The organism is Streptomyces sp. NPDC001137 (assembly GCF_040298885.1).
In the GTDB taxonomy this organism is placed as follows: Bacteria; Actinomycetota; Actinomycetes; order Streptomycetales; family Streptomycetaceae; genus Streptomyces.
In genome coordinates this window covers 1-55913 of the sequence record NZ_JBEPBA010000008.1, presented here as the reverse complement: position 1 = coordinate 55913, position 55913 = coordinate 1, and the positions used below count along the sequence as shown (strand labels likewise).

The 55913-nt window shown below is 70.3% G+C and carries 53 protein-coding genes, 1 tRNA gene and 2 pseudogenes (1 of these 56 running past the window's edge); 28 read left to right on the top strand and 28 right to left on the bottom strand.

Features of this window, described 5'->3' with window-relative positions; all coding sequences use genetic code 11:
- Positions 1-766, bottom strand: partial view of a serine hydrolase domain-containing protein gene (locus tag ABT254_RS17625; RefSeq protein WP_351470314.1) — the 5' portion only. Its footprint begins 386 nt before the window's first position; the window shows 766 of its 1152 coding nt (coding positions 1-766); it begins with the start codon at positions 764-766; its stop codon lies off the left edge, out of view.
- Positions 767-963: 197 nt separating this feature from the next.
- Between ABT254_RS17625 and ABT254_RS17620 the strand changes: the two genes are divergently transcribed.
- Positions 964-1827 (top strand): hypothetical protein, encoded by an 864-nt coding sequence (locus tag ABT254_RS17620; RefSeq protein ID WP_351470311.1) that lies wholly within the window; start codon positions 964-966, stop codon positions 1825-1827.
- A gap of 54 nt (positions 1828-1881) precedes the next feature.
- A complete protein-coding gene (locus ABT254_RS17615; protein WP_351470308.1) occupies positions 1882-2697 on the top strand; it encodes an EI24 domain-containing protein in 816 nt (271 codons plus the stop codon).
- On the opposite strand, the gene ABT254_RS17610 is transcribed toward ABT254_RS17615, so the two are convergent.
- Together ABT254_RS17610 and ABT254_RS17605 are read right to left on the bottom strand one after the other, a co-directional pair.
- Entirely contained in the window at positions 2675-3931 is a 1257-nt protein-coding gene (locus tag ABT254_RS17610) for a pyroglutamyl-peptidase I (RefSeq protein WP_351470305.1), read from the bottom strand. The two genes, ABT254_RS17615 and ABT254_RS17610, sit on opposite strands and share 23 nt — an antisense overlap.
- Before the next feature lie 120 nt (positions 3932-4051).
- Positions 4052-5008 carry a LysR family transcriptional regulator gene (locus tag ABT254_RS17605; protein WP_351470302.1) on the bottom strand — a complete coding sequence of 319 codons (957 nt, stop codon included), beginning with the start codon at positions 5006-5008 and terminating at the stop codon, positions 4052-4054.
- 59 nt (positions 5009-5067) lie between these two features.
- Here ABT254_RS17605 and ABT254_RS17600 point away from each other — a divergent pair, with 59 nt between their 5' ends.
- From ABT254_RS17600 to ABT254_RS17590, 3 genes are read left to right on the top strand one after another with little or no spacing between them, the layout of a single operon-like run.
- Entirely contained in the window at positions 5068-5877 is an 810-nt protein-coding gene (locus tag ABT254_RS17600; protein WP_351471082.1) for an NAD(P)-dependent oxidoreductase, read from the top strand.
- Positions 5878-5886: 9 nt separating this feature from the next.
- Positions 5887-6276, top strand: a complete 390-nt coding sequence (locus ABT254_RS17595; RefSeq protein WP_351470299.1) for a RidA family protein — start codon at positions 5887-5889, stop codon at positions 6274-6276.
- 25 nt (positions 6277-6301) lie between these two features.
- Positions 6302-6640 (top strand): YrdB family protein, encoded by a 339-nt coding sequence (locus tag ABT254_RS17590; protein WP_351470296.1) that lies wholly within the window; start codon positions 6302-6304, stop codon positions 6638-6640.
- 9 nt (positions 6641-6649) lie between these two features.
- Here ABT254_RS17590 and ABT254_RS17585 read toward each other — a convergent pair whose 3' ends face one another.
- Complete coding sequence (locus tag ABT254_RS17585) at positions 6650-7228, bottom strand: TetR/AcrR family transcriptional regulator (RefSeq protein WP_351470293.1); 579 nt, start codon at positions 7226-7228, stop codon at positions 6650-6652.
- A 105-nt stretch (positions 7229-7333) separates the two neighbouring features.
- Here ABT254_RS17585 and ABT254_RS17580 point away from each other — a divergent pair, with 105 nt between their 5' ends.
- Positions 7334-9778, top strand: a complete 2445-nt coding sequence (locus tag ABT254_RS17580; RefSeq protein ID WP_351470290.1) for a beta-glucosidase family protein — start codon at positions 7334-7336, stop codon at positions 9776-9778.
- 77 nt (positions 9779-9855) lie between these two features.
- On the opposite strand, the gene ABT254_RS17575 is transcribed toward ABT254_RS17580, so the two are convergent.
- Together ABT254_RS17575 and ABT254_RS17570 are read right to left on the bottom strand one after the other, a co-directional pair.
- The gene (locus ABT254_RS17575; RefSeq protein WP_351470287.1) at positions 9856-10830 is read right to left on the bottom strand and encodes an aldose epimerase family protein; all 975 of its coding nucleotides are present in this window, start codon (positions 10828-10830) and stop codon (positions 9856-9858) included.
- A gap of 45 nt (positions 10831-10875) precedes the next feature.
- The gene (locus ABT254_RS17570) at positions 10876-11763 is read right to left on the bottom strand and encodes an SGNH/GDSL hydrolase family protein (protein ID WP_351470284.1); all 888 of its coding nucleotides are present in this window, start codon (positions 11761-11763) and stop codon (positions 10876-10878) included.
- 266 nt (positions 11764-12029) lie between these two features.
- Between ABT254_RS17570 and ABT254_RS17565 the strand changes: the two genes are divergently transcribed.
- Positions 12030-12524 (top strand): DUF3145 domain-containing protein, encoded by a 495-nt coding sequence (locus ABT254_RS17565; RefSeq protein ID WP_115908388.1) that lies wholly within the window; start codon positions 12030-12032, stop codon positions 12522-12524.
- A gap of 166 nt (positions 12525-12690) precedes the next feature.
- Here the strand turns inward: ABT254_RS17565 and fabF are convergent, their stop codons facing one another.
- The 5 genes from fabF to fasR form a co-directional block, all read right to left on the bottom strand.
- The gene (gene fabF / locus ABT254_RS17560) at positions 12691-13962 is read right to left on the bottom strand and encodes a beta-ketoacyl-ACP synthase II (protein WP_099928643.1); all 1272 of its coding nucleotides are present in this window, start codon (positions 13960-13962) and stop codon (positions 12691-12693) included.
- Positions 13963-14041: 79 nt separating this feature from the next.
- A complete protein-coding gene (locus tag ABT254_RS17555; RefSeq protein WP_030931809.1) occupies positions 14042-14290 on the bottom strand; it encodes an acyl carrier protein in 249 nt (82 codons plus the stop codon).
- Between the two features lie 108 nt (positions 14291-14398).
- A complete protein-coding gene (locus ABT254_RS17550; protein ID WP_351470279.1) occupies positions 14399-15400 on the bottom strand; it encodes a ketoacyl-ACP synthase III in 1002 nt (333 codons plus the stop codon).
- 21 nt (positions 15401-15421) lie between these two features.
- Positions 15422-16339, bottom strand: a complete 918-nt coding sequence (locus tag ABT254_RS17545; RefSeq protein WP_351470276.1) for an ACP S-malonyltransferase — start codon at positions 16337-16339, stop codon at positions 15422-15424.
- 89 nt (positions 16340-16428) lie between these two features.
- A complete protein-coding gene (gene fasR / locus ABT254_RS17540) occupies positions 16429-17634 on the bottom strand; it encodes a fatty acid biosynthesis transcriptional regulator FasR (protein WP_351470274.1) in 1206 nt (401 codons plus the stop codon).
- Between the two features lie 62 nt (positions 17635-17696).
- Here fasR and ABT254_RS17535 point away from each other — a divergent pair, with 62 nt between their 5' ends.
- On the top strand, positions 17697-18368 hold the full coding sequence (locus ABT254_RS17535; RefSeq protein ID WP_351471079.1) for a pirin family protein: 672 nt from the start codon (positions 17697-17699) through the stop codon (positions 18366-18368).
- Between the two features lie 49 nt (positions 18369-18417).
- Here the strand turns inward: ABT254_RS17535 and ABT254_RS17530 are convergent, their stop codons facing one another.
- The gene (locus ABT254_RS17530; protein WP_351470271.1) at positions 18418-19239 is read right to left on the bottom strand and encodes a serine hydrolase domain-containing protein; all 822 of its coding nucleotides are present in this window, start codon (positions 19237-19239) and stop codon (positions 18418-18420) included.
- A 186-nt stretch (positions 19240-19425) separates the two neighbouring features.
- Between ABT254_RS17530 and ABT254_RS17525 the strand changes: the two genes are divergently transcribed.
- Both ABT254_RS17525 and ABT254_RS17520 read left to right on the top strand, forming a co-directional pair.
- Complete coding sequence (locus ABT254_RS17525) at positions 19426-19866, top strand: MerR family transcriptional regulator (RefSeq protein ID WP_351470268.1); 441 nt, start codon at positions 19426-19428, stop codon at positions 19864-19866.
- Positions 19863-20879: an aldo/keto reductase gene (locus ABT254_RS17520; protein WP_351470265.1), complete on the top strand. Its 1017-nt coding sequence runs from the start codon at positions 19863-19865 to the stop codon at positions 20877-20879. The genes ABT254_RS17525 and ABT254_RS17520 overlap by 4 nt, the downstream gene beginning before the upstream one ends.
- An 81-nt stretch (positions 20880-20960) precedes the next feature.
- Here ABT254_RS17520 and ABT254_RS17515 read toward each other — a convergent pair whose 3' ends face one another.
- The 3 genes from ABT254_RS17515 to ABT254_RS17505 all read right to left on the bottom strand — a co-directional run bounded on the left by ABT254_RS17515 (position 20961) and on the right by ABT254_RS17505 (position 23833).
- Positions 20961-21818, bottom strand: a complete 858-nt coding sequence (locus ABT254_RS17515; protein ID WP_450751287.1) for a DUF4429 domain-containing protein — start codon at positions 21816-21818, stop codon at positions 20961-20963.
- Between the two features lie 57 nt (positions 21819-21875).
- Positions 21876-23093, bottom strand: a complete 1218-nt coding sequence (locus tag ABT254_RS17510) for an alpha/beta hydrolase (RefSeq protein WP_351470259.1) — start codon at positions 23091-23093, stop codon at positions 21876-21878.
- A 113-nt stretch (positions 23094-23206) separates the two neighbouring features.
- Positions 23207-23833, bottom strand: a complete 627-nt coding sequence (locus tag ABT254_RS17505; RefSeq protein ID WP_351470256.1) for a TetR family transcriptional regulator — start codon at positions 23831-23833, stop codon at positions 23207-23209.
- Between the two features lie 66 nt (positions 23834-23899).
- Between ABT254_RS17505 and ABT254_RS17500 the strand changes: the two genes are divergently transcribed.
- Entirely contained in the window at positions 23900-25519 is a 1620-nt protein-coding gene (locus tag ABT254_RS17500; protein ID WP_351470254.1) for an MFS transporter, read from the top strand.
- A 277-nt stretch (positions 25520-25796) separates the two neighbouring features.
- Positions 25797-26105, top strand: a complete 309-nt coding sequence (locus ABT254_RS17495; protein ID WP_351471076.1) for a small hydrophobic protein — start codon at positions 25797-25799, stop codon at positions 26103-26105.
- Positions 26106-26242: 137 nt separating this feature from the next.
- Here the strand turns inward: ABT254_RS17495 and ABT254_RS17490 are convergent, their stop codons facing one another.
- On the bottom strand, positions 26243-26980 hold the full coding sequence (locus ABT254_RS17490) for a potassium channel family protein (RefSeq protein ID WP_351470251.1): 738 nt from the start codon (positions 26978-26980) through the stop codon (positions 26243-26245).
- 71 nt (positions 26981-27051) lie between these two features.
- Complete coding sequence (aceE, locus tag ABT254_RS17485; protein WP_351470248.1) at positions 27052-29799, bottom strand: pyruvate dehydrogenase (acetyl-transferring), homodimeric type; 2748 nt, start codon at positions 29797-29799, stop codon at positions 27052-27054.
- A 353-nt stretch (positions 29800-30152) separates the two neighbouring features.
- On the opposite strand from aceE, the gene ABT254_RS17480 reads away from it, so the two are divergent.
- The 6 genes from ABT254_RS17480 (at position 30153) to ABT254_RS17455 (ending at position 34659) form a co-directional block, all read left to right on the top strand.
- The gene (locus tag ABT254_RS17480) at positions 30153-30584 is read left to right on the top strand and encodes a DUF3052 domain-containing protein (RefSeq protein WP_351470245.1); all 432 of its coding nucleotides are present in this window, start codon (positions 30153-30155) and stop codon (positions 30582-30584) included.
- Between the two features lie 177 nt (positions 30585-30761).
- The gene (locus ABT254_RS17475; RefSeq protein WP_123964840.1) at positions 30762-31220 is read left to right on the top strand and encodes a peroxiredoxin; all 459 of its coding nucleotides are present in this window, start codon (positions 30762-30764) and stop codon (positions 31218-31220) included.
- A 113-nt stretch (positions 31221-31333) separates the two neighbouring features.
- Positions 31334-31909, top strand: a complete 576-nt coding sequence (locus ABT254_RS17470) for a calcium homeostasis/redox stress adaptation protein (RefSeq protein WP_115908402.1) — start codon at positions 31334-31336, stop codon at positions 31907-31909.
- 121 nt (positions 31910-32030) lie between these two features.
- Positions 32031-32609, top strand: a complete 579-nt coding sequence (locus ABT254_RS17465; protein WP_351470240.1) for a TerD family protein — start codon at positions 32031-32033, stop codon at positions 32607-32609.
- Positions 32610-32659: 50 nt separating this feature from the next.
- Positions 32660-33808 carry a DUF475 domain-containing protein gene (locus tag ABT254_RS17460; protein WP_351470237.1) on the top strand — a complete coding sequence of 383 codons (1149 nt, stop codon included), beginning with the start codon at positions 32660-32662 and terminating at the stop codon, positions 33806-33808.
- Positions 33809-33921: 113 nt separating this feature from the next.
- Positions 33922-34659 carry a TerD family protein gene (locus ABT254_RS17455; protein ID WP_351470234.1) on the top strand — a complete coding sequence of 246 codons (738 nt, stop codon included), beginning with the start codon at positions 33922-33924 and terminating at the stop codon, positions 34657-34659.
- A gap of 16 nt (positions 34660-34675) precedes the next feature.
- On the opposite strand, the gene ABT254_RS17450 is transcribed toward ABT254_RS17455, so the two are convergent.
- Positions 34676-35461, bottom strand: a complete 786-nt coding sequence (locus tag ABT254_RS17450; RefSeq protein WP_351470231.1) for a TerD family protein — start codon at positions 35459-35461, stop codon at positions 34676-34678.
- A 207-nt stretch (positions 35462-35668) separates the two neighbouring features.
- Here ABT254_RS17450 and ABT254_RS17445 point away from each other — a divergent pair, with 207 nt between their 5' ends.
- From ABT254_RS17445 to ABT254_RS17435, 3 genes are read left to right on the top strand one after another with little or no spacing between them, the layout of a single operon-like run.
- Positions 35669-36835 (top strand): HpcH/HpaI aldolase/citrate lyase family protein, encoded by a 1167-nt coding sequence (locus ABT254_RS17445; protein WP_351470228.1) that lies wholly within the window; start codon positions 35669-35671, stop codon positions 36833-36835.
- A 28-nt stretch (positions 36836-36863) separates the two neighbouring features.
- Positions 36864-39461: a phosphoribosyltransferase gene (locus tag ABT254_RS17440; protein WP_351470225.1), complete on the top strand. Its 2598-nt coding sequence runs from the start codon at positions 36864-36866 to the stop codon at positions 39459-39461.
- Positions 39461-40276: an HAD family hydrolase gene (locus ABT254_RS17435; protein WP_351470222.1), complete on the top strand. Its 816-nt coding sequence runs from the start codon at positions 39461-39463 to the stop codon at positions 40274-40276. Before ABT254_RS17440 ends, ABT254_RS17435 begins: the two co-directional genes overlap by 1 nt.
- A gap of 4 nt (positions 40277-40280) precedes the next feature.
- Here the strand turns inward: ABT254_RS17435 and ABT254_RS17430 are convergent, their stop codons facing one another.
- Positions 40281-40496 carry an FmdB family zinc ribbon protein gene (locus ABT254_RS17430; RefSeq protein WP_351470220.1) on the bottom strand — a complete coding sequence of 72 codons (216 nt, stop codon included), beginning with the start codon at positions 40494-40496 and terminating at the stop codon, positions 40281-40283.
- A gap of 230 nt (positions 40497-40726) precedes the next feature.
- Between ABT254_RS17430 and ABT254_RS17425 the strand changes: the two genes are divergently transcribed.
- From ABT254_RS17425 to ABT254_RS17415, 3 genes are all read left to right on the top strand, one after another.
- A complete protein-coding gene (locus tag ABT254_RS17425; RefSeq protein WP_351471073.1) occupies positions 40727-42655 on the top strand; it encodes a transglycosylase domain-containing protein in 1929 nt (642 codons plus the stop codon).
- Positions 42656-42705: 50 nt separating this feature from the next.
- Entirely contained in the window at positions 42706-44010 is a 1305-nt protein-coding gene (locus ABT254_RS17420; protein WP_450751270.1) for a polysaccharide deacetylase family protein, read from the top strand.
- Between the two features lie 112 nt (positions 44011-44122).
- Complete coding sequence (locus ABT254_RS17415; protein ID WP_351471067.1) at positions 44123-45196, top strand: amidase domain-containing protein; 1074 nt, start codon at positions 44123-44125, stop codon at positions 45194-45196.
- 25 nt (positions 45197-45221) lie between these two features.
- On the opposite strand, the gene ABT254_RS17410 is transcribed toward ABT254_RS17415, so the two are convergent.
- Together ABT254_RS17410 and ABT254_RS17405 are read right to left on the bottom strand one after the other, a co-directional pair.
- Positions 45222-46595, bottom strand: coding sequence for a hypothetical protein (locus tag ABT254_RS17410; protein WP_351470217.1), 1374 nt, complete (start codon positions 46593-46595; stop codon positions 45222-45224).
- An 81-nt stretch (positions 46596-46676) separates the two neighbouring features.
- On the bottom strand, positions 46677-47459 hold the full coding sequence (locus ABT254_RS17405) for a DUF4097 family beta strand repeat-containing protein (RefSeq protein ID WP_351470215.1): 783 nt from the start codon (positions 47457-47459) through the stop codon (positions 46677-46679).
- Positions 47460-47662: 203 nt separating this feature from the next.
- Here ABT254_RS17405 and ABT254_RS17400 point away from each other — a divergent pair.
- Together ABT254_RS17400 and ABT254_RS17395 are read left to right on the top strand one after the other, a co-directional pair.
- A pseudogene (locus ABT254_RS17400) lies at positions 47663-48870 on the top strand (transposase family protein).
- A gap of 75 nt (positions 48871-48945) precedes the next feature.
- Positions 48946-49017 (top strand) — tRNA-Val (locus tag ABT254_RS17395).
- A gap of 200 nt (positions 49018-49217) precedes the next feature.
- Here the strand turns inward: ABT254_RS17395 and ABT254_RS17390 are convergent.
- Positions 49218-49871, bottom strand: a complete 654-nt coding sequence (locus tag ABT254_RS17390; RefSeq protein WP_351470212.1) for an MmpS family transport accessory protein — start codon at positions 49869-49871, stop codon at positions 49218-49220.
- 186 nt (positions 49872-50057) lie between these two features.
- The gene (locus ABT254_RS17385) at positions 50058-50384 is read right to left on the bottom strand and encodes a DUF8825 domain-containing protein (RefSeq protein WP_351470209.1); all 327 of its coding nucleotides are present in this window, start codon (positions 50382-50384) and stop codon (positions 50058-50060) included.
- Between the two features lie 126 nt (positions 50385-50510).
- Here ABT254_RS17385 and ABT254_RS17380 point away from each other — a divergent pair, with 126 nt between their 5' ends.
- Complete coding sequence (locus tag ABT254_RS17380; RefSeq protein WP_351470206.1) at positions 50511-51035, top strand: GNAT family N-acetyltransferase; 525 nt, start codon at positions 50511-50513, stop codon at positions 51033-51035.
- 31 nt (positions 51036-51066) lie between these two features.
- Here the strand turns inward: ABT254_RS17380 and ABT254_RS17375 are convergent, their stop codons facing one another.
- Positions 51067-51969, bottom strand: coding sequence for a ketopantoate reductase family protein (locus ABT254_RS17375; RefSeq protein WP_351470203.1), 903 nt, complete (start codon positions 51967-51969; stop codon positions 51067-51069).
- 93 nt (positions 51970-52062) lie between these two features.
- Between ABT254_RS17375 and ABT254_RS17370 the strand changes: the two genes are divergently transcribed.
- Complete coding sequence (locus ABT254_RS17370) at positions 52063-52287, top strand: DUF2277 domain-containing protein (protein WP_030931896.1); 225 nt, start codon at positions 52063-52065, stop codon at positions 52285-52287.
- 177 nt (positions 52288-52464) lie between these two features.
- Here ABT254_RS17370 and ABT254_RS17365 read toward each other — a convergent pair whose 3' ends face one another.
- From ABT254_RS17365 to ABT254_RS17350, 4 genes and pseudogenes are all read right to left on the bottom strand, one after another.
- Positions 52465-53076 carry a DedA family protein gene (locus ABT254_RS17365; protein WP_351470199.1) on the bottom strand — a complete coding sequence of 204 codons (612 nt, stop codon included), beginning with the start codon at positions 53074-53076 and terminating at the stop codon, positions 52465-52467.
- A gap of 276 nt (positions 53077-53352) precedes the next feature.
- Positions 53353-53808, bottom strand: coding sequence for a DoxX family protein (locus tag ABT254_RS17360; RefSeq protein WP_351470197.1), 456 nt, complete (start codon positions 53806-53808; stop codon positions 53353-53355).
- A 69-nt stretch (positions 53809-53877) separates the two neighbouring features.
- Positions 53878-54085: pseudogene (locus ABT254_RS17355) on the bottom strand (hypothetical protein); the annotation flags it as partial.
- Positions 54086-54154: 69 nt separating this feature from the next.
- On the bottom strand, positions 54155-55798 hold the full coding sequence (locus tag ABT254_RS17350) for an alkaline phosphatase D family protein (protein WP_351470195.1): 1644 nt from the start codon (positions 55796-55798) through the stop codon (positions 54155-54157).
- Positions 55799-55913: the final 115 nt, after the last annotated feature.

The following is a 55913-nucleotide window of genomic DNA, read 5'->3' as shown; positions in this document are numbered from 1 at the left end:
GGCCCTTGGCCCGCACGGTGCGGGAGTTGGCGTGACCGACCAGGTCCCCCGCCCCGGGCACATGGGTGTTGGAGGCGATCGAGCCGAGCGTGTGCGGCCCTCTCGGCGCCGCGTCCAGCACGGCCTGCTGCTTCGCCGTCGGGGTCATCGGCTGCACGGACCGGAAGCGGGGCTCCAGCGCCTCGGGCAGCCCCAGGAAGAAGTCCAGCCCGTACGGCGCCCGCACCCGTTCCTCGTAGATCTCCTGGAGGGTGTGGCCCGTGGCCCGCCGGATCACCTCTCCGGTGAGCGCGCCGATGACCAGCGCGTGGTAGCCGAACGCCGTTCCCGGGCGCCAGAACGGCCGCTGGTCGGCGAGCCGTTCGGCGATCACGCGGTCGTCGGCCAGCTCGTCCTCGCTGAACCCGGCGTCGAGCCCGATCAGCCCGGCGCGATGCGTGACCAGGTCCCGCAGGGTCAGCCCCGCCTTGCCCTCGGCCCCGAACTCCGGCCAGTAGTACGTCACTTTGCGGTCCAGCTCGAGCGTGCCGTCCTGCACGAGGAGCGCGAGGACCAGATGGGCGGCGCCCTTGGTCGAGGAGAACACGCCGTAGAGGGACTCCGCGTCGTTGCCGTCGCCGGCCCACAGGTCGACCACCCTCCGGCCGTGCACATACGCGCACAACTGGCCCTCGTAATCGGGCCTTTCCCCCGCCACGAACGCGGCGAACTCCTCACGCACTGCCTCGAAGCCGTCCGCGACGGTGCCGTGGATCTTCTGCTGCACGCGTACCTCCTCCTGGGCTTCCTGAGATCGATACGGCGAGATGTACCTGTCCGACTCAACCCCAACAGCAGGCGGTTCATGTCACGGATGCCCCCTATGGCGTAGCGCGAGTGGGCCGGAGGGGGCGACGTCGTCCGTCGGATGGGGGCATGCTGAGGGGCGACCGTCGGCACCGAGGCTCCATTCGAGGAGAGCCCATGGCAACGATCCCTTCGCTTCCCAGCAGGGGCGACGTACTGCGCATGGCACGCAACACCACCGACATCACCGGCCAGCTCCTGGACACGGCCGGGAACATCACCCGGATCGCGATCAACACCTTCGACCCGCGGGACGGCTCGGGCGCGGAGGTGCTGCGCGTGCTGCGCGAGACCACCGCCGAACTGGCCGAGGCGAGCGCGTCTCCGCAGGCGCAGGAGGCGTTCTACCGGATCGTCGACACCCTGACCCGGCTGGGCACGAGCGGGGCGCCGCTCGCCGTGCACCCCGTGAGCGAACCTGCGCAGGCCCTGCTGACGGCGATCGGCGACAGCCTCCTGCCGGTGCTGGACGCGGTCGAGCCGGCCGTGGAGGAGTTCGCGGACGCCCTCGGTGACCTGGTCGAGGCGACGTCCCCGCTGCTGCCCGCGGCGGCGGGCGTGGCCGCCGGGGCACTCCTTGCGGTGACGCCGGTGCTGCGGGCCGCGGCGGAGGTACTGCGCGAGTCCTCGCCCGAACTCCGGCGCGTCGCGGACGCGTTGACCGCGGCACTGGCTCCGCTGATGCCGCTGCAGGTCGCCCTCGCGGAACGTGCCGCGGCCGCCGGAGCGGGCGTCGTCCGGGCGACCCTGCCCCCACTGGCCGACCTCGCGGAGGCGGCAGCGGCCACGACGAAGGCGGCCCGACCGGTGCTGGTCGCGAGCGAGGAGCTGCTGGTGACCGGTCTGGAACAACTCCAGCCCCTGCTGCTGTCCGCGGCGTCCCGAGCGGGGCGCGTGGCCCGGGCGGCAGCGATACGGGTGAGCGCGGCGGTGTCACCGGCGGCGGAGAAGGGGGTCGTGGTGGCCGTCACCCCGGTGTAGTGCCAGGTGTTCGGCGGTGCCGTCGGAGAAATCGGGGCCCGATAAGGTTCCCATATGCGCGATCTAGGGGCGGGCTTCACCTACCTACTCAAGGGCCAGCGATGGGTGGCCAGGCACGGCAAGCAGTACGGCTTCGGCCTGCTGCCGGGCCTGATCACCCTCGTCCTCTACACGGCCGCGCTGGCCGGCCTGGCCCTCTGGGGCGAAGACGCCGTCACCTGGGCGACCCCCTTCGCCGGCGACTGGTCCGGCCCCTGGCGAGGCTTCTTCCGCGGCTTCCTCACGGCAGTACTCTTCGCCCTCGCCCTGCTCCTCGCCGTCCTCACCTTCACGGCCGTAACGCTCCTCATGGGCCAGCCCTTCTACGAGAACCTCTCCGAAAAGGTCGACGCCGACGTCGACCCGAACGGCACGGTCCCCGAGTCCGGCCTCCCCCTCTGGCGCGAGCTGTGGATCTCGGCCCGCGACAGCCTCCGTATCGTCGTGCGCGCACTGCTGTGGGGCGTCCTGCTCTTCGCCCTCGGCTTCGTCCCGCTCGTCGGGCAGACCGTCGTCCCGGTGATCGGCTTCTTCGTCACCGGCTTCTTCCTCACGGAGGAACTCACCGCGGTGGCCCTCCAGCGCCGCGGTGTCGAACTGCGCGCCCGCCTCACCCTGCTCCGCTCCCGCAAGACCCTCGTCTGGGGCTTCGGCACCCCGCTGGGCCTGGCCTTCCTGGTCCCGTTCGTCGCGGTGTTCCTGATGCCGGGCGCGGTCGCGGGCGCGACGCTGCTCGCGCGGGAGCTGCTGGACGAGGAGACCGACGGCGGTGACGACGACACCGCCGAGGACCCCGAGCAGGAGGACGTCACCCAGCGGTCGTGGCGTTGACCGCCACGGTCAGGATCGCCCGTACCTGAGTGATGATGTCCTGCCGGTTGCGCAGAAACTGCGGGTCCGTGACCGTCCCGGTCGCCGGGTCGGTGTTGCCCGTGCCGAACTGGAGCACCGGCGTGTGCACATGGCCGCCGGGCAGGGTGTCGTGCAGCCCGAGACGGTCCCGCAGCAGGGTGGCCCGGTAGGCGATCTCGTTGGAGAGGTAGTCGCCCCCGCCGCCGGCCCGAGCGGTCGAGCCGGGAGTCGGCCCGTCCGGCCGTACCACCGCGTCCGTGCCGCCCGCCGGGATCTCGGTCACCTCCGTGTGGTCGTACACCGGGAAGCGTCCCGTGTTCGCGGCCACGATCTCCTGGTACGGCAGAGTGGTCGTGGTCCACTGCGGCTGTGAGGCGGGATCGGCGACCGGGACGGTCTCCGTCCGGCTGACGTTGTCGTTGTCGGGGAACCCGCCCCGCCAGGCCCCGTTGGTCCGCTCCACGTCGAAGCGCCCGACCCGCCCCTGGCTCACGGTCGTGAACAGGTCCACCTTCTTCAGATACGGCCGCAGCGTCCGCTCCACCGTCCCCTCCGCGAAGTCCTGCCAGCGCACCGGGAACACGACCGTCTCGACCCGCGCGGGCCCCTTCGCCGTCTCGATCACCGTTCCGTCGAGCGCGAGCGCGGTGGCCCCGGAGGGATTGGAGATCCGGATGTCCCGGTCCAGGGTGAACGGATCGAAGCCGGTGACCAGCACACGCCTCAGACCTTTGCCGTGCTGCGGGTAGCGGATGTCGGTCTGCCCGCGCGAGGTGCGCTCCAAGGCGTCGATCAGCGCGGCCCGTTGCGGCTCGCTCAGCCCGAACTCCGGCTCCCAGGTGCGCACTTCACGGGTCATCCCGAGGCGTGCCCAGTACAGCGGCCGGTCGTCGTCCCGGGCCAGATCCCCGCCCACCGGGCCACGCCCCTGCGCCCGGTCCACGGCCCGCCGCCACAGCGCCGACCCCTCGTGTACGACGATGCGGCGGGCCTGCGCATAGGAACGGGCCCCCTCCAGTGCACGCGTGAGCCCCGGTGCCACGTCGTCGAACCCTGACCGTTCGAGGATCTCCCGCGGCACGGCCTTGTCGAGCCGCTGCTCCTCCACGGTGGGGGAGGGGACGGTCGCGGCGGCGGTCGCCGTGGTGGGGGCAGCGAACCCGGCCAGCAGTGCCAGTCCGAATACACCGATCCGAACACGTATGGAGTTCAAGGGAGTTCAGGTCCTTCCGTCGCCGTCGTGGGGGAGCGTGGTGCGGACGGCCGCAGTATCGCCCGACGGAAGTGGTCTACGCCATGGGGCCGGTGTGTCTGGTGCGCATCGAGTACGCACCTACCCGGGGACGGGGATACGAGCCACCGCCTCCCGCAGCGCCCCCACGAACGCCTCCACCGCCGGCGTCGGCGCCCGCCCCCGCGCCGTCGCCGCGTACACCGCCCGGGCCGGGGCTCCCTCGTCGAGCACCGGCAGCAGCGCGATGTCCGGGCGTACGGACTCGGCGGCCAGCGCCGGGACCAGGGTGACTCCGAGGCCCGCGGCGACGTACCCCTGCTTGGCGGTCCACTCGCCCACGACATGCGTCACGCGCGGGCGGAACCCCTGGCGCAGGGCCGCGTCCAGGAGGGTGCCCTCGGGGCGGGAGCTGCCGGAGATCCAGTCGGCGTCGGCGAGTTGGCCGAGACGTACGGGGCCCTCGTGGCCGGCCAGGGGGTGGTCTGCCGGGACGGCGACGTACAGCGACTCGTCGAGGAGATGATGGAGCTCGTACGAGTCCAAGGGCGCACGCCCGGTCGTCGAGACGACCGCCAGGTCCAGGTGGCCCGCGCCCAGCCGGTCCAGGAGGCCGGGCGTGAGTCCCTCCTCGCGGGAGAGCCGGACCCGCGGGTGGCGGGCCCGGAACGCGGCCAGGGCGTGCGGCACCAGCGCCGCGTCGGCCGTCGCGAACGCCCCGAACCGCAGCCGTCCGCCCGCCATGTCACGCAGGGCCGCCAGATCGCGCGCGGCGCCGTGCAGCGTCTCGGCGACGGTCTCCGCGTGCGGGACGAGCAGTCGGCCGGCCTCCGTGAGCCGCACGCCGCGCGGCAGCCGGTCGAAGAGGGGGGTCCCGCCGAGCGCAGCCTCCAGCGAGGAGATCTGCCGCGACACCGCCGACTGCGTCCACCCGAGCGCACGCGCGGCCACGGTGAAGGATCCGTGCCGGGCGACCACCAGGAACACCCGCAGCCAGACGGTGGAGAGGTCCGGTATCGGTACGCCCGCCGTGGGATGCTGTTTCGGCATGGCAGCCATGCTAGACATTCGCTTGTCGCATCGCAGGTGGCGGACCTAGCGTCGACGGCATGCCGCAGATGGATCGGATCGCCTTCCTGGGCCTGGGGCACATGGGCGCCCCCATGGCCCGTCGACTCCTCGCCGCCGGGCACCCGTTGACGGTCTGGAACCGCACCGCCGCCAAGGCCGCGCCGCTGGTCGCCGAGGGAGCCGTGCTCGCCGCGTCCCCCGCCGACGCCGTGCGGGACGCCGACGTGGTGATCACGATGGTCGCCGACCCGGCCGCGCTCGACGCGGTGGCCGCCGAGATCGTGCCCGCACTGCGCCCCGGCACCCGGTGGATCGAGATGTCGACCGTCGGCCCGGACGCCGTGCACGAACTCGCCGCCAGGGCAGGGGAGTCGGCCACCGTCATCGACGCCCCCGTCATGGGCAGCACCGACCGGGCCGCGGCCGGTGAGCTCGGCATCCTCGCCGGCGGCGACACGGCAGGCGTCGAGCACGTTCTGGCCCGCCTGGGCACCGTCACCCGCACCGGCGGCCCCGGCTCCGCCGCCGCCCTCAAACTCGTCCTCAACTCGGCCGTCATCGGCGGTGTCGCCCTGGTCGCCGAGGCACTGCGCCTGGCCGACGCCCTGGGCGTGGACGGCGACACCGCCCGCACCGCCCTTGCGGGGAGCCCGCTCGGCGGAGCCGTCACCCGCGCCTTCGCCGAAGACGTGCACTTCGGTACCACCCTGGCGGTCAAGGACCTGACCCTGGCGACAGAGGCGGCCGAACTGCCCATCGCGGAAGCCGTGTTGGGGCAGTACCGCCGGGCCGCCGCCGATCCCGCCCTCGCGGACGCGGACCTCTCCCGCGCCGCCGCCCGCATCCGCACCTCCTGAAGGAGCCCCGTGAAGGTCACCCTCGACAACCCGGCCGGCGCCCCGCGGCCCGCCAGCCCCTACTACTCCCAGGTCGCCCGAGTCGAACACGCCGACGGCAGCGCCCTGTTGTTCGTCTCCGGCCAGATCGCCGAGGGCGACACCCTCGCCGAGCAGACGCGCGGCATCTTCGAGGGGCTGGACGCGCTGCTGCGGGCGCACGGGGCGACCCTGGCCGACGTCGTCAACATCCGTTCGTATCTGACGGACATCGGCAAGCTGCAGGAATACGGCGCCGTACGGCGGGAGTTCCTCACCGGGACACCGCCGACGAGCATGACCTTCGAGGCCTCGCGGCTGTTCCGGCCCGAGGCGCAGATCGAGATCGAGGTCGTCGCCGCCGTACCCGCACCGGAGTGATCGCTTCCGGGTGATACTGCCGCCCATGAAGGCAATCAAGGCAGTGAACCTCGGCGTCCTGTTCCTCATCGAACTCGGCGCCCTCGCTGCCGTCTCCTACTGGGGCTTCACCAGGGATGCGGCGACCCCGGTCGCCTGGCTGCTCGGACTCGGTGCCCCGGCCGTACTGATCGTGCTGTGGGCGCTGTTCGGCTCCCAGAAGGCGTCGTACAAGACACGCGGTGCGCTCCGGGTCGGCTTCGAACTGCTCTGGTTCGGGGCCGGTGTGGCCGCGCTGTTCGCCGCCGGCGCCTTGGGCTGGGCCGTCGCCTTCGCCGCCGTGTGCGCGGTGAGCAAGACGCTCGCCGTGATCTGGCATCAGTAGCGGGGGAGTTCAGACCTCCTCGCCCAGCAGGGTCAGAAAATCCCGGAACGCCCCCGGCATGTCCACCGACTCGGGGTCCAGCAGCCACTGGTACTGCAAACCGTCCATCACGGCCACCAGCAGCGGAGCCGTCCGTTCCGGGGTCAGTCCGTTCGGCAACCGCTCCCCGTACTCCGCCCGCAGCACCGCCGCCATGCTCTCCCGCACCTGCCGGTACCGCCCGGTGAAGTACGCCCGCGCCGGATGCCCCTCCGTCACGCTCTCGCCCAGCAGCGCCGAGAAGGTCTGGATGATGCCGGGCCGCATCGCGTTGTACTCGACCAGCGAGGCCAGCAGATCCACCCGCCACTGCGTGGCCGGTACGGCATCCCACTGGTCCCGGTCCTTCAGGACGGCGACCAGCAGCGCGTCCTTGGTCGGGAAGTAGTGCAGCAGCCCCTGCTGGGTCAGCCCGACCCGCTCGGCCACCGCGGCCAGGGACGCGCCCCGGTACCCACGCTCGGCGATCACCTCCAGCGCCGCCCGCACGATCTCCGCGCGCCGCTCCTCGCTTCTGACCCTGGCGTTCATGGCGTCACCGTACGACATCCCCGTCCAGTCAATATTACGGCACGATAACGAAACCTACCGCGTTACAGGGAGTGGGTGCACGATGGGGCGCAGGACGACATGACTCGATGAGGAGGCACCGCCATGGCGGGAACCCCTGGAACCTCTCCGGCCGACCGGGCGCGCGAGGCCGCCGTCGACGCGGCGCTCGGCAAGCTGGACCTGGACGCCAAGGCCCGTCTGCTGTCCGGCCAGGACATGTGGTCCCTGCCCGCCCTGCCGGAGATCGGCCTGAAGTCCCTCGTCATGTCCGACGGGCCGATCGGCGTCCGGGGGGTGCGCTGGAGCGCCGACGACCCCTCCATCGCCCTGCCGTCCCCGACCGCCCTGGCCGCCACCTGGGACCCGGACCTCGCCCGCCGCGCCGGCACCCTGCTCGCGCAGGAGGCCCGCCGCAAGGGTGTGCACGTGCTGCTCGCCCCCACGGTCAATCTCCATCGCTCCCCGCTCGGCGGACGGCACTTCGAGGCCTACAGCGAGGACCCGTATCTGACCGGGCTGATCGGTACGGGTTATGTGCAGGGGGTCCAGTCGGGCGGCGTAGGCACCACCGTCAAGCACTTCGTCGCCAACGACGCCGAGACCGACCGCTTCACCGTCGACAACCTGGTCTCCCCGCGCGCCCTGCGCGAGCTCTACCTGGCCCCCTTCGAGCTCATCGTCGAGAACGCCCACCCCTGGGGCATCATGACCGCCTACAACACGGTCAACGGCACGACGATGACCGAGCACCGCCATCTGGTCAACGAAATCCTGCGCGGCGAATGGGGCTTCGACGGCTACAACGTCTCCGACTGGATGGCCGCCCGGTCGACGGTCGGCGCCATCGAGGGCGGGCTCGACGTCGCCATGCCCGGCCCGCAGACCGTGTACGGGGCCCCGCTCGCCCAGGCGGTGCGCGACGGCAAGGTCGAGGAAGCCGTCGTCGACGAGGCCGTACGCAACGTCCTGCGGCTCGCCGCCCGCGTCGGCGCCCTGGAGAGCGCCGAACCGGCCGTCACCGAGCTGCCCGAGCCCGTCGACGGCATCGCACTGGCCCGTGAGATCGCCCGCCGCGCCTTCGTCCTCGTGAAGAACGACGGCAACGCCCTGCCCCTCAAGCCCGGCACGGTCGCGCTGATCGGGGCCGCCGCCCGCGATGCCCGCGTCCTCGGCGGGGGTTCGGCCACGGTCTTCCCGGACCGGATCGTCTCCCCGCTCGACGGCCTCACCGCCGCCCTCCCCGAGGGCACCCTCAGCTATGCCGTCGGCGCCGACCCCACCACCGAACTCGCCGTCGCCGACAAGGGCTTCGACCTGCGGGCGGTGTGCCGGGACACCGAGGGGAACGTCATCGGGGCGGCCTCCGCCCCGGGCGGCCAGATCCAGTGGATGGGTTCCGACCTCCCCGAGGGCGTCACCCACGACCGCCTGCACACCGTCGAGCTGACCGGCACCTTCACCCCGCGCGAGACCGGCCCGCACACCTTCGGCGCCAAGGGCACCGGCCACTTCACCCTCACCGTCGACGGCACGACGTACTACGACGACCTCCAGGGCCCGGCCGACGACAGCGACCCCTTCGAGGCGTTCTTCGGCGCCCCGGTGCCCCGCGCCGAGGCCGAACTGACCGCGGGCCGACCGGTCGAGGTCTCCCTCACCTACGTCTACGCACTCCCCGAGGAGTTCCCCTTCAAGGTCGTCGCCTTCGCCCTGGCCCACCTGGAGCCGCAGCGCGACGCCGACGAGCTGATCGCCGAGGCCGTCGAGGCCGCCCGCGCCGCCGACACCGCCGTCGTCCTGGTCGCCACCACCGACCGCGTGGAGTCGGAGGGCTTCGACCGGGGGGACCTCACCCTTCCCGGCCGCCAGGACGACCTGGTCCGGGCCGTCGCGGCCGCCAACCCGAACACCGTCGTGGTCGTCAACTCCGGCTCCCCGGTCGAGCTGCCGTGGCGCGACGAGGTGGCCGCGGTGCTGCTCAGCTGGTTCCCCGGCCAGGAGGGCGGCGCGGCCCTCGCCGACGTGCTCACCGGCGCGCACGAGCCGGGCGGCCGCCTGCCCACCACCTGGGGCTCCCTGTCCGACGCCCCGGTCACCCAGGTGGTGCCCGAGCGCGGCGAACTCGCCTACACCGAGGGCGTCTTCATCGGCTACCGGGCCTGGGAGAAGCACGGCCGCACCCCCTCGTACCCCTTCGGCCACGGTCTCGGCTACACCGACTGGGCCTACGAGTCCGTCGAGGTCGACGGCACCACCGCCACGATCCGCGTCCGCAACTCCGGCGAGCGCGCGGGCCGGGAGGTCGTGCAGGTCTATCTGGCGCCGGCCGAGCCCGGCCCGGACCGCCCGGCACGGTGGCTGGCGGGCTTCGCGGGGGTCGAGGCGGGACCCGGCGAGACGGCGGAAGCGGTCGTCGAGATCCCCCGCCGCGCCTTCGAGGTCTGGGACGAGGAAACGAACTCATGGTCACTTGTGAAGGGTTCGTACGAGATCCAGGTGAGCCGCTCGATCACCGACCGCCGCCTCACCGCGACGATTAACGTCTGATCCGGGACAAGTCTCCCCACGAACAGCCCCGGCCCGGGACCTGACCCCTGGGCCGGGGCTCGTGCGTTCCGCTGCCGCTAGCGGGTGGTGAAGCCGTACACCGTCTCCGACCTGAACACCCCGCCCGGCTGCAGCACCGTGCTCGGGAAGTCCGGGTGGTTCGGGGAGTCGGGGAAGTGCTGGGTCTCCAGGGCGATGCCGTCACCGGGGGCGAAGGGCGCGGACAGATGGTCCGCCGTGTAGATCTGGAGGCCCGGTTCGGTGGTGGCCACGGTCAGGATCCGGCCGGAAGCGGGGTCGTGCAGTTCGGCCACCTCACGGGCCCTCTCGGTCACTCCGCCGTCGAGCACGAAGTTGTGGTCGTATCCGGCGCCGACCTTCCGCGCCTGACGGAAGTCGAAGCGCGTGCCCGTCACATCGGCCAGCTCGCCGGTCGGGATCAGGTCGGCGTCGACCGGGGTGTAGCGGGAGGCGGCGAGCCACAGTTCGTGGCCGCCCGCGCTGCCCGCGCCGCCGAGGTTGAAGTAGCTGTGGTTCGTCAGGTTCACCACGGTCGGCGCGTCCGTCACCGCCTCGTACGCGATGCGCAGTGCGCCGGACTCGTCGAGCGTGAACGTCGCCGAGACCTCAAGCCGCCCCGGGAAGCCCTCCTCGCCATGCGCACTGACCCGGCTCAGCCGCACCCCGTACTCCCCGGCCCGCGTCACCTTCCACACCCGCTTGTCGAAGCCGTGTTCGCCGCCGTGCAGGGAGTTGGGCGGAGTGTTCTGCTCCAGCGCGTACGTCACCCCGTCCAGCGGGAAGCGGCCGCCCGCGATCCGGTTGGCGTACCGGCCGATCAGCGCACCGAGGTACGGCTCCGGGTGCGTGAGATAGCCGTCCAGGTCCGCGAACCCCAGCACCACGTTCCCGGCTCGCCCGTCCCGGTCCGGGACCTCCAGGGACTGCACGATCCCGCCGTACGACAGGATCCGGACCCGCACGCCGGCCCGCTCCAGGGTCCAGCGGTGAACCGGGGTGCCGTCGGGAAGTGTGCCGAAGAGTTCGTTCATGTGCGGAACTTTAAAACACGGCCCTCTGACCCCGGATCACAGCACTCACGCCTTCTTCCCCGTGACCTTCCGGTAGGCGATCTCCGCCAGCCGCGCCTGCCCGTTCACACTGGGGTGGAACCAGTCCCACTGGCTCAACTGGGCCGTGCCGAACCGGTAGTCGTACACCGCGCCCCCGTCGAACCGGCACCGCCGATCCTTCGCGCAGACCTCCTCCAGCACCTTGTTGTACGCCTCCACGCGCTTTTGCACGGTGTCCCGCCGCAGCGTCGCCGCCGAGTCAAGCGCGTCCGCGTCGCCCAGCATGGAGGGGCAGATGCCGAGCTTCCACACCTGCTTGCCCAGCGGGTTGGTGCGCCCCTCGGACCACAGCCGCTTCAGGTTCGGCACGCTCGCCACGTACACCTGCGTCTTCGGCAGCGAGCGGCGCAGGGTGCTCAGCGCATCCTCGAAGTCCGCGCGGAAGCTCGCCACCGAGGTCATGGCGGCCGTGCTCGCCCGGCAGGCGTCGTTCGCCCCCGCCATCACCGTCACCAACTGGGGCCTGCGCGTCACCGCCTGCGCCATCTGACCCGGCAGGTCCGCCATCCGCGCCCCGGTCACCGCGTAGTTCCAGCTGCGCTCGGCGGCCTGCGCCTTCCCCAGCAGCCGTACGGCGAGGCTGTCGACCTTGGCGCTGCTGCCGGTCGCCCAGGACACCTCGGGGCAGTCCGACAGGACCGTACAGGCGTCGAAGCCGCGTGTGATGGAGTCACCGACCGCGGCGATCGAACGGGGGCTCACGTCCCACGCCGGCGCGGGCTTCGCGCTGTGCGCCTTCGTGCCCGTCGGTCCGGCGGAGTTGCCACCGACGGCGTCACACCCGGCGACGCCCAGGACGGTCACCGCCACGGCGGCCAGAACGGTCCGTGAACGGTGGCTTGGCTTCCGCATACCCCGGTGATCCCCTCGGTGCGTCCGTCTGTGTACGGATGTGTCACCCCATAACAACGCGCGAGAGTTCCCGATCCACGCAGCCTGCAACGGTTCGCACCCGTACAAGCGTCCTGCCGGGTGAATGGCGGACGTTTCAGCGCATCGGGACCGACGGTACGTCACACTCCTTGCGCCGCCGCACGGTAGCCTCGCCATCAACGTGGCCGCCCGGCCACGGCCGTCCGCCAGTTCGCCAGATTGTCCTGCTCTGCCCGGAGGTCCCGGTGACGACACGTGGGGTTCTGTACGTGCACTCCGCACCGCGCGCGCTGTGCCCGCACGTCGAGTGGGCCGTCGCCGGCGTGCTCGGCACACGCGTCAACCTCGACTGGATCCGGCAGCCCGCCGCCCCCGGCACCTGGCGCTCGGAGTTCTCCTGGCAGGGCGAGGTCGGCACGGCGTCCAAGCTGGCCTCCGCGCTGCGCGGCTGGCAGCTCCTGCGCTTCGAGGTCACCGCGGAGCCCTGCCCCACCGCGGAGGGCGAACGCTACAGCTGCACCCCCGACCTGGGCATCTTCCACGCCGTCACCGGCATCCACGGTGACATCCTCATCCCGGAGGACCGCCTCCGCGCCGCCCTGACCCGCTCCCAGCAGGGCGAGACGGAACTGGAGTCGGAAATCACCAAGCTGCTCGGAAAGCCCTGGGACGACGAGTTGGAGCCTTTCAGGTATGCGGGCGAGGGCGCCCCGGTGCGCTGGCTCCACCAGGTGGTGTGAGGCGAGGCTTTTTGGTTTTCAGGGGCGCGGGGCTGTGTCGATATGCGGCTCCGCCGCGTGGGCGCGACCAGCCACAGACGGCCCGCAGTCGGCCGACAACAGACGTAAAACGGCGAGTGGCCCGCCCCCCAACCCGGGGAGCGGGCCACACGCCGTTCACGGCAAGTCAGACCGTACGGAACGCCAGCACCACGTTGTGCCCACCGAACCCGAAGGAGTCGTTGAGGGCCGCGATACGGCCCTCAACGGGCAGCTTCCGCGCCTCACCGCGGACGATGTCCGCGGCCGCCTCCGCCTCGGGGTCGAGGTTCTCGACATTGATGGTCGGCGGAGCAACCCGGTGGTACAGCGCCAGGATCGTGGCGACGGACTCGACACCACCCGCACCACCCAGCAGATGACCGGTCATCGACTTGGTGGCCGAGACCGCCATGTGGTCGGCGTCGTCGCCGAACACCTTCCGCAGCGCCTTCAGCTCGGCCACGTCACCGGCCGGCGTCGAGGTGGCGTGCGCGTTGACGTGCACGATCTCCGCCGGGTCCAGGTCGGTGCGCTCCAGCAGGTTCTGCAGGGCGTGCGAGATGCCGCGGCCCTCGGGCTCCGGCTGCACGATGTCGTGGCTGTCGGCGGAGATGCCCTGGCCGACCGCCTCCGCGTAGACGCGGGCGCCGCGCTTGGCGGCGTGCTCGGCGGACTCCAGGACCAGGACGCCGGCGCCCTCGCCGAGGACGAAGCCGTCACGGGCGACGTCGTAGGGACGCGAGGCGCCCTGCGGGTCGTCGTTGTTCTTGGACATCGCCATCATGTTGCCGAACGCGGCGATGGGCAGCGGGTGGATGGCCGCCTCCGTGCCACCCGCGACGACGACGTCGGCGCGGCCGGTGCGGATCATCTCGATGGCGTAGCCGATGGCCTCGGCGCCCGAGGCGCAGGCGGAGACCGGGGTGTGCACGCCCGCCCGGGCGCCCACGAGCAGGCCCACGTTGGCGGAGGGGCTGTTCGGCATCAGCATGGGGACGGTGTGCGGGGAGACGCGGCGTACGCCCTTCTCCTTGAGCACGTCGTACTGGTCGAGCAGGGTCGTCACACCGCCGATGCCGGAGGCGATGACGGCACCGAGACGGTCCGGGTCGATGCTTGCGTCGTCACCGGCCTTCTCGGTGAAACCGGCGTCCGCCCAGGCCTCCTTGGCCGCGATCAGCGCGAACTGCGCCGAGCGGTCCAGGCGGCGGGCCTGCGGCCGGGGGATGACCTCGGTGGGCTCCACGGCGACCGGTGCGGCGATACGGACCGCCTGCTCGGCGGCCCACTCCTGCTCCAGGGGCTTCACGCCGGACTTGCCGGCGATCAGGCCCTCCCAGGTAGAGGCTGCGTCGCCACCCAGCGGTGTGGTTGCGCCGATACCGGTGACGACCACGGTGCGATTGGTCGGGCTCACGGGAATTCTTTCTCCAACGGATCGGGATTCAGCGGCGCCACCGCCGGGTGGCGGGGCAAAGCAGCCGGGCCTAAAAGGCTCAGGCCTGGTGCTTGAGGATGTAGTTGGTCGCGTCGCCGACCGTCTTGAGGTTCTTGACATCCTCGTCCGGGATCTTGACGTCGAAGCGCTCTTCGGCGGCGACGACGACCTCGACCATGGACAGCGAGTCGACGTCCAGGTCGTCGGTGAAGGACTTGTCCAGCTGGACGTCCTCAACCGGGATGCCGGCGATCTCGTTCACGATGTCGGCGAGACCGGCGACGATCTCTTCCTGAGTGGCGGCCATGTCAGGCGCTCCTTCGTAGTAATCCAGAGGGTGTGGCGCCCGCCGCGTCAGCGGCAGGTGTTGCTGTGCTTTCCGCACCGGATCCGATGATGATCCAGCACGGAGTGCCTAGGGGAGGGTAACGACCGTCGCGGCGTACACGAGACCCGCCCCGAAGCCGATGACGAGCGCGGTGTCGCCGCTCTTCGCCTCGCCGGTCGCCAGAAGCCGCTCCATGGCGAGCGGAATCGAGGCGGCCGAGGTGTTGCCGGTGGTGCGTACGTCACGCGCGACCGTGACGTGCTCCGGCAGTTTCAGCGTCTTCACCATCGAGTCGATGATCCGCTCGTTGGCCTGGTGGGGAATGAAGACGTCCAGGTCGTCCGGGGTGATCCCGGCCGCGTCCAGCGCCTGCTGGGCGACCTTCGCCATCTCGAACACGGCCCAGCGGAACACCGCCTGGCCCTCCTGCGTGATCGCAGGGAACTTGGCGACCGAGCCTTCGCGGTAGTCCGTCCACGGCACGGTCTGCTTGATCGTCTCGGACTTGTCGCCCTCCGAGCCCCACACGGTCGGGCCGATCGCCGGCTCCATGGACGGGCCGACCACCACCGCGCCCGCGCCGTCGCCGAACAGGAAGGCCGTGGCCCGGTCCTCGAGGTCGGTGAGGTCGGACAGCCGCTCCACGCCGATGACGAGGACGTACTCCGCGGAGCCCTCGACGATCATGCCCTTGGCGAGGGTGAGGCCGTAGCCGAAGCCGGCGCAGCCCGCCGAGATGTCGAAGGCGGCGGCCTTGTTCGTGCCGAGCTTGTCGGCGATCTCCGTCGCGACCGCGGGGGTCTGCTTGAAGTGCGAGACGGTCGAGACGATCACGCCGCCGATCTGCTCGGCGGAGATCCCCGCGTCGGCGATCGCCTTGCCGGACGCCTCGATCGACATCGCGGCGACGGTCTCCTCGTCGGAGGCCCAGTGCCGGGTCTCGATGCCGGAGCGCGAACGGATCCACTCGTCGGAGGAGTCGATCGTCTCGAGGATCACCTCGTTCGGCACCACCCGGGTCGGGCGGTAGCCACCCACACCGAGGATGCGCGCGTACGGGGCGCCCTTGCTGGGCTTGATCTTCGACATGTTCGTACGGCTCCTTGGGTGTCAGGCTTGGGCGTGCTCGGCGATGAGCTCGCGGGCCGCGTCGAGGTCGTCGGGGGTCTTGAGCGCGAGCGTCTGCACGCCCGGCAGCGCGCGCTTGGCGAGGCCGACCAGCGTGCCGCCGGGGGAGACCTCGATCAGGGCGGTCGCGCCGAGCTCCTTGAAGGTCTCCATGCACAGGTCCCAGCGGACCGGGTTGGCGACCTGGCCGACCAGGCGCTCCAGCACCTCGGCGCCGGTCGCGACCGTCTGCCCGTCCTTGTTGGACACGTACGTGAACTTCGGGTCGGCGGGGGCCAGTTCGGCGGCGGCCTTCGCCAGCGCGTCGACGGCGGGCGCCATGTGGTGCGTGTGGAAGGCGCCGGCGACCTTCAGCGGGACGACCTTGCGGACGCCCTCCGGCTTGTCCTCGTTCAGCACGGCCAGCTGCTCCAGCGTGCCCGCGGCGACGATCTGGCCGGCGCCGTTCACGTTCGCCGGGGTCAGGCCCAGCTTCGCCAGGTGCGCCACGGAGACCTCGGGGTCGCCGCCGAGCAGCGCCGACATCCCGGTCTCGGTGATCGCGGCGGCGTCGGCCATGGCCAGACCCCGCTTGCGTACGAGGGTGAGCGCGGAGGTGTCGTCGAGGATGCCCGCGAAGGCGGCGGCGGTGATCTCGCCGACGCTGTGGCCCGCGACGGCGCCCGGCGTGATGGCACCGAGTGCCGCGGCGGACAGGATGCCGGCGGCGACGAGCAGCGGCTGGGCCACGGCGGTGTCGCGGATCTCCTCCGCGTCGGCCTTCGTGCCGTAGTGGGCGAGGTCCAGTCCGATGGCGTCCGACCAGGCGGCGACGCGGTCAGCGGCACCGGGCAGTTCGAGCCAGGGAGTCAGGAAGCCGGGCGTCTGGGCGCCCTGGCCGGGAGCGACGAGTACGAGCACTCTCACACTCTCTCTTGTGGACGGCCAAGGCCGCCCGTGGGGACAGGGACGAAGAACACGAGGGGGTTTTGTGGACCCCCGACAAAAGACTAGGCGGGGAGATCCCCGTCGGCCAGACGCCCCAGGATCAGGGCGATCCGCAGTGTGAAGGCGGAGCGTACATCGGAAGGCGACCAACCGGTGACGTCAGTCACACGTCGGAGCCGGTAGCGCACGGTGTTCGGGTGAACGAAGAGCATCCGGGCCGCGCCCTCCAGACTGCTCGCCTGCTCGAGATAGACGGAGAGCGTCTCCAGAAGCGCCGAGCCGGCCTCCTCCAGCGGTCTGTAGATCTCCTCCACCAGCTGCTCGCGTGCGCTCGGGTCACCGGCGATGGCGCGCTCCGGAAGCAGATCGTCCGCCAGGACCGGCCGCGGGGCGTCCTGCCAGGCGGAACACGCTTTGAGGCCGGCGGCCGCGGCCTGCGCGGACCGCGTCGCGGCCAGCAGATCGGCCACCACGGGCCCGGCGACCACGGGCCCGGCGGCATACGGCCCGATCAGCGACTTGGCCACGCCGATCGGGTTGTCACTGCCACCGGCGATGACGACGAGCCGGTCGCCGAGCACGCCGGTGAGCACCTGCAGCTTGGCGTGCCGGGCGGCCCGCCGGATCGCCTCCACCGTCAGCTCGGAGTCCCCGTCGGGGGCGGTCCCGAGGACGACACACACATGCTCGGGGGCGTTCCAGCCCAGGGCGGCGGCCCGGCTGACGGCCCCCTCGTCGGCCTCACCGCTGAGCACAGCGTTGACGACGAGGGACTCCAGACGCGCGTCCCAGGCACCGCGTGCCTCGGCGGCCTGGGCGTACACCTGGGCGGTGGCGAAGGCGATCTCCCGGGCGTACACGAGCAGTGCCTCGCGCAGCACGCTCTCGTCACCCGGTGCCGCCACCTCGTCGATGGCGGACTCCATGACCTCGATGGTGGTGCGCACCATCTCCACGGTCTGCCGCAGCGTGATCGCCCTGGTCAGCTCGCGGGGCGCGGTCCCGAACACGTCCGTCGAGATGGCCTGGGGGGCGTCGGGATGCCGGAACCACTCGGTGAAGGCGGCGATACCGGCCTGGGCGACCAACCCGATCCAGGAACGGTTCTCCGGGGGCATCGCCCGGTACCACGGCAGCGTCTCGTCCATGCGCGCGATGGCCTGCGCGGCGAGAGAACCGGAGGACTTCTCCAGTCGCTTCAGGGTCGCCGCGTGAGGGTGGACGCCGGGTGCGGCGGCTTGGGGCTTGCTCGTTTCGGGTTCGGGCACGGGGACAAGACTGCCTTATCCGGACGGGAGCGTGCGTCGCCGGGTCTACCGTGGACCGCGTGATGGACGTACGTCGCGCTGCGGAGCGCTACCCAGGGGGCGACCCGGCAGCAGGCATCGAGTCGTGGCACGCCTTCTCCTTCGGCCCGCACTACGACCCCGACAACCTCCGCTTCGGCGCGGTGATCGCCTGCAACGAGGAGCGCCTCGCGCCCGGCGCCGGCTTCGACGAACACCCGCACAGCCACACCGAGATCGTGACGTGGGTGGTCGAGGGCGAGCTGACCCACCGTGACTCCTTCGGCCACGAGACGACGGTCCGGCCCGGCGACGTCCAGCGGCTGAGCTCGGCGGCGGGCGTACGGCACGTGGAGCGCAACGACGGCGACGGCCCCCTGACCTTCGTCCAGATGTGGCTGGCCCCCCGCTACCCCGGCGGCGACCCCGCCTACGAGATCGTCCACGGCATCGCGGACTCGACCCCGTACGCGGTCCCGGAGGCGGGCGCGATGCTCCATGTACGACGGCTGGGCGCGGGGGAGCGCACGGCGGTGCCGGACGGGCAATACGTCTACCTCCACGTCGTACGTGGTGAAGTGCGGCTGAACGGCGAGGAGTTGGGGCCGGGTGATGCGGCCCGGATCACGGACGCCAAGGACCTGGAGGCACTGGCCGCGAGGGACGCGGAGCTGCTGATCTGGGCATTTGATCTTTTCAGCCCGTCCGGCGTTTGAGGACGAGGCCGTTCAGGCCGAAAGCGGGGGTCGCCGGGGTGCCCCGACCTCAGCCCCGCAACTCCGCCAGCACCGCATCCGTGAACACCGGCCACGCCTCGACCGCCCACGGCCCGAAGGCCCGGTCGGTCAGGGCCACGCCCGCCGCACCCGCGTCCGGGTCGACCCACAGGAACGTACCCGCCTGCCCGAAGTGCCCGAAGGTCCGCGGAGAGGACGAAGAACCCGTCCAGTGCGGCGACTTGGAGTCCCGGATCTCGAAGCCGAGCCCCCAGTCGTTCGGGTTCTGGTGGCCGTACCCCGGCAGGACACCCTTCGTGCCCGGGTACTGCACCGTCATCGCCTGCGCCACCGTCCGCGGATCCAGCAGCCGCGGCGCCTGCACCTCGGCCGCGAACCGCAGCAGGTCCTCGACCGTCGAGACACCGTCCTTGGCGGGGGAGCCCTCCAGGGAAGTGCCGCTCATCCCCAGCGGCTCCAGCACCGCCTGCCGCAGATACTCCCCGAACGGGATGTCCGTCGCCTTGGCGATGTGGTCGCCGAGCTGCTCGAACCCGGCGTTGGAGTACAGCCGCCGCTCTCCGGGCGGCGCGGTCACCCGGTGCTCGTCGAACGCGAGCCCCGAGGTGTGGGCCAGCAGATGGCGGACCGTCGAGCCGGGCGGACCGGCCGGTTCGTCGAGCTCGATCGCGCCCTCCTCGTACGCGACGAGGGCGGCGTACGCGGCGAGCGGCTTGGTGACCGAGGCGAGCGGGAAGCGGTGGGCGGCCGGGCCATGGGTGCCGAGGACCGTGCCGTCGCCGCGCACCACACCCGCCGCGGCGGTGGGAACCGGCCAGTTTTCGATCAACGCAAGGCTCTTCAGCGACATGCCGTCGAGCCTAAGCGCTCACTGCGTGAGCTCCGGCAACGGGTCGGGCTCGGGCCTGAAGCCGAGCGAGACAGGGAGCTGCCCGCCGGTCACCGCCGCTGCTCCATGTCCCGCCCGTTTCTGCTTTGCTTATTTCTTTGGGTTCCGCTTGCTTGGAGTGCACTCGAAGGCCATAGCGTTGAGGTCATGACGGTGATGGAGACCATGCCCACCCGGACCGACAGCTGCGGTGCCCCGCCCCGCCCCCACCGGCGCCCCGAAGGCCAGGACATCTACACGATCAGCGAGGTCGTCGCGTTCACCGGCCTGACCGCGCACACCCTGCGCTGGTACGAGCGCATCGGCCTGATGCCGCACGTGGACCGCTCGCACACGGGCCAGCGCCGCTACAGCAACCGCGACCTCGACTGGCTGGACCTGGTCGGCAAGCTCCGGCTCACGGGTATGCCGGTCGCCGACATGGTGCGGTACGCGGAGCTGGTGCGCGAGGGCGACCACACGTTCGGCGAGCGCTTCGAGCTGCTCGAGCAGACCCGCCGGGACGTGCTGTCCCGGATGGCGGAGCTCCAGGACACCCTCGCGGTGCTCGACCGGAAGATCAGTTTCTACGCGGAGAAGGTGCGATGACGGACAGCAGGATCCCGACCGTACGACTGGGCGCCGACGGCCCCGAGGTCGGCGTACAGGGCCTCGGCTGCATGGGCATGAGCTGGGCGTACGGCCCCTCCGACGCGGAGGAGGCGCGGGCCACCCTGGAGCGGGCACTGGAGCTGGGCGTCACGCTGTACGACACCGCGGAGGGCTACGGCGACGGCGACAACGAGCGCTTCCTGTCGCCCTTCTTCAAGGCGCACCGGGACGAGGCCGTCATCGCGACCAAGTTCGGCGTACGCGTCCCGGCGGGCGACCGCACCAAGCGCGTCATCCGCGGCGACGCCCCGTACGTCCGCCAGGCCGCCGAGGGCAGTCTGCGCCGCCTGGACGTCGACGTCATCGACCTCTACTACATGCACCGGCGCGATGTGAACGTCCCGATCGAGGAGACCGTCGGCGCCATGGCCGAGCTGGTCCGCGAGGGCAAGGTCAGGCATCTCGGCCTCAGCGAGGTCACCGCCGACGAACTGCGTGCCGCGCAGGCCGTGCATCCGATCGCCGCCGTGCAGTCCGAGTGGTCCCTGTTCAGCCGGGACATCGAGGCCAACGTGGTGCCGGCCGCCCGCGAACTGGGCGTGGCCCTGGTCCCCTACTCCCCGCTCGGCCGCGGCTTCCTCGCCGGCTCCTTCTCCAACGCGGACAAGGACCTCTCCGACGGCGACGTCCGCCGCACGATGCCCCGCTTCCAGGGCGACAACGCGGCCACCAACGCGACGCTCCTGGAGCCGATCCGAGCGGTGGCCGAAGCGCACGGTGCCTCCCCGGCCCAGATCGCCCTGGCCTGGGTCCAGCAACGAGCGGACGTGCACGGCCTCGCGGTGGCCCAGATCCCGGGCACGACAAAGGTCAAAAGGGTGGAGGAAAACGCGGCGGCGACGGCAATCGTCCTGACGGACGACGAGCTGGCTGCGCTGGAGCCGATCGCGTCCAAGGTGGCCGGCACCCGCTACCCGGACATGTCCTTCGCTTCAGCAGGCAGGGAGTAGACGAGGGGGCGCGGGCACGCCGCGTGGGCGCGGCAAGCCACAACGAACCCGCACCGGCCGACGAACCGAACCCCGCACCCCCTAAAGCTCCGCCAACAACTCCGCCTTCTTGACGGAGAACTCCTCATCCGTCACCAGCCCCGCCTGATGCAGTTCCCCCAGGTGACGAATGCGCTCAGCGATGTCGGCCGGATCGCGCCTCGGCGCACCGGCCGACACCACAGCCGCCGGCCCGGCATCCCGCACAGCGGCAAGCACAGCCGCCGCGAACGGCAACGACTCATGCACGGGCCCGTAACCCAGCCCGAACACCACAGCCGCCGGATCCTGATCCACCTGCACCGCCTGCGCGGCATCCCGCCGCAGCAACCGCAAGTGCCCCTCGAAAACCTCCGGCGACCGCCACTCCACCCCGCTCAGCTCACCGACGGGAAAGCTCTGGTCCCCGGCCTTCCACTTCGCCGACGAGGCCCCCGTCCAGAACCACCGGAAGTGCACGGTCTTCCCGTCGAAGGACGCCTTCGCGTCGTACGCCTTGAACTGCCGGGGCGCCTCCGGCGCGGCCAGAAGGAACCGCTCGGCGGGCTCCCCGTCCGCGGTCAGCAGCGCCCGCAGCTCGTCGGCGTAGTACTCGGCGAGAGCGTCCCGCTCGGCAGGCAGCACCAGCCGGTACGGATCGCACCCTTCCTTGAGCTGCCCCGCCGCCACCTCCAGCAGCGGATCGGCCCCGGGCCGCACCTCGAGCCGCAGGGCGATGGTGCCGCGCTTCCCGGGCGACAGGGTCACCCCCGAGATCGCCTCCAGCGGCACCCGACGTTCCCCCAGCGCCTGGAAGAGCTTGGGTGTTCGAATCCCTCGTTCGTAACGGATGAGCACGGAGTCGGACTCGAACTCCCAGGCGGCATGAAATCCGGCCAGTACGTCACCCATGCGGCTCATCGTAGGCATGACCCGCTCCCTCGTCTCCACCCCGCGCAGACCGCAGTTTCTGCGCCTCTACGCGCGTCCGGCCGTGGACGCGCCGGACAAACCCTCCCGGCACACGTTCTCCTCGCGTGCGCAGCGCACCGACCGGTACGCGCCAACCCCGATCTCCGCGAAGTTCCGCACGCTCTCCGTGCCCGGCTCGAAGTAACCGGCATGTCCCTTCGCTCCCCGCGCGGACAGCACCCGCGCGCCGAACGCGGCCGAGACCGGGTCGGCCCCGTGGCCCAGCCCGCCGAGCTCCAGGTACGGCACGTCCTGCACCCAGTCCGTGGCGTCCCGCATCGCCCACACCTGGGCGGTGGTGCGCAGATGGGAGGCGTTCGACACGCGCATGCCCGGGCTGGCGGCCACCGCTATGTCGGCCACCCGGCGCGGCAGTCCGGGCGCGGCGATACCGCACACCACGGAGCCGTAGCTGTGGCAGAACAGCGAGACCGGCGCCCTGCCGGGCAGACCGCGCAGCATCGCGTTCAGTCGCAGCGAGCCCTCCGCCGCGCGCATCGCCGTCGCCGAGTCGATGCCGAGCCCGGCGGGTGCCGTGTAGTCGGCCCAGGCGATCACGGCCGTACGTGTCGTCGGGTCGGCCGCCTGCTCCGCCGCGTACAGAGACTGGGCCATGCCCACGGCCGCCGAGTACGGGCGGTTGGTCTTCTGGAAGGTGAGCAGGTCGGTGTCGACGCCGGGGACGACGACCGACACACGCTCGGCCCGCTGAAGGTTCCCGATCACCTCCGCGACCCGCCCCGAGCCCTCGGGGTCGAAGGCGAGGATCTGCCGGCCCTTGCGCAGCAGGGACTCGTAGCGGTGCAGACGGCGGCCCGCGTCGTGCTGCCCGGCGGGGGAGAGCCGGCTGTCGTGCATACGTCCGAACTCGACCTTGCGCTGCTCGGTGAGCGCGACACGGTTGGCGCGGTAGCGCAGTGCGACGGGAGCACCGTTCATGTTGCCGACCGCGAGGGGATAGCGGCGCGCGAGACGGTCGCGCTCCTGAGCGGTGAGCGAGGCGAAGAAACGGGCGAGGCGCGCGGGGGACGCGTCGGAGTCCGGCAGACGGTGTCCGTCGATGCGGCCGTGCTCCCAGGAGGAGAGCGAGGCCTGCAGCGGAGTCACCGCGCGATGGCTGCGCAGGGCCGTCCATCCGGTGGTCGCCAGCATCACGAACACGACGGCCAGCGCGAGCAGGGCGCGCCAGACGTTCAGTTGCGGGGAGGTGTCGAAGGAAGTCACTGGGAGGACACACTAGGAGAACGAGAGGGTCTCGCGTGAGCTGAGTGACGGGTATCACGTTTCGATAAACACGGCGATGACCTCCGTGTCTGTCAATGTCCTCGCAATGTGCCTCAGCGTGTTCGCCAGCTCTCCGTGAGTGCGGGGCCCACCTGTTCGAGGTACGAGATCGTCAACGCGCGCATCGCCTCGACGCTGAAGTCCTCACCGGTCGACCACTGCCGTTCCGTCACCCGCATCACTCCGCTGAAGACCGCCACCGCGAGGCGCGGCCTCGGATCGGCGTCCACGTCCAGCCCCTCCCGCTGCGCGAGCACCCGCGCGATGGTCTCCTCGGTCTCCTCGTTGCGCCGCAGATGCGCGGCGAGCAGGACCGGCGTCGACTCGATCACCCGGTACATCCGCAAGTACAGCGCGACCGGTACGACGGCCTCGATGATCTCGTGGAGGGTGTCCCAGCCCTCCAGGACCGCCTGGCGCAGCGCCGCCATCGGCGCCTCGTCCGCCGGCCGTTCGCGGACGGCCTCGACGAACCGCGCCACCGCCAGCTCCTGCAGGGCGAGCGCGGCCTCCTCCTTGCCGGCGAAGTAGCGGAAGAAGGTGCGCTGCGAGACATCGACGGCCTCGGCGATGTCGTCGACGGTCGTCTGCTCGTACCCGCGGGTGGTGAACAGTTCGACGGCGGCCCGCAGCAGCGCGTCCCGGGTGCGCTGCTTCTTGCGTTCGCGGAGTGTTTCCATGTGCGTCAGTTACTGACTTGTGAATTGGTTTGTCAATTGTCAGCGGCTGTCACTAGCCTCGAACACATGACTAGTCAGACCACCATCGACACGACGGGGCCGGGGGACAAGGCACCAGTGGCCCCGTCGGACGCGCCGGGCGCCTCCGGGCTGCGCGGCCACCCGTGGTTCACCCTCATCACCGTCGCCGTCGGGGTCATGATGGTGGCCCTCGACGGCACCATCGTGGCCATCGCCAACCCGGCCATCCAGAAGGACCTGGGGGCGAGCTTCGCCGACGTCCAGTGGATCACCAACGGGTACTTCCTCGCCCTCGCGGTCTCCCTGATCACCGCGGGCAAGCTGGGCGACCGCTTCGGACACCGCCAGACCTTCCTGATCGGCGTGACCGGCTTCGCGGCCGCCTCCGGTGCCATCGGCCTGTCGAACAGCATCGCCGCGGTCGTCACCTTCCGGGTCCTGCAGGGACTGTTCGGCGCGCTGCTGATGCCGGCCGCGCTCGGCCTGCTGAGGGCGACCTTCCCGGCCGAGAAGCTCAACATGGCCATCGGCATCTGGGGCATGGTCATCGGCGCCTCCACCGCCGGCGGCCCGATCCTCGGCGGCGTCCTGGTGGAGCACGTCAACTGGCAGTCGGTGTTCTTCATCAATGTGCCGGTCGGCGCGCTCGCCCTGATCCTGGGCCTGCTGATCCTGCGTGACCACCGCGCGGAGAACGCGCCGCGCTCCTTCGACCTGCTGGGCATAGCCCTGCTCTCGGGCGCGATGTTCTGCCTGGTCTGGGCCCTGATCAAGGCCCCCGCCTGGGGCTGGGGCGACGGCAAGACATGGACGTTCATAGCCGCGTCCGTCCTCGGCTTCGTCCTCTTCTCCTTCTGGGAGACGAAGGTCAAGGAGCCGCTGATCCCGCTCGGCCTGTTCCGCTCGGTCCCGCTGTCGGCGGGCGTCGTGCTGATGGTCCTGATGGCCATCGCCTTCATGGGCGGCTTGTTCTTCGTGACGTTCTACCTGCAGAACGTGCACGGGATGAAGCCGATCGAGGCCGGGCTCCATCTGCTCCCACTCACCGGGATGATGATCGTCGGCTCGCCGCTCGCGGGCGCGCTGATCACCAAGCTGGGCCCGCGCATCCCGCTGGCCGGTGGCATGGCGGCCACCGCGATCGCCATGTACGGCATGTCGACGCTGCAGACGGACACCGGCAGCGCCGTGATGTCCCTCTGGTTCGCCCTGCTCGGTCTCGGCCTCGCGCCGGTCATGGTCGGCGCCACGGAGGTCATCGTCGGCAACGCGCCCATGGAGCTGTCCGGTGTCGCCGGCGGCCTCCAGCAGGCGGCGATGCAGATCGGCGGCAGCCTCGGTACGGCCGTCCTCGGCGCCGTGATGGCGTCCAAGGTCGACAACGACCTCGCCGGCAACTGGAAGGACGCCGGCCTCCCTCCGCTCACCCCGGCCCAGCTGGGCCAGGCCTCGGAGGCCGTCCAGGTCGGTGTGGCCCCGGTCGCCAAGGGCACCCCGGACGCGATCGCTGCGAAGATCGCGGATGTCGCGCACGACACGTTCATCTCCGGCATGAGCCTGGCGTCCCTGGTCGCCTGCGGAGTGGCGGTCGTGGCGGTCTTCGTCGCCCTGCTCACCAAGCGCGGCGAGAACGCGGAGGCGGGTGCGGGCGCGGCCCACATCTGACGCGGGAAGCCCGGCGAACCTGACGGGTTTTCAACGGACTTCGCCTATCAGGGTGAAGAAGCTAAAGATTCCTCGCATCCGGTGCGCACCGCAGGCCACAGTGGTCAAGCCCTCCCACACGGCATGTTCCTCGGGCAAGTTCGTACGGTGCGGAGGGTGACCGGTGCTGCGGCGCGCTGCCGGAGGGGGACAGCGCGCCGACAGCTCGAGGATTAGGAAGCGCACCGTGGGTACCCGCTCGTTGAACCCCGAACAGACCCCGGGGTTCTGGGAGTTGATGATGGCGGGCTTCGGACATGGAACGCGCAGGTACCCCCGCTCACGTGGCCGCACGTGGTCACGGACCGGGCCGGATCGCGCAACGCTCGGAATCATCGGAACCATCTGCGCGGTCGCGGGATTCTTCGTGCTGGGGATCATCCTCGGCCCCGTCGCGATCGTCTGCGGCTGGCTCGCAATGGGCCGCACCTGGGCACGTTCAGGCCCAATTCCGGCCCTGGTCGCCCTCGTTCTGGGCGCCATCGACACGCTCCTGGCGGTCATCTGGCTGGCAGGAGCGGCAACCCCGGGCAACGGCCTGTTCTGACCCGGGGCGAGTGAGGGACAGGGCCCCCGGCTGATGGACCGGGGGCCCGCCCGCATGCCTCCGGGGCGGCGCCCGTCCCAAAGAGAGCGGCACCCCGCAAGCGCGGGCAAGCAAACCCGCCCCCGCAGCAACCCCGTTCACGGCGCACCCGACGGCTCCCGCAACGCCGCGACCTCTGCCCGAAGCGCCCGCACTTCCTCCGTAAGCGCCTCGATCGCCTCCGTCTGCCGCCGCTCCTCGACGTCGTCCTTCTCGAACCGCGCAATGAACCACGCGGCGATATTCGCGGTCACCACACCCAGCAGCGCTATCCCGGCCAGCATCAGCCCGACGGCGATCACCCGCCCCAGCCCGGTCGTCGGCGCATGGTCCCCGTACCCCACGGTCGTCATCGTGGTGAAGGACCACCACACCGCGTCACCCAGCGTCCGGATGTTCCCGTTCGGCGAGTCCCGCTCCACCGAGAGCACGGCCAGCGACCCGAACATCAGCAACCCGATGACGGCACCCGCGACATACGTCGTCAACCGGATCTGCGAGGCCATCCGCGCCCGCCGCCCGACGAGTATCAGCGTCGACACCATGCGCAGCAGCCGCAACGGCTGAAGCATCGGCAGCACGACCGCACACAGATCGAGCCAGTGCGTCCGCACGAACTCCTTGCGCCGCGGGGACAGCCCCACCCGTACCAGATAGTCCGTGGCGAACGCCCCCCAGACCACCCACTCCACCACCGTGCACGCGGACGTCAGCGAGTGCCCCGCGGAGTGGTCCACGATCGGCACGGCATACGCGACGGCGAAGGCCACCGCGAGCGCCAGCAGGGGCCGCTGGGTGTACTGCTCCCAACGGCCCTGCGCCGTTTGTTGCTTCATGCCCGCATCGTAAAGAAAAAGTAAGGGCGGCGAGACCATCTGGTCCCGCCGCCCTCACATCGGCCTCGGTGTTACGCGTCGCCGCCCGCGGCACCCGGATCCGCCGCCGACACATCCAACAGCTGGTAGCGGTCGATGGCCTGCTTCAGCACCGACCGGTCCACCTTCCCCTCCTTGGCCAGTTCCGTGAGCACCGCCACGACGATCGACTGCGCGTCGATGTGGAAGAACCGCCGGGCAGCCCCCCGGGTGTCGGCGAAGCCGAACCCATCGGCACCCAGGGACTGGTACGACCCCGGCACCCACCGGGCGATCTGGTCCGGAACCGCCCGCATCCAGTCGGAGACGGCCACGAACGGCCCCTGCGCGCCCGACAGCTTCTGCGTCACGTACGGCACCCGCTGCTCCTCCTCGGGGTGCAGCAGGTTGTGCCGCTCGACGTCGACCGCCTCGCGCCGCAGCTCGTTCCAGGAGGTCGCCGACCAGACGTCGGCCCTGACGTTCCACTCCTCGGCGAGGATCTTCTGCGCCTCGACGGCCCACGGGACCGCCACACCGGACGCCATGATCTGCGCCGGGATCGAGCCCGAAGTGCCCTCGGAGAGCCGGTGGATGCCCTTGAGGATGCCCTCGACGTCCACGTTCTCCGGCTCGGCCGGGTGCTGGATGGGCTCGTTGTAGACGGTGAGGTAGTAGAAGACGTCCTCGCCGTGCGGGTGCTCGGCGTCACCGCCGTACATCCGCCGCAGACCGTCCTGCACGATGTGCGCGATCTCGTACGAGTACGCCGGGTCGTAGGCGACACAGCCCGGGTTGGTCGAGGCCAGCAGCTGCGAGTGGCCGTCGGCGTGCTGGAGGCCCTCACCGGTCAGCGTCGTACGGCCGGCGGTCGCGCCCAGTACGAATCCGCGCGCCAGCTGGTCGGCCATCTGCCAGAACTGGTCACCGGTGCGCTGGAAACCGAACATGGAGTAGAAGACGTAGACCGGGATGAGCGGCTCGCCGTGCGTGGCGTACGCCGAGCCCGCCGCGATCAGCGAGGCCGTGCAGCCGGCCTCGGAGATGCCGTCGTGCAGCATCTGGCCCGTCGGCGACTCCTTGTACGCGAGCAGCAGGTCGCGGTCGACCGCCTCGTACTGCTGACCGAGCGGGTTGTAGATCTTCGCGCTCGGGAAGAAGGAGTCCATGCCGAAGGTGCGGTACTCGTCCGGCGCGATCAGCACGAACCGCTTGCCGAGCTCCTTGTCCCGCATGAGGTCCTTGAGGAGCCGCACGAAGGCCATCGTGGTCGCGATCGACTGCTGGCCCGAGCCCTTCTTCACGGTCGCGTACGTCTTGTCGTCCGGCAGGGCGAGCGGCTTGGAGCGCACGACGCGCGTCGGGACGTACCCGCCGCACTGCTTGCGGTGGTCGTGCATGTACTGGATCTCTTCCGAGTTCCGCCCCGGGTGGTAGTACGGCGGAAGCCCGCTCTCCAGGTCCTTGTCGGAGATCGGCAGGTGCAGCCGGTCGCGGAAGCGCTTGAGGTCGTCGACCGTCAGCTTCTTCATCTGGTGCGTGGCGTTGCGGCCCTCGAAGTTCGGGCCGAGGGTCCAGCCCTTGATCGTCTTGGCCAGGATCACCGTCGGCTGGCCCTTGTGCGCCTTGGCCGCCGAGAACGCCGCGAAGATCTTCTTGTGGTCGTGACCGCCACGGCCCAGGTGCAGGATCTGGTCGTCGGTCATGCCCTCGACCATCGCGCGCAGCCGCTGGTCGTCGCCGAAGAAGTTCTCGCGGATGTACGCCCCGGACTCGGTGGCGTAGGTCTGGAACTGGCCGTCCGGCGTCGTGTTCATCTTGTTGACGAGGATGCCGTCGCGGTCCTGGGCGAGCAGCGGGTCCCAGGAGCGGTCCCAGATCAGCTTGATCACGTTCCAGCCGGCGCCGCGGAAGACCGACTCCAGCTCCTGGATGACCTTGCCGTTGCCGCGCACCGGTCCGTCGAGGCGCTGCAGATTGCAGTTGACGACGAAGGTCAGGTTGTCCAGGCCCTCACGGGCGGCGATGGTCAGCTGGCCGAGCGACTCCGGCTCGTCCATCTCGCCGTCGCCGAGGAACGCCCACACATGGGACTTCGAGGTGTCGGCGATCCCGCGCGCGTGCATGTAGCGGTTCATCCGCGCCTGGTAGATCGCACCGATCGGGCCGAGGCCCATCGACACGGTCGGGAACTCCCAGAAGTCCGGCATCGAGCGCGGGTGCGGGTAGGAGGACAGGCCGTGCGGGGCCTTCGACTTCTCCTGGCGGAAGCCGTCCAGCTGCTGCTCGCTGAGGCGGTCGAGCAGGAAGGCGCGCGCGTAGATGCCCGGGGAGGCGTGGCCCTGGAAGAAGACCTGGTCGCCGCCGTCGCCCTCGTCCTTGCCGCGGAAGAAGTGGTTGAAGCCGACGTCGTAGAGGGACGCGGAGGAGGCGAACGTGGCGATGTGGCCGCCGACGCCGATGCCGGGGCGCTGGGCGCGTGAGACCATGACGGCCGCGTTCCAGCGGGTCGCGTTCAGGACCTTGCGCTCGATCTCCTCGTTGCCGGGGAAGAACGGCTCGTCCTTGGTCGCGATCGTGTTGACGTAGTCCGTGCTGCGCATCTCGGGCACGGCCACGCGCTTCTCGCGGGCCCGCTCGATCAGCCGCAGCATCAGGTAGCGGGCTCGCTCACGGCCGCGCTCGTCGACGGCGGCATCGAGGGAGTCGAGCCACTCCTGGGTCTCCTCGGGATCGAAGTCAGGAACCTGACTCGGAAGGCCGCCAATGATGATCGGGTTGCGATCGGATCCGGAAGCCACGCTGTTCCTTACCTGTCAGAGGGCTGCATTGAGCTGCTTTTCGGTACGCCTGCACCGTTCCCCATCGTGTACCTCGGGGAAGCAAACGTCATCTCTACTGAGAGGTAACCGAGACCTACGTCAGCTCCGGCGGGTTCCCAATGCCACAAAGGGGGCAGAAAGGTGTGGTGTAGGTCACTTGTGGCGGCAGTTGCATGCCTGGAGTTGCGGCGACACGGCCAGGATCGTCACCGTTTCGGCGGTCTGAACGGCCGGGTACTTGCGCGATCCGCCCCGCCCGTGTGGACTACGGCCAATGCTTCGCGCACGCGCGTGGCTGAGATACTCATCAAGACATGATCAGGAGGCAACCCGTGAGCGCGACCGCGGACCACGCGGAGACGAGCCCTGCCGTGAGGCTGGGGTTCCAGCCCGAGCAGGTGGTCCAGGAGATCGGCTACGACGACGACGTAGACCAGGAACTCCGCGAGGCCATTGAGGAAGTCATCGGCAGCGACCTTGTGGACGAGGACTACGACGACGTCGCCGATGCCGTGGTGCTCTGGTTCCGCGACGAGGACGGTGACCTGACCGATGTGCTGGTGGACGCCACCACCTACATCGAGGAGGGCGGCTCGATCCTGCTGCTGACGCCGAAGACCGGCCGCGACGGCTACGTGGAGCCGAGCGACATCTCCGAAGCCGCGACGACGGCGGGGCTGTCCGCCTCCAAGAGCGTCAGCGTGGGCAAGGACTGGAGCGGCAGCCGGCTGGTGACGCCGAAGGCCGCCAAGTCCAAGCGGTGACCGGCGGCCGCAGCGGCCGTGGCTGGGGGCTGCGCCCCCAGACCCCCCTTTCGGCCTGAACGGCCTCGTCCTCGAACGACGGACGGGCTGAATTCACTCAGCCCGTCCGTCGGCTTTCGGTGATCTCTGCGTAGGGTGGTGCCACCCGAACAGCCCCACCGAAAGGGACGTATCCCGATGGCGATCCAGGTCGGCGACAAGGCCCCCGACTTCGAGCTCAAGGACAACCACGGCGCCACCGTGAAGCTCTCCGAGTTCCGTGGCAGCAAGAACGTGGTCCTGCTCTTCTACCCCTTCGCCTTCACCGGTGTGTGCACCGGCGAGCTGTGCGAGGTGCGGGACAACCTGCCGCAGTTCTCCGACCGCGACACCCAGGTGCTCGCCGTCTCCAACGACTCCATCCACACCCTGCGCGTCTTCGCCGAGCAGGAGGGCCTGGAGTACCCGCTGCTGAGCGACTTCTGGCCGCACGGCGAGGTCTCCCGCGCCTACGGCGTCTTCGCCGAGGACAAGGGCTGCGCGGTCCGCGGCACCTTCGTCATCGACAAGGAGGGCGTGGTGCGCTGGACCGTCGTCAACGCGCTGCCGGACGCCCGCGACCTGAACGAGTACGTCAAGGCGCTCGACACCCTGTGATTCTTCGGTTCCAAGCCATGCGTGGGGCGGGAACCCGTCACTAGGATCGACTCGTTGATCCGGTATCAAACGCACGGCGGGGCGCCCCGCCCCTGGACACCAATGGAGGACTCGTGGGAGTCAGCCTCAGCAAGGGCGGCAACGTATCGCTGACCAAGGAGGCCCCGGGCCTGACCGCGGTCATCGTCGGTCTGGGGTGGGACGTCCGCACCACGACCGGCACCGACTTCGACCTGGACGCGAGCGCACTGCTGCTGAACTCTTCGGGCAAGGTCAGCAGCGACGCCAACTTCGTCTTCTTCAACAACCTCAAGAGCCCCGACGGCTCGGTCGAGCACACCGGTGACAACATCACCGGTGAGGGCGAGGGCGACGACGAGCAGATCAAGATCAACCTGGCGGCCGTCCCGGCCGACGTCGAGAAGATCGTGTTCCCGGTCTCCATCTACGACGCCGAGAACCGCCAGCAGTCGTTCGGCCAGGTGCGCAACGCGTTCATCCGCGTGGTGAACCAGGCGGGCGAGGCCGAGATCGCCCGCTACGACCTCTCCGAGGACGCCTCGACGGAGACCGCCATGGTCTTCGGCGAGCTGTACCGGCACGGGGCGGAGTGGAAGTTCCGTGCCATCGGCCAGGGCTACGCCTCGGGTCTGCGCGGTATCGCGCAGGACTTCGGCGTGAACGTCTGAGACCCCTCACCGGGTCTCGAACCGTCCGGCGCCGCACCTTTGCGTGCGGCGCCCGGGGGGTGCCCCCTCTGGGGGAGTGCAGGACAACCAAAGAAGCACCATCTCGGGGAGGACCAGCATCATGGGCGTCACGCTCGCCAAGGGGGGCAATGTCTCCCTGTCCAAGGCCGCACCCAACCTGACCCAGGTGATGATCGGGCTCGGCTGGGACGCGCGCTCCACCACCGGAGCCCCGTTCGACCTCGACGCCAGCGCCCTGCTGTGCGGCGCCGGCAACCGGGTCCTGGGGGACGAGTACTTCGTCTTCTACAACCAGCTCAAGAGCCCGGAGGGCTCGGTGGAGCACACGGGCGACAACCTCACCGGTGAGGGCGAGGGCGACGACGAGTCGATCCTGGTCGATCTGACCCAGGTCCCGGCCCACTGCGAGAAGATCGTCTTCCCGGTCTCGATCCACATGGCCGACGAGCGCGCCCAGACCTTCGGACAGGTCAGCAACGCCTTCATCCGCGTCGTCAACCAGGCCGACGGCCAGGAACTCGCACGCTACGACCTGAGCGAGGACGCCTCCACCGAAACAGCGATGATCTTCGGTGAGCTCTACCGCTACCAGGGCGAATGGAAGTTCAGGGCGGTGGGACAGGGGTACGCGTCGGGGCTGCGTGGCATCGCTCTAGACTTTGGGGTCAACGTTTCGTAAAGCCGAGTACGGCGCGGGGGAGACCCGTACCGATACGGATTGGGTAGCCAGTGCTTCTGAAAACCTTCGGCTGGTCGTTCGCGATTACCGCGGTCGGCCTGGCCGTCGCCGTCCTCTACGGGGGGTGGGAGGCCTTCGGCATCGTGGCGATCCTCTCCATCCTCGAGATCTCGCTGTCGTTCGACAACGCGGTGGTCAACGCCGGAATCCTGAAGAAGATGAATGCCTTCTGGCAGAAGATCTTCCTCACGGTCGGCGTCCTCATCGCGGTCTTCGGCATGCGGCTGGTCTTCCCGGTCGTCATCGTCGCGGTCACCGCCAAGAAGAACCCCATCGACGCCGTCAACCTGGCCCTGACCGACAAGGACCAGTACCAGCAGCTGGTCACCGACGCCCACCCGGCGATCGCCGCCTTCGGTGGCATGTTCCTGCTGATGATCTTCCTCGACTTCATCTTCGAGGACCGGGACATCCAGTGGCTGCGCTGGATCGAGCGCCCGCTGGCCAAGCTGGGCAAGGTCGACATGCTGGCGGTGTGCATCGCCCTGGTCGTCCTGCTGATCACCTCCTTCACCTTCGCCACCCACGCCCACCAGCACGGCGGCGCGCACGTCGACAAGGCGCAGACGGTGCTGATCTCCGGCATCGCGGGTCTGATCACGTACATGGTCGTCGGTGGACTCTCCGGCTACTTCGAGGACAAGCTGGAGGAAGAGGAGGAGCGGGAGCACGAGGAGGAGGAAGAGGCCGCGCGCACCGGCAAGAAGCGCTCGGCGGTCGCCCTCGCCGGCCAGGCCGCGTTCTTCATGTTCCTCTACCTCGAGGTCCTCGACGCGTCCTTCTCCTTCGACGGCGTGATCGGCGCGTTCGCCATCACCAACGACATCGTGCTGATGGCGCTGGGTCTCGGCATCGGCGCCATGTACGTCCGGTCGCTGACCGTGTACCTGGTCCGCCAGGGCACCCTCGACGACTACGTCTACCTGGAGCACGGCGCGCACTACGCGATCGGTGCGCTGGCCGTGATCCTCATGGTCACCATCCAGTACCAGATCAACGAGGTCATCACCGGCCTCGTCGGTGTCCTCCTGATCGGCTGGTCCTTCTGGTCCTCGGTGCGCCGCAACAGGGCGCTCGCGGAAGCCGAGGGAAAAGCGGCGGGCTCGGACGAGAAGACTGAGATCTCGTCCGGGGTGTGACGCACCTGCGGGTGAGGGAACGCTCTGTGCGGGGCGGCCGGCCTCCGGCCGCCCCGCCGGTGTTTCAAGGGATGACCGGGTCCAGGGGGACCCGGATGAATCTGGGGGCGGGAATGGGTTTCTTGGACGGACTCTGGCGCGGACGTGAGGCCGACTTCGACTCGGGCAGCGCCGCCACCAACTCCATCGAGCTGACCAAACGGCACCACCAGGTCTCCCTCACCAAGCAGGGCGCCGCCACCGGGCATCTGCGCATCAACCTGAGCTGGCGGATGCGGACCTCCGACATCGGCGGCTCTCAGCGGGAGTCCCTGCTGCGGCACCCCTTCAAGGCGCTCAGGCCCCCGGAGGTCATGGGCCACAGCCAGAGCATGGTCAACGTCGACCTCGACCTGGCGTGTCTGTACGAGCTCCAGGACGGCACCAAGGGGGTCGTACAGCCGCTCGGCAACTACTTCGGGGACGTCAACACACCGCCCTACGTCAAGCTCAGCGGCGACGACCGGTTCGGTTCGGCGTCCGGCGAGACGATGTACGTCAACCTCGACCACCGGGACGAGATCAAGCGGCTGCTGGTCTTCGTGTACATCTACGACCAGACGCCGGCGTTCGACCGTACGCACGCGATCGTGACGCTGTATCCGAGCAATGGGCCCCGGATCGAGATCCATCTCGATGAGCGGCATCCGCAGGCGCGGTCGTGCGCGGTGGTGATGATCGAGAACGTGAAGGGGGAACTGGTGGTGCGGCGTGAGGTGAAGTTCGTCTACGGGTTTCAGGCGGAGTTGGACCGGTTGTACGGGTGGGGGCTGCAGTGGGGGCGGGGTTACAAGTCGAAGGTGGAGCGGTAGTCGCGGGGGCGCTCCCTCACCGCCCGATGAATTGCGGGCCCTGCGGCGGCAGCCGGAAGTCCGGGTTCGGGGCGGCCGGGACCGTCACCGGCGGCGGATAGCCGTAGCCGGTGGCTGGGGCCGTGGGCTGGGGGTAGCCGTAGGCGGGCTGCGTGGCGGGGGGCTGCTGCGGGTAGCCGTAGGCCGGCTGCGCGGGGACCGCGGTGGGCTGCTCCGGAGGGAGGGGCTGGGAGGGCTCGGGCGCCGGGTCCGTGGCTTCCGACTCGTCCACCGAGATGCCGAACTCCGTGGCCAGGCCCTTCAGGCCGTCCGAGTAGCCCTCGCCGAGGGCGCGGAACTTCCAGCGGTCGTCACGGCGGTACAACTCGCCGCAGATCAGGACGGTCTCCTGGCCCGTCTGGGGCTTGATGTCGAAGAGGATCAGCGGCTCCTCGGACGCGCTCGCCGCGTCGTACAGCAGGATGCGCAGTCCCTGTACGCGGTCGAAGGTGACGTCGTCCGCCGAAGCGACCAGGAGAATCCGGCTGACATCGGCCTCGACTCCGGCCAGATCTGTCTGGATCGTGTCGGTGAGGCCGTCGGCGACCCGTTTCTTGCCGAGCCACCTCGCCTTCCCGGAGGGGTGCCGGGGCTGGTTGTAGAAGACGAAGTCCTCGTCGGAGCGCACACGACCGTCGGGGCCGAGGAGCAGCGCCGAGGCGTCGACGTCCGGGACCCCCTGCCCGGGCGTCCAGCGCAGCACGGCGCGCACCGTGGTGGCCTCGAGCGGGACGTTCGACCCCTTCAGCATCGCGTGCGTCATGCGGTCATCCTGCCCTCTCGGTCCTGATCACGACAACGCGGGGTAGGGGCCCCGCGACCGGGTCGACGGCTTGTCGAATCGCCGTCGACATGGCCGAGTTACCAGAAATTCATGCCCTGCGGGAACCTCTGACACGACTCTCTACGTACTATTACCGGCCACCCATTACCCAATCCATAGCCTTGTCTGGCGTCACGGGGGAGTTCTATGCGTCATTTCGGGCACATCGCCCCGGAGGTGCGGCAGCGCCTCTTCCATCAGGAGCCGTGCGAGTTCGGCACGGACTCCCCGGCCCGGCTGCTCTCCGCGGCCCTGGGCGCCACGCTCTACAGTCCGGCCACCAGGCCGCGGCTCGCCGACGACATCGTCAAGCAGGCCGGACTCGGCGTGGTCTCGATGGTGCTGTGCCTGGAGGACTCGATCGACGACGCGGACGTGGCGGCGGGGGAGGAGAACCTCGTCCGCCAGTTCGCCGATCTGGCCGGGCGGGACAGAGCCGAGCTGCCGCTGCTGTTCGTCCGGGTCCGTACGCCCGAGCAGATCCCCGACCTCGTTCAGCGGTTCGGGGCGAGCGTGCGGCTGCTGTCCGGATTCGTGCTCCCCAAGTTCACCGAGGAGCGCGGGATCCCCTTCCTGGAGGCCCTGGCGAGCGCCGAGACCGCGAGCGGCCACCGGCTGTTCGCCATGCCGGTGCTGGAGTCGCCCGAGCTGCTCTACCGCGAGTCGCGGGTGGAGACCCTGGAGGGCATCGCCCGCGCCGTCGACAAGTACCGCGACCGTGTGCTCGCACTGCGCCTGGGCGTGACCGACTTCTGCTCCTCGTACGGTCTGCGCAGAGCCCCCGACATGACGGCGTACGACGTCCATGTCGTCGCCTCCGTGATCTCCGACGTGGTGAACCTGCTGGGGCGGGCCGACGGCACCGGGTTCACGGTGACCGGGCCGGTGTGGGAGTACTTCCGCGTCCCGGAGCGCATGTTCAAGCCGATGCTGCGGACCAGCCCGTTCCTCGAGGGGCAGGCCGTCGAGCTGCGCGAGAAACTGATTGAGCACGCCATGGACGGGCTGCTGCGGGAGATCTCCCTGGACCAGGCCAACGGCCTGCTGGGCAAGACCTGCATCCACCCCTCCCACGTACTGCCCGTGCACGCGCTGTCCGTGGTCAGTCACGAAGAGTTCGGTGATGCCGCGGACATCCTGCGGCCCGAGCGGGGCGGCGGGGGTGTGCTGAGGTCGGCGTACACCAACAAGATGAACGAGGTGAAGCCGCACCGCGCGTGGGCCGAGCGGACCATGCTGCGGGCCGAGGTGTTCGGCGTCGCCCGCGAGGACGTCAGCTTTGTGGATCTGCTCGCCGCGGGCATTCCCGGCTGAGCCGGACGATCTAGGTATTCAGGAGCCAGTGATCAACGCAGTGAACAACCCGGTCTGGTCCGGCACATGGGTCGCCGAGCGGCTCGGTGTCGAACTCGTGGGCGACGACAAGCTGACCGACCTGTTGGGGCTGGCCCTGCGGCGCAATCCCAAGCGGGCGCATCTGCTGGTCTCCAACGTGCTCGGCAAGCATGTGCCGCAGTCGCCGTCCGTGGTGTACGGATACGGGTTCGCGCTGGGCCGCCGGGTGCGGGAGCTGCTGGGCGCGGAGGAGGCCGCCCGGGCGGTCGTCCTCGGGTACGCGGAGACGGCGACGGGTCTTGGCCACTCCGTCGCCGACGGTATCGGGCTCGCCCCGTATCTGCACTCCACGCGGCGTCCGGTCGCCTCGGTGGCCCCGGCGGGCGGCTTCGAGGAGTCGCACTCGCATGCCACCTCCCACCTGCTGCTGCCGGAGGATCCGGCGCTGCTGGTGGGGGACGGGCCGCTGGTGCTGGTCGACGACGAGTTCTCCACGGGCAACACGGTCCTGAACACCATCCGGGACCTGCACGGACGCTATCCGCGGCGGCGGTACGTGGTGGTGGCCCTGGTCGACATGCGGTCGGCGGCGGATCTGGGGCGGCTGGAGGTTTTCGCGCGGGAGATCGGCGCGCGGGTCGACCTCGTGGCGGCCGCTTCCGGGACGGTGCGGTTGCCTCACGGCGTGCTGGAGCGGGGGCAGGAGCTGGTGGCGCAGTACGAGGCAGAGAGTGCCGCGATTGGTAGTCGGTCGTCTGCACGATCGTCTGGGCTGGTCGCGCAGTTCCCCGTACCCCTTGCGGGCGGTGCTGTCGAAGCCGAGTTCAGCCGCAACCCCCCAGGGGCGCGGGGAACTGCGCGATCAGCCCCCACCGGCCCGCACTCGGACGACAGCCGCAACCACCCCCTACCCACCCGCGTAGACCTCTGCTGGCCGCGCGGCCTCCCCGACGGGGGCCGTCACGGCTTCACGCCGGCCCACCGCGCCCGCCTCGAGAACGCGCTGCCCGCCATGGCCGCCCGCCTCGCAGAGGCACTCCCGGCCGGCGCCCGCCGCGTCCTCGTGCTCGGGTTCGAGGAGCTGATGTACGCCCCGCTGAGGCTCGCCCGCGAGCTGGAGCAGGTCGCCGACGCCGAGGTGCGCTACTCCACGACCACCCGCTCACCCGTCCTCGCGGTCGACGACCCCGGTTACGCGATACGCAGCCGCATAGTCTTCCCCGCCCACGACGACCCCGCCGACGGCCCCGGCGAGCGCTACGCCTACAACGTCGCCGGCGCCGGCTTCGACGCGGTGGTCGCCGTCGTCGACTCGGCCGCCGACACCCCCGAACTGCACGCGCCGGACGGCCTGTTGGCCCAGCTGGCCGCCCACACCCCGCACGTCCTGCTGGCGGTCGTCCCCTCCTATGTGCCAGAGCCCCTGTACGTACCCGAAAGGCCCGCCATGCTGCCCGAGCCCCTCCGCGGCCCCGCCTTCTCCTCGTACCCGCCCGAGGAGGTCGGCTGGCTGCTGCAGGACCTCTCGGACGTGACGCTGGAGGCACCGACCGAGGAGCGCGAGGAGGCCATCCAGAGCGGCGGAGCGCACTACGCGGAGTCGCTGCCGGTGGAGTACCAGCCGAGCGAGCAGTACCAGGAGCTGTTCCACGCGGCGCTCCAGGAGTCCGCCGCGCGACTCGCCCTGGCGGTCGGCGCCGTCACGGAGATCGTGCTGGCGGAGCGGTCGCCCCGCCCGGTGCTCGTCTCGCTGGCCCGCGCCGGTACGCCCGTCGGGGTGCTGATGCGGCGCTGGGCGCAGTTCCGGCACGGCCTCGACCTGCCGCACTACGCCGTCTCGATCGTGCGCGGCCGCGGTATCGACGCCAACGCGCTGCGCTGGCTGGCCGCCCACCACGACCCCTCCGACGTCGTCTTCGTCGACGGCTGGACCGGCAAGGGCGCCATCACCCGCGAACTCGCCGACGCCATCGAGGAGTTCGAGGCGTCCGACGGCATCACCGGCTTCGACCCGGAGATCGCGGTGCTGGCCGACCCGGGCTCCTGCGTGCGGACGTACGGCACGAGGGAGGACTTCCTCATACCCTCGGCCTGCCTCAACTCGACCGTCTCGGGCCTGATTTCGCGGACCGTGCTGCGCGCCGACCTGGTCGGCCCGCACGACTTCCACGGCGCCAAGTTCTACCGCGAACTCGCCGGCACCGATGTCTCGGTGGACTTCCTGGACGCCGTCGCCGCCCGCTTCCCGGAGGTCGCGGACGCCGTCGCCACGCAGGTCAAGGAGTTGCTGTCCGGTGACCGCGAGCCGACCTGGGAGGGCTGGGCCGCCGTCGAGCGGATCAGCGAGGAGTACGGGATCCACGACGTGAACCTCGTCAAGCCCGGCGTCGGCGAGACCACCCGCGTGCTGCTGCGCCGGGTGCCGTGGAAGATCCTGGCGCGGGCCGGAGCGGGCGCCGACCTGGACCACGTACGACTGCTCGCCGAGCAGAGAGGGGTTCCGGTGGAAGAGGTGGCCGAACTGCCGTACACCTGCGTGGGGTTGATCCACCCCAAGTACACGCGGGGCGCCACGGGCGCCGACGGCAAGGCGGTGAACGTCTGATGCCGGTGCTGGTGGCGAGCGACCTCGACCGTACGCTCATCTACTCCTCCGCGGCCCTCGCGCTGACCATGCCGGACGCGCGGGCGCCCCGGCTGCTCTGCGTCGAGGTGCACGAGAGCAAGCCGCTGTCGTTCATGACGGAGACCGCGGCCGGGCTGCTGACCGACCTGGGCGACGCGGCGGTCTTCGTACCGACGACGACCCGGACCCGCAAGCAGTACCAGCGCATCAACCTGCCGGGCCCGGCACCCAAGTACGCGATCTGCGCCAACGGCGGCCATCTGATGGTGGACGGCGTATCCGACCTCGACTGGCATGCGCACGTGACGGCCCGGCTGGCCGAGCAGTGCGCACCGCTGGACGAGGTGCGGGAACAGCTGCTGGCCACGGCGGACCCGGCGTGGGTGCGCAAGCACCGGGTCGCCGAGGACCTCTTCGCCTATCTCGTCGTCGAACGGGAGCTGTTGCCCGAGGAGTGGGTCAAGGAACTCGCGGTGTGGGCGGAGAACCGCGGCTGGACGGTCTCCCTCCAGGGCCGCAAGATCTACGCCGTCCCCAAGCCGCTCACCAAGAGCGCGGCGATGCACGAGGTCGCCCGCCGCACGGGCGCCTCCCTCACCCTGGCCGCGGGCGACTCCCTCCTCGACGCCGACCTGCTGCTGGCCGCCGACCGAGGCTGGCGCCCGGGCCACGGCGAACTCGCCGAGGCGGAGTGGACGGCGCCGATGGTCAACGCGCTGCCCGAGCGAGGGGTCCTGGCCGGTGAGCGCATCCTGCGTGAGTTCTTGAAGGCAACGCGCACGGCAACGCCCTAAGGGGCTAGCCGCAGCACCCTCCACCACAACACCCGCCGCCGCCGGCCTTGGGCGCCGCGGCGGGTGCACTTGCCGTACCCCCCACCGCCACGGTGGACAGCAGCTTCACCGTGTCTTCATGCCCGGCAGGGCACACCGCCGGGTCGGAGGACTGGGCCATCGGACGGCTCAGTTCGAACGTGTCGCCGCAGCTCCGGCAGCGGTACTCATAGCGAGGCATGCGACCAGGTTAGCGGTGCCTTCCGGCAGTGAGTGTGATCCAAGTCACGCGTCCATCATGTTATCTACTGATCGGTATGTGATCGTTCCTGTCGGATTTGTATGTGGAGAAGCTGCGAAGATCGTTGATATTTTCCGGTGGTGACCGGGACAGCACAGCGCAGTGGCCGGCGGGCCGACCATCGCCGTCCACGCCGCCGACGGGCGGCGACGAAGTGGTTCGCCCGGGCGGTGTTACGCCGCCTCCGCCCCGCCTACCCGCGCCCCGGCCGCACCGGCTGGCGCCGCTGGCTGCCCTCCTGGCGCCAGTTACTCGGCGGCTTCGCGGCATCCCTCGGCCTGGCCGCCCTCTCCTTGGCCGTCGCCTACGCAGCCACCGACATCCCGCGGAACCTGAACAGCTACGCCACCCAGCAGGACACCGTCTACTTCTGGTCCGACGGCACCCCCATGGCCCGTACCGGCTGGGTGCGGCGGCAGGCGATGCCGCTGAAGGACATACCCGAGGACGTGCGCTGGGCCGTGCTCGCGGCGGAGAACGAGAGCTTCTACTCCGACCCCGGCATCTCCTTCAAAGGCCTCTTCCGCGCCCTGTGGCGCACCGTCGGCGAGGGGGACACCGAGGGCGGTTCGACCATCACCCAGCAGTACGTCAAGAACGTCTACCTGACGCAGAACCAGACGGTGAGCCGCAAGTTCACCGAGGCGATGATCTCCCTCAAGCTGGACAACCGGATGAGCAAGGACGACATCCTGGAGGGCTACCTCAACACCAGCTGGTTCGGCCGCGGGACGTACGGCATCCAGCGCGCGGCCCAGGCCTACTACGGCACGGACGTCACCCACCTGAATGCCAGTCAGGCCGCCTTCCTGGCCTCGCTGTTGAAGGGAGCCGGGCTCTACGACCCCACCCTCTCCAAGGCCAACCACAAGCGAGCCGTGGAGCGTTGGTCCTGGATCCTCGACCGGATGGTCAAGACCGGCAAGCTGTCGCCTGCCGAACGCGCGAAGTACAAGAAGTTCCCCGAACCGCTCAAGTCCGCCCGGGCGTACGACACCGGCAAGCAGAGCGACTACCTGGTGGAGCTGGCACAGCAGTACGCCAAGAAGGCCGCGCACCTCTCGGACAAGCAGTTCGACCTCGGCGGCTACCAGATCTACACCACCTTCGACCGCAAGCGGGAGACGGCACTCACCGACGCCGTCGCCAAGGCCCGCAGACGGGCGAAGAAGGAAAAGCCCGAGGCCGCGAAAACCGTGCACTACGGCGCCGCCTCCGTCGCCACCGACGGCCGCATCCTCGCCGTCTACGGCGGCCCCGACCACCGTACGCAGGGCTTCAACGAGTCCAACGCGGCCACCGTGCAGGCCGGTTCGGCCTTCCTGCCGTTCGTCTACGCGGCCGGTCTGGAGCACGGCGTCCGCAAGACGCGCGGCGGACCCACCACCCGGATCACCCCGCAGACCGTCTACAACGGTGACAACGGTGTCGCCGTCCTCACGCCCGAAGGCCCGTACTGGGACCGCAGCGGCAAGAAGGTCCTCGCCCACAACGACGACGGGAAGTCCTACGGCCCCATCAGCCTCGGCAAGGCGCTCGCCAGGAACGTGAACACGCCCTTCATGCAGCTCGGCATGGACACCGGTCTGGACGAGGTGCGCGAGACGGCGATCGCGGCCGGACTGCTGCCGTCCAGCCTGGGACCCCAGGTGCCCGCGCTCTCCCTGGGCAACTCCACACCCAGCGCGATCCGGATGGCCGGCGGATACGCCACCTTCGCCGCGGCCGGAAAGCACACCGAGCCGTACTCCGTGCGCCGTATCACCCACAACGGCGCGGCGGTCCGCCTGACCACCCCCACCGCGCGCCGCGCGATCGGCGCCGAGGTGGCCGAGCAGGTCTCCCAGGCGCTCACGGACTCCCTGAACACCGCCCACCCCACCGTCGCCACCGCCAGGGCGACCGGCAAGTCCGGCACCACCGCGGACGACACCGCCGCCTGGTACACGGGCACCTCCGGGTCCGTGTCGACCGCGGTCGTCGTCTACCGCATGGACCTGTCCGCCTCCCTGGACCCGCTGCCGCTCGAAGGAATCGCAGGAACGCCCGCCGCCAGCGTCCCCTACGCCGTCTGGTCGGGCGCCATGGGCCTCGACTGACCCCGGGACCCGCACCACACCCCCCACCCCCCTCGCAGAATGAGACCCGCATGCCCCAGGAACGCCGCATGCCCGGCAGGAAACCGCCCACCGGCCGACGCCGCGGAGGCACCGACCGCCGCACCACCCCGTTGGGGTTCACGACCCTGGCACCCTTCCTGATGGTGGCCTCGCTGGTCGCCGCCTCCCTGATCCTGACCCGCCAGGACCACACCCAGCCCGCCGCCGAAACCGGCAAGAGCCCCAAGGCCGCCGCCCCCAGAGCCACCCCCTCACCCACCTGGGACGGAAAGACCAGGATCCTCGGCGACGGATCCACCTCCGACACCGGCCCACAACCCGGCGGGTTGAAGGCCGAGCCCCTCAAGCCCGGCCAGAAACCGCCCCAGTTCGTCGTCTTCTCCTGGGACGGCGCACTGGAGGGCAGCGACCACCTCTTCTCCCACTACCGGGAACTGGCGAAGAAGTACGACGCCCACATGACGTTCTTCCTCACCGGCATCTACCTGCTGCCCAAGAACAAGGCCAAGCTCTACCACCCGCCCCAGCACCCGGCAGGCGCCGCCGCCATCGACTACGCCACCGACGACCACATCCGCACCACCCTGGAACAGCTCCGCCTCGCCTACCAGGACGGCAACGAGATCGGCACCCACTTCAACGGCCACTTCTGCGGCAAGAAGGGCGGCGGCGACTGGAGCGTCGACGAGTGGAAGAGCGAGATCGACCAGTTCTACGCCTTCGTCGAGAAGTGGAAGACCAACACCGGCTTCGCCGACGTCCCCGCCCTCCCCTTCGACTTCAAGAAGGAGGTCACCGGCGGCCGCGCCCCCTGCCTGGAGGGACAGAAGAACCTGCTCAAGGCCATCAAGAGCTACGGCTGGCGCTACGACGCCTCCTCCACCGGCGACTTCCAGATCTGGCCCACCAAGAAGAACGGCGTCTGGGACTTCCCGCTCCAACTGCTCCCGTACTCCGGCACCGGCTACCAGGGCCTGTCGATGGACTTCAACTTCCTCTACAACCAGTCCGACGGCGAGACCCACGGCAACCCCACCGACTACCCCCAGTGGGAACAGCAGACCGTCACCTCCTACATGAACGGCTTCAACCGCGTCTACTACGGCAGCCGCGCCCCGCTGTTCATCGGCAACCACTTCGAGGACTGGAACGGCGGCATCTACATGAAGGCCGTCGACCGGATCGTCAAGAACGTCTGCACGAAGAAGGGCGTCAAATGCGTGTCCTTCAAGGAACTGGCCGACTGGCTGGACGTGCAGAAACCGCAGACCCTGGCACAACTGCGCGGCCTGGACCCCGCACAGTCACCCGCCTGGTCGACGGTCGTGAAATGAACAACCCCCCACCGCAAGGAGAAACCCCGTGAGACCCAGCAAGTCCGCCGCGAACAGAGCCCGTTGCACGGCCGTTGCCGCCATCTCCCTCTCCGCCGCCGCCCTGCTCCCGATGTCCGCCGCCCACGCGGCCGGCGCAGCCCCCGCCCCCGCCCTCACCGCGGCCACCACCGACGCCTTCGGCCGCATCGCCGACGCCGTCCTCACCGACCGCACCGCCGCCCTGCTCCAAGGATCCCCCGCCGACCGTACGGCCCTGAAGGCGACCGCCGGCGTGCAGCTGACGCCCGCCCTGGCCGCCTCCGAGGCCGGCACCGTGACCTCCCTGCACGGCACCCGCTCCCGGCTCGCCGCGCTCGGCGAGGCCTACACCGCCGCCGACACCAAGGTCACCGTCGACAGCACCCGGCTGCACGGCCGCACCGCCACCGTCCGCGTCACCGAGAACACCACACTGACGTACGCGAAGATACGCGGCGACGAACCCGCCACCACGGGCTTCACCGCCCACCACCAACTCACCTTCACCGCCCGCCCGGACGGCACCTGGCAGCTCACCCGCGAACGCCTCACCGACCAGGGCCCCCGCCCCGTCAACGAGCCCGCCCCGGCGACCAGGGCGACCCCCGTCCGCCCCGGCGCCGTCATCGACGCGCCCCGCTCGGCCACCACCTACCCCGCCCTCGCGAACCCCAAGAACCTCGGCACCGGTACGCCGTACAACTACGCGGCCATGGCGACGTACGCCGAGAAGTACTGGAAGAACTACAACACCGCCTACCGCCGCTACAACCACGCCGGCGGCGACTGCACCAACTACCTCAGCCAGTCCCTCTACGCCGGCGGCTGGAAGAAGGTCACCAGCTCCACCGAGGACTACGGCACCTGGTACTCCGGCACCTCCAGCGACTCCGACACCTGGATCGGCGTCAACGAGTGGTCCTGGTTCACCCAGACCGCGAAGCGCACGAAGGCGCTGGCCAACGCCTACCAGATGGACGTCGGTGACGTACTGCAGATGGACTTCGACAAGGACGGCTCGAAGGACCACTCGATGATGACGACGTACCGCAGCAGCAGCGGCGTCCCGTACCTGACCTACCACGACGCCGACACCTACCGCCGGTCGCTGGCCAGCCTGATCGCCTCGTACCCGAACTCGGCGTACTACGCCTACCGCAGTTAGCAGACAGCTGTGAGCGGGCGGCGGCTCAGTGGCCGCCGCCGCGCTCCTCCCTGATCTGCGAGACCACCCGGGCCACCGTCCCGCGCACCGCCTCCGTCTCCACGAGGAAGCGCCAGTAGTCCGGGTGGCGGCCCTCCAAGCCGGCGATCGCCCGCTCCAGCCGGGCCACGGCCTCGTCCAGCGGACGCGCATGCCGGGGATCCGGCGTCGTCCGGCCCGTCATCGCCAGCCGCTGGGCGTCCCGGATCGCGAACCGCGTCCGGTCTATCTCCTGCTGCGGGTCCTTCTGCACGGCGTTCAGCCGCTGCAGACGGTCCCGCGCCGCCGACACGGACTCATCCGTCGTGTTCAGCAGCGCCCGCACCGTCGACAGCAGCGAGGTCGCGTCCGGCCAGCGCTGCGCGTCCCGCGCGGCCTGTGCCTCCTTCAGCTTCAGCTCCGCCTGACGCACGTTCTCCGCGGCCTGCTCCGGCACGTGCTGCAGGTCCTGCCAGCACTCCGCCACGAACCGCCGCCGCAGCTCGCTCAACACCGGATCGACCTGCCCGGCACGGGTGGTCAGCGCCTGCGCGCGCGTGCGCAGCGAGACGAGCCGGTGGTCGATCTCGGCCGCCTTCTGCGGCAGCCGCTCGGCCTCCACCCGGATCGCCTCGGCCTCCCGCGCCACCCGCTCGGCCCGCTCCAGCGTCTGCGGCACCCCGTGCTGCCCGGCACCCTGGTTCAGCTTCGTCAGCTCAGGGCCGAGAGCGGCAAGACGGGCCGCCAGATCATCCGCCCTGAGCTTCGTCTCCCGCACGGCATCCAACGCGTTCGAAGCGGCGAGCAGCCCCTGCCGCGCCCGCTCCACCGCCGGAGCCAGCCGGGCCAGCTGTGTCTCCGCCTTGCCCAGCAGCGGCCCCAGACTGTCACCGAAACGATCCAGCTCCCGCTTGACGTTCGCCAGCTCGTCCTTGGCCTTCGTCAGCTCCGTACGCGCATGGGCCGCGACCGACGCCTCCAGATCGTCCCGGTCGAGATCATGCGCGTCCACGGCCTCGATATAACGATGACTGGCCTCGTCGATCCGCCGCCCCAGCGCCTCGAAGTCCGACACCGCCCGCCGCGCGGCAGGGGTGTCGTCCACCGCCGTGATCGTCTCGATCGAGATCCGCAGATCGCGCTGGGCGGTGTCCAGCTCGTAGAACGCGGCCGCCGCGGCGTCCTTCGCGGCCTGCGCCTCGGCCCGCTGACTCTCGGCCCGCCCGCCGAACCAGCGCCGGGTACCCCCGCCGGCGAACGCGGCGGGCAGCGCCAGCGCGACGACAAGAGGCAGGGCGACAAGGGTGAAGACGTCCCTCATCGCCTGACGGTGTGCACGCGGCACCAACGGCGAGTACGGCTGCGAAGGTGTCGCCGTCACATCCCTCTCCCGTGCTGTCATCCGTCCTGGCCGGTGCCTCGTTTCATTCTCCCACCGGTTAAGGACGAACACACGGGCCGGTTAGTTCGCGGTCTTCAGGGTGACTTTGCCGTCACCGGTGTGCGCCGACACCACGTGCGAGCTGGAGTCGGACCGCGGCACGGAGACCTCCACCGAGCCGTCGCCCGTCCCGGTCGTCACCCGGTACGTGGCCCTCGGCAGCGCGACGGTGACGGAACCGTCATGACTGCGGGAGTCCACCAGGTCCGGCACGGCACCGAGTTCGAGATCCACGGAACCGTCCCCCGCCTCGGCACGCACCCGCCGCGAGGACACCGCGGCATGCACGGACCCGTCCCCGGTGTGCACCTCCAGCGGCCCGCTGGAATCCGTCACACGCACGGACCCGTCCCCCGTACGAATACTCAACGCATCCCGGAACCCCCGCGCCCGCACGCTCCCGTCCCCGTCCTCCACCTTCACGGTGACCCCGCGCGGCACCTCGATCCGATGCCTGGCCGAACAGTCGGCCACCACACCGGAGCACTTCATCCGCAGCGTCAGCCTGTCGCCCTCCATCGCCCAGCTCACCTTCGGGCCCTTCCCGAGAGCGACGGACCCCTGGAACCACCGGGTGACCTCGACCTTCCCCGCCGGATTCCCGTCCGCGGCGACGATCTCCAGCGCCGAGTCGTCCGAATCCACGGTGAGCGTGTGCCCCGCCAGCGCGAACGCCCGATGGTCGGGCTCCTTGTCGTCCCCCGCAGAAGCCCCACACCCGGCAACCGCCCCGACAAGAACGACCACGCCCCCGACAGCAAGACCACCACGGACAACAACGGAACGGGCACGGACGCGGGCCATGACGATCTCCCCCTGGACGGATGCTGAGGGCTTCGACGGTACGGAGTGGGGGGTGGTGGGGGGATCCGGGCGGCTACCGGGTCTGGGGTGGGGTTAGCCCCCGTATGGGCTTGAAGGACACACGTGCGTGCGTCGAATGAGTGACCTTTTCGGATGGTCGTCGTTGTGCATGATGAACGGACTTTCGACGTCAGAGGGGCGAGATGACAGGGCTGCGTGGGCTGAAGCCGGCCTTCGTGGTGCCCGGTCCTGTCGGCGTGACCATCCGATCGCGACTGCGGGTGTCGTCGGCAGAGGCGACAGTGCTGACCGCCGTGGGTGTGTTCCTCGGCTCTCTGGCGTCGAAAGATCTCGCGGTGCGGTCCCGGGAGGGGACCGACCACGATGCTTCCTCTTGGGCGGCGCGGAAGCGGGAGTTGTCGGTGCTCTCATCGGCGCGCTGGGCAGGAAGTGTCACGAAGGCGACGCACGACCAGTGGGCGCTCGCCAGGCGCGGACATGCTGCCGAGATGGCGTGGCTGCGGGGGCAGATCACACGGATCGAGGCCAGGCCGGCCCGGCCGCTGGGTGCCAAGGCCGACAAGCGGGCCCGGTTGGTGCGTGGCTATGCCACACGATCGGAGTGGCATGCCAAGTCGCGACGCCTTCAGGTGCTCCGCGACCGGCTGGCTGCCCGGGAGTCGGACTGGTCCACCGGGCGGGTGAGTGTGGTCCGCGGCGGCAAGAAACTCGCGCACCTGCGGCATCATCTGGACGAGGCCGGGCTCAGCGCGCAGGCGTGGCGAGAACGCTGGGATGCCGCACGCATGTTCCTGGCCGCAGACGGAGAGTCCGGCCCCGGTTGCTCCACCACACTCGGAGAACCGGGGCGGCTGCGATCGCGATCGAAGACCTCGACTTCAGCGAGGGCAGCACACGGGAGGCGCACGGTGGAAACAAGCGTTTCCGCCGGCTCATCTCCCGCTTCCCGACCATCAAGCTCAAGGCCAGGCTCGTATCGATGGCTGCCGAGCAGAACGTAGCAATCGTCGCGGTGGACCCGGCCTATACCAGCCGCTGGGGCGCCCAGCACTGGCAGAAACCCCTCACGACGAAGATCCGTAAGACCACTCGCCACGACGCGGCAGCCGTGGCGATCGGACGGCGCGCCCTCGGGCACTCGATCCGGCGACGGACGGCACCGCCCCGTACCCACCAGAGCGATGGATACGGGCATCGGACCGTCCAGGCCGGACCGGGTAGCCCGGGGCGTGAGGGACCCCGCCCCCGCCTCCCCGGACCACGGACACGATTCGTGCCGTCTGGACGCGGAGTGAAAGTGGGTGACCAGCGTGCTCAACACCGCTCGGGGCACGCGGCCGGGCATACGTCCTGGGAGCAGGACGTACTCCCGCTCGGCTTCCAGGAGTAACGCTGCCGTCCTGCCCGCCCGTGATACGGGATTGCAGGACAGCGCCCGGGACAATGTAGGCTGTCGACCTGTCCAGGGTGCGTAGCTCAGCGGTAGAGCGCCTGCCTTACAAGCAGGATGTCGGCGGTTCGAAACCGTCCGCGCCCACCGGGCTTGAATAGCAGGTCAGAGGCCTCTCGGTGTGATCGCCGGGAGGCCTTTTCCTGTGATCGAAGTCCACATCCGATCCACATACCCAGCGCGAGCCGTTCAACGGCAGCGGTGTGCGCTCGTTGCGCCTTCATTGTGCCGGTGGCGCCACGGTGGTCGCGGAGACGAGCGCGGTGGTACGGAGCATGGTGACTCCGTCAGTCCCAGCCACCGAGCAGGCCGGAGCTCAGCTGTGCGTCGCAGATGTTGTAGCCGCCGGCCGCGTGGCCCTTTTTCGTGTGGCCGTCGACCGTGACGGAGCAGTTGATGTCCCCGGAGCCCTGGAGCTGCGCGTTCACCGTGTAGTACATCGCGTCCTTGTTCAAGGGGAGGGTGGCCTCGAACTTGCCGTTCTTGAATCTTCCCTGGCGGGTGTCGGAGTCCGAGCCGTACGTGATGTCGAGCGGACCGAGGGCACCGGCGGGGGCGGTTCCCCACACCTTGAAGGTGACGACCTTCTTCGCAGGCTTGGTGTCGGTCTTCTCCGCGTCCTCGCCCTTGCCCTTGTCGGCGGCCGGCTTCTGGCTCTTGGGCGCGTCGGCGGTGGCCTTGACGCTGTTGGAGCCGTTGGCCTTGTCGGACTTCGAGTCGCTGCCGCCTCCTGCCACGGCGCCGATGATGCCGATCAGCACGAGCACGGCGACGAATCCGAGGCACCCGAACCCGATGATCTTCCCGGCGCTGGACTTCTTCGGCGGCTGAGGAGGCGCACCCCATCCCTGCTGCGGGCCACCCCACGGCTGAGGTTGCCCAGGCTGCTGCGGGCCGTTCCAGCCGGGCTGCTGCGGCTGCTGCGGGTATTGGTTGCTCATGTTCCCCCCTGGGGCGTGCTTGTGACTTGCGCGTGTGTGACTGGTGAAGGATCTGTGTGGTTGCCTCAAATCGGGGACCTTCACCTGATCGTGATGAACGCGCGCGTATCGGTGTCGTGTGGCGGGGGCGCTCCAGAGAAGAAGACCCCGGCCGATCACGGCCGGGGTCTTCTTGTGCCGGGTCGTTCATGCCTCGTGGGCGTGCTTCAGTTTGGTGCGGGCGTCCACTCGGTTTTCGGTGGCGACTTCCGCCCAGAAGCGGTGGGTGCTGACGAATACCGCGAGTTCGTGTTCGCGTCGGCGGAGCTTTTCCACCTCGGCCTGTTCGTCGGCCGTCCAGCCGGGGGAGGCCGGGCGTTCCACTTTGCGCCAGCCGCCCGTGTCGCTGAAGCCGTCCAGGGGCTCGACCGACCAGGGCAGCCGCTTGAGCAGGGCCGACAGCTCCGAACGGACCTGATGCAGCTCCTCCTGACCGGCGAGGAGGTCACTCGGAAAGTCGTAGGTCGTAGCCACGGCCCAATGCTACGCCTGTTCGAATTTGGGATGCGAGTGCCTTCCCGGGGTTCATGCGGAAGGGTGGCCGACCGCCGCAGCGGCGCCCCAGGGGCGTTGTCAGAGGCGGCTTCTATGGTTGGCGGCATGGACTTCGTGGGCGTGGAGAAGGTGCGGCTGGAGCCCTGGGGCGAGGGCGACTTCTGGCTGCTGCGGCGGGCCAACAGCCCTGAGATGACGGTGCACTTGGGCGGTCCTGAGAGCGAGGAGAAGCTCACAGACCGGCATCGGCGGTACCTGGAGCCGGGGCCCGGGCAGATGTACCGGGTCGTGCTGGCGGGCAGTGGGGAGAGCGTGGGCTCGGTCGGGTTCTGGGCCCAGGAGTGGCGGGGCGGCACGGTGTGGGAGGCGGGCTGGGGGGTGCTGCCCGAGTTCCAGGGGCGGGGGCTGGCCGTGGGGGCGGCGCGGGCCGTGGTGGAGGCCGCGCGGGATGCCGGTGAGCACCGGTATCTGCACGCCTTCCCGAAGGAGGACAACGGCCCGTCGAACGCCGTCTGCCGACGGGCCGGGTTCACCCTGCTCGGGCCCGTCTGCATCGAGTACCCGAAGGGGCATCCGATCACGTCCAACGACTGGCGGGTGGACCTGGAGTCCATACGGCAGCCCGCGTGACGGGACCCGCTCGGGCCCTGCTGCTCCGGCGTCAGTGGCCGGTGTCCGCCAGTTCCCGGACCACGCGCGCCGTCACCGGCACACGCACCCCGTGCCGCTCGGCGGCGCGCAGCAACGCCCCGCCGATCGCGTCCAGTTCGAGCGGGCGGCCCGCCTCGGCGTCGCGCTGCATCGAGGATTTGGTCCGGGGCGGGAAGGCGTCGTAGCGGCCCAGCGCCTGGGCCGGATCCGCCGGGCCTCCGTTGGCACGGCTGACCGCGGCGGTCTCCTCCACCAGGGCCGTCAGCTCGTCGCGGTGCCGGGTGCGGATCTCGCCGAGCGGGAGGCCGTAGCGGGTGGTGAGGAGGGCGAACGGCGCGAGGAACGACATCTTCGCCCACAGGGCGGCCGCCTCGTCGTCGAGCACGCGGGTTGCCGGACCGGCGGCGCCGAGGGTCTCGGCCAGGGAGTCCAGCCGGTCGCGGTCCACTTTCTCGCCGGTCAGGTCGATCTCGGCGAAGGGGCTGCCGTGCTCGATCACTCCCGCCGCGACCCGGGTCGACTCGACGCGGATGACCGCGGGGGCGATCAGTTCGGGGCGGTAGCGGGCGCGCAGGGTCGCCGGGTGTTCGACGCCGTTCAGGAACGGTACGAGGAGGGCGTCGCCGAGGGCCGTGGGCGGGACGCGGTCGAGGGCGGCGTCGAGGGAGGTGTGCTTGACCGCGACCAGGCAGGCGTCGACCGGTTCGCGCAGTACGGTGTCCGCGTCCACGCCGGTCGTGAAGTCGCCGAACAGGCCGCTGCGGATCTGGATCCCGTCCGTGCGCAGGGTTGCGGCGGTGGCCTCGCCGGCCAGGCAGATCACGCGGTGGCCGGCGCGGGACAGCAGCCCGGCGAGCAGACCGCCGATGCCGCCGGGGCCGAGGACGGCCACGGTGAGTGCGTCGTTCGCCATGATTCTTTTGTCCTTCCGTCGGTCGGCCCCGTGGTGGTGGCCGCCTTGCGAAGGATCATCGCAGTAGCCCCGCAGTTGGGTGAGACTGGTCCCATGTGCCGGAGCATCAAGACACTTCGCCCGCCCGCGTTGCCCGAAGAGGCGACGGAGGAAGAGATCAGGGCTGCGGCCCTGCAGTTCGTGCGGAAGGTGTCCGGCTTCCGGGCGCCGGCCGCGCACAACCGGGAGGTTTTCGACCGCGCCGTCGAGGCGGTTGCCGAGGCCACGGCCGAGTTGTTGGCCGGGCTTGAGGTGCGGGGGCAGAAGGCTTCTGCCTAGCTTTGGCGGCTGCGGCTCCGCCGCGGGTGCGCTCGGGTGGTCAGTTGTCTGCGGCTCCGTCGTGGCTGGTCGCGCCCGCGCGGTGGAGCCGCAAATCGACACAGCCCCGCGCCCCCAAAAAAAGGGGCGCTGCCCGACCCGGCGTGCGTTGCGTCCGCCCGGCCTCGGTCCCAGGGCCTACGACGCCTTCGCCGGGCGCCGCATCACATACGCCGCCCCCGCCCCCGCCCCGAACAGCGCGAGTACGGAGACCGCCGTGGCCACCCAGGTGGTGCCGAGCCACTGGCCGCCGTAGTAACCGAGGGCCACGCTGTAGGTCGCCCAGGTCAGGCCCGCGAGGGCGGACCAGGGGAGGAACTCGCGGGCGCGGCGGTGGGCGGCGCCCGCGCCGAGGGAGACGACCGAGCGGCCGGCCGGGGCGAACCGGGCGAGGATGACCAGGGCGCCACCGCCGCGGGCGAGGGCGGCGCCGAGACGTTCCTGCGCGGTGGTCAGCCGGCGGGAGCGGGCGATGGCGCGGTCCAGCCGTTCGCCGCCGCGCCAGGCCAGTCGGTATGCCACCAGGTCGCCGAGGACGGAGGCGACGGCGGCGCAGAGCGTCAGGCCCAGGATGTCGGGGACCGCGTGCGGTACCTGGCCGCTCGCCGAGCCCGCGGCCGCCGCCGTGGCGGCCGTGATCACCAGCACCCCGCTCGGCAGGACCGGCACGAACACGTCGAGCAGGACCGACAGCGCCACCATGGCGTAGATCCATGGGCTGCCGGTCAGCAGCTCCACACTCTCCAGCACCGCGAACTCCCCGTGACTCCCCCGTGGACCGGACCGTGCCGCGAACGTCGCGAGGGAGCGGCAAGGGCGGCCATGACAGCCATACAGCGTACGCCCGGGCTGTGACGGGAGATTCATGGGGGGCGCGTGGGATCGGCACAGGACGTTCACCGGCCGCCGTCGGCCCTTGAAGCACAGGTCTTTGAACGCACAGGGTCGTTGAGCGCACACCGCCGTTGAAGAACGCACAGGGCCTTCCCCGCCGTCGGGGGAAGGCCCTGGGATCAGCGCACAGGATCAGACAGTGACCGGTGTCTGTTCCGCCGCGGCCTTGTCCTGCGCCGTGGCGCGCTTTGCGAACAGCCGGTCCAGGCCGAAGGCGCCGGAGCCGGTGAAGACCAGCAGCAGAAGGGCCCAGCTGAACATCGCCGCGGCCTCGCCGCCGTTCTCCATCGGCCACAGGGCGTTCGGCTGGTGCACCTTGAAGTAGGCGTACGCCATCGAGCCCGAGGCTATGAACGCGGCTGCGCGCGTAGTGAGCCCGAGCAGCACGAGGATGCCGCCGACCAGCTGGATGACGGCCGCGTACCAGAACGGCCAGGCGCCGGTCTCGACGGTGCCGCCGTCGGTGCCTGCCGCGCCGCCGAGGACGCCGAAGAGCGAGGCGGCGCCGTGGCAGGTGAAGAGCAGACCGACGACGATGCGGAACAGTCCGAGGGCGTACGGCTGCGCGTTGTTGAGACGAGCGGTCATGTGGGGGGTACTCCTTCGGTCGGGCCGGTCCGGGGCGGACCGGTCGGGGGGACGAGCCGAGCGAGCAATTCACCGTAGGTCTGCCCCATTGATGCTTGCAAGTTCAACATTCGGCCATCGGTCCGGTTCCGTTTCCGGTTCCGTTTCGCCCGTAGCCGCACGTGGCCGGCGCCCCGACGACCGCGTCCGCGTCCGAAAGTGTGACCGAATCCACCCCTGGTCGGGCCTCCGCCGCCGTCACCCAGTGCACGCCTTCCGTGGGCACACTGAACGCGAACTACCTTTCGCGGTATCAACCTTGACGACCCATCAGGAGATACGGCTGTTGCGCCACCGCGCCCCCTGCTCACAGGGAGGTGAGCGCGGACTCCTCCACGGTCTTGAGCGCCCTGTTCGGCTGTGCCTGTTCCAGCCGCAGCCGCGCCGAGCGGCCCTTGAGCGTCAGCGTCAGCAGCTGGTTGCCGAACCAGGGGCCGCCCTTCTTGCGCCAGTCGACCGCCGGCCGCTCGCACCGCCCGTGCCGGGCGAAGCGCCGGCCGAGGGCGCGGGCGGCCGCACTCCAGCCGAAGCGGAAGCCGATCCGGATCGACAGCGGAATGGAGTTGTGGACGGGGGAGCAGGTCAACTGCAGCACCCGGGCGTCCGGGGCGCCGGAGGGCCAGACCGGCTCGGCCACATACGCGTGGTGCACGTCCCCCGACAGGACGAGCACCGTCGCCGGCGCCTCGGCCCCCGAACCGGCCTGGGCGATCAGCTCGGTCAGCGCGGTGAAGGAGGCCGGAAAGGCCGCCCAGTGCTCCAGGTCGGCCCGCCGCCGCAGATCCTCCCCGAACCGCGCCCAGCGCGCCCCGCGCTCGCCCCGGCACAGCGCCGCGTTCCACGCCTCGGCGTCGTGCACCAGATGCGGCAGCAGCCAGGGCAGGGAGGTCCCGATGAGGAGGTGGTCGTAGGACCCCCGCTCCGTCAGGGCCTGCTCGCGCAGCCACTCGCTCTCCCCGGGGTCGAGCATCGCCCGGTCGTCCTCCTCCAGGACGCGGGCCGCCCGGGTGTCCACCATCAGCAGGCGTACGCGGCCGAAGTCGCGCCGGTAGCTCCAGCGCACGGCGCTCGGGTCGGCATCGGCCTTGCAGGCGAAGGCGCGCAACTCGTCGGTGGCGTCGGGCAGTTCGCGTACGGCCGCGTACAGCGGGTCGGCCGCCAGTTCGGCCGGCGAGAGGTTCCCCAGATGCTGGTGCACCCAGTACGACATCAGGCCGCTCAGCAGCCGCTCCCGCCACCAGGGGGTGGCCCGCATGTCCTCCAGCCAGGCGGCGGAGGTGTTCCAGTCGTCGATGACGTCGTGGTCGTCGAAGATCATGCAGCTGGGCACGGTGGACAGCAGCCAGCGCACCTCGGGGTCGAGCCAGGACTCGTAGTAGAGGCGGGTGTACTCCTCGTAGTCCGCGACCTCGCTGCCCGGTGGGTCGCTCAGGTCGCGCCGGGCGGCCAGCCAGCGGCGGGTCGCCTCGGAGGTCTCGTCGGCGTACACCTGGTCGCCCAACAGCAGCAGCACATCCGGCCGTTCGCCGTCCGGGTCGGACGCGATGTGCGCGGCGAGGGTGTCCAGCGCGTCCGGGCCGACAGGGTCGTGCGCGTCGGCGGGCGGGGCGGCCCAGCGGCAGGAGCCGAAGGCGACCCGGACACCGTCGCCTTCGTGCGGGGTGCGGATGACGGAGGGCGGGAACCTCCGCGGGGAGCCGGGCGAGTCGGGCAGCGGCCACACGCGCGTGCCGTCGAGGAGGACGTCGTACGGCGTCGTCGTGCCCGGAGTGAGACCGGTGACCGGTACGAGGGCGTAGTGATGGCCCGCGACCTGGAAGGTGCGGGCCTCTCCGCGTGCGCCGTCCGCGCAGCGCACCTCGGCGGTGCACGGACGGCTCGTCTCGACCCAGACCGTCGCGGACGAGCCGTCGGCATACCTCAGCAGTGGACCCAGGCGCAGTTCGGCCACGTCATGCCCGCCCTTTCCATGGTCGGGCTCGCCTCCGGGGCGCCTCAGCCGGTGTCGATGCCTGACAGGCTTGCTGCTGCCCCGAGTTGCCGCTGTTCGACGACGACGAGTCGCC

What these genes read in the sequence shown, in the direction of transcription:
- ABT254_RS17380 (WP_351470206.1), top strand. Translation starts at nt 50,511, where the DNA reads ATGGACTTCGTGGGCGTGGAGAAGGTGCGGCTGGAGCCCTGGGGCGAG.
- ABT254_RS17455 (WP_351470234.1), top strand. Translation starts at nt 33,922, where the DNA reads ATGGGTTTCTTGGACGGACTCTGGCGCGGACGTGAGGCCGACTTCGAC.
- ABT254_RS17495 (WP_351471076.1), top strand. Translation starts at nt 25,797, where the DNA reads ATGATGGCGGGCTTCGGACATGGAACGCGCAGGTACCCCCGCTCACGT.
- ABT254_RS17490 (WP_351470251.1), bottom strand. Translation starts at nt 26,980, where the DNA reads ATGAAGCAACAAACGGCGCAGGGCCGTTGGGAGCAGTACACCCAGCGG.
- ABT254_RS17575 (WP_351470287.1), bottom strand. Translation starts at nt 10,830, where the DNA reads ATGAACGAACTCTTCGGCACACTTCCCGACGGCACCCCGGTTCACCGC.
- ABT254_RS17430 (WP_351470220.1), bottom strand. Translation starts at nt 40,496, where the DNA reads ATGCCTCGCTATGAGTACCGCTGCCGGAGCTGCGGCGACACGTTCGAA.
- ABT254_RS17360 (WP_351470197.1), bottom strand. Translation starts at nt 53,808, where the DNA reads ATGACCGCTCGTCTCAACAACGCGCAGCCGTACGCCCTCGGACTGTTC.
- ABT254_RS17535 (WP_351471079.1), top strand. Translation starts at nt 17,697, where the DNA reads ATGGACGTACGTCGCGCTGCGGAGCGCTACCCAGGGGGCGACCCGGCA.
- ABT254_RS17530 (WP_351470271.1), bottom strand. Translation starts at nt 19,239, where the DNA reads ATGTCGCTGAAGAGCCTTGCGTTGATCGAAAACTGGCCGGTTCCCACC.
- ABT254_RS17390 (WP_351470212.1), bottom strand. Translation starts at nt 49,871, where the DNA reads ATGAGCAACCAATACCCGCAGCAGCCGCAGCAGCCCGGCTGGAACGGC.
- ABT254_RS17420 (WP_450751270.1), top strand. Translation starts at nt 42,706, where the DNA reads ATGCCCCAGGAACGCCGCATGCCCGGCAGGAAACCGCCCACCGGCCGA.
- ABT254_RS17375 (WP_351470203.1), bottom strand. Translation starts at nt 51,969, where the DNA reads ATGGCGAACGACGCACTCACCGTGGCCGTCCTCGGCCCCGGCGGCATC.
- ABT254_RS17445 (WP_351470228.1), top strand. Translation starts at nt 35,669, where the DNA reads ATGCGTCATTTCGGGCACATCGCCCCGGAGGTGCGGCAGCGCCTCTTC.
- ABT254_RS17615 (WP_351470308.1), top strand. Translation starts at nt 1,882, where the DNA reads ATGCGCGATCTAGGGGCGGGCTTCACCTACCTACTCAAGGGCCAGCGA.
- ABT254_RS17580 (WP_351470290.1), top strand. Translation starts at nt 7,334, where the DNA reads ATGGCGGGAACCCCTGGAACCTCTCCGGCCGACCGGGCGCGCGAGGCC.
- ABT254_RS17550 (WP_351470279.1), bottom strand. Translation starts at nt 15,400, where the DNA reads ATGTCGAAGATCAAGCCCAGCAAGGGCGCCCCGTACGCGCGCATCCTC.
- ABT254_RS17605 (WP_351470302.1), bottom strand. Translation starts at nt 5,008, where the DNA reads ATGGCTGCCATGCCGAAACAGCATCCCACGGCGGGCGTACCGATACCG.
- ABT254_RS17555 (WP_030931809.1), bottom strand. Translation starts at nt 14,290, where the DNA reads ATGGCCGCCACTCAGGAAGAGATCGTCGCCGGTCTCGCCGACATCGTG.
- ABT254_RS17570 (WP_351470284.1), bottom strand. Translation starts at nt 11,763, where the DNA reads ATGCGGAAGCCAAGCCACCGTTCACGGACCGTTCTGGCCGCCGTGGCG.
- ABT254_RS17370 (WP_030931896.1), top strand. Translation starts at nt 52,063, where the DNA reads ATGTGCCGGAGCATCAAGACACTTCGCCCGCCCGCGTTGCCCGAAGAG.
- ABT254_RS17505 (WP_351470256.1), bottom strand. Translation starts at nt 23,833, where the DNA reads ATGGAAACACTCCGCGAACGCAAGAAGCAGCGCACCCGGGACGCGCTG.
- ABT254_RS17600 (WP_351471082.1), top strand. Translation starts at nt 5,068, where the DNA reads ATGGATCGGATCGCCTTCCTGGGCCTGGGGCACATGGGCGCCCCCATG.
- ABT254_RS17435 (WP_351470222.1), top strand. Translation starts at nt 39,461, where the DNA reads ATGCCGGTGCTGGTGGCGAGCGACCTCGACCGTACGCTCATCTACTCC.
- ABT254_RS17585 (WP_351470293.1), bottom strand. Translation starts at nt 7,228, where the DNA reads ATGTCGTACGGTGACGCCATGAACGCCAGGGTCAGAAGCGAGGAGCGG.
- ABT254_RS17620 (WP_351470311.1), top strand. Translation starts at nt 964, where the DNA reads ATGGCAACGATCCCTTCGCTTCCCAGCAGGGGCGACGTACTGCGCATG.
- ABT254_RS17590 (WP_351470296.1), top strand. Translation starts at nt 6,302, where the DNA reads ATGAAGGCAATCAAGGCAGTGAACCTCGGCGTCCTGTTCCTCATCGAA.
- ABT254_RS17450 (WP_351470231.1), bottom strand. Translation starts at nt 35,461, where the DNA reads ATGACGCACGCGATGCTGAAGGGGTCGAACGTCCCGCTCGAGGCCACC.
- ABT254_RS17405 (WP_351470215.1), bottom strand. Translation starts at nt 47,459, where the DNA reads ATGGCCCGCGTCCGTGCCCGTTCCGTTGTTGTCCGTGGTGGTCTTGCT.
- ABT254_RS17415 (WP_351471067.1), top strand. Translation starts at nt 44,123, where the DNA reads ATGTCCGCCGCCCACGCGGCCGGCGCAGCCCCCGCCCCCGCCCTCACC.
- ABT254_RS17515 (WP_450751287.1), bottom strand. Translation starts at nt 21,818, where the DNA reads ATGAGCCGCATGGGTGACGTACTGGCCGGATTTCATGCCGCCTGGGAG.
- ABT254_RS17475 (WP_123964840.1), top strand. Translation starts at nt 30,762, where the DNA reads ATGGCGATCCAGGTCGGCGACAAGGCCCCCGACTTCGAGCTCAAGGAC.
- ABT254_RS17520 (WP_351470265.1), top strand. Translation starts at nt 19,863, where the DNA reads ATGACGGACAGCAGGATCCCGACCGTACGACTGGGCGCCGACGGCCCC.
- ABT254_RS17525 (WP_351470268.1), top strand. Translation starts at nt 19,426, where the DNA reads ATGACGGTGATGGAGACCATGCCCACCCGGACCGACAGCTGCGGTGCC.
- ABT254_RS17500 (WP_351470254.1), top strand. Translation starts at nt 23,900, where the DNA reads ATGACTAGTCAGACCACCATCGACACGACGGGGCCGGGGGACAAGGCA.
- ABT254_RS17465 (WP_351470240.1), top strand. Translation starts at nt 32,031, where the DNA reads ATGGGCGTCACGCTCGCCAAGGGGGGCAATGTCTCCCTGTCCAAGGCC.